General features: G+C 60.0%; 46 protein-coding genes and 2 tRNA genes (1 of these 48 only partly in view). 35 read left to right on the plus strand and 13 right to left on the minus strand.

All coding sequences use genetic code 11. The features are described 5' to 3' along the window. Positions 1-129 precede the first annotated feature (129 nt). The 15 genes from ruvC to nadA all read left to right on the plus strand — a co-directional run bounded on the left by ruvC (position 130) and on the right by nadA (position 10,956). Entirely contained in the window at positions 130-660 is a 531-nt protein-coding gene (gene ruvC, locus GNX18_RS18930) for a crossover junction endodeoxyribonuclease RuvC (protein WP_166220797.1), read from the plus strand. A 51-nt stretch (positions 661-711) separates the two neighbouring features. Beyond that, the gene (ruvA, locus tag GNX18_RS18935; RefSeq protein WP_138236108.1) at positions 712-1,323 is read left to right on the plus strand and encodes a Holliday junction branch migration protein RuvA; all 612 of its coding nucleotides are present in this window, start codon (positions 712-714) and stop codon (positions 1,321-1,323) included. 16 nt (positions 1,324-1,339) lie between these two features. Further along, entirely contained in the window at positions 1,340-2,359 is a 1,020-nt protein-coding gene (gene ruvB / locus GNX18_RS18940) for a Holliday junction branch migration DNA helicase RuvB (protein ID WP_138236107.1), read from the plus strand. 151 nt (positions 2,360-2,510) lie between these two features. Next, complete coding sequence (ybgC, locus tag GNX18_RS18945; RefSeq protein WP_138236106.1) at positions 2,511-2,915, plus strand: tol-pal system-associated acyl-CoA thioesterase; 405 nt, start codon at positions 2,511-2,513, stop codon at positions 2,913-2,915. 4 nt (positions 2,916-2,919) lie between these two features. Next, entirely contained in the window at positions 2,920-3,612 is a 693-nt protein-coding gene (gene tolQ / locus GNX18_RS18950; protein ID WP_138236105.1) for a protein TolQ, read from the plus strand. Between the two features lie 35 nt (positions 3,613-3,647). Next, a complete protein-coding gene (gene tolR, locus GNX18_RS18955) occupies positions 3,648-4,079 on the plus strand; it encodes a protein TolR (protein ID WP_138236104.1) in 432 nt (143 codons plus the stop codon). Between the two features lie 19 nt (positions 4,080-4,098). Continuing rightward, positions 4,099-4,884: a cell envelope integrity protein TolA gene (gene tolA, locus GNX18_RS18960; protein WP_138236103.1), complete on the plus strand. Its 786-nt coding sequence runs from the start codon at positions 4,099-4,101 to the stop codon at positions 4,882-4,884. Next, complete coding sequence (gene tolB / locus GNX18_RS18965; RefSeq protein ID WP_166220799.1) at positions 4,884-6,179, plus strand: Tol-Pal system beta propeller repeat protein TolB; 1,296 nt, start codon at positions 4,884-4,886, stop codon at positions 6,177-6,179. The genes tolA and tolB overlap by 1 nt, the downstream gene beginning before the upstream one ends. 136 nt (positions 6,180-6,315) lie before the next feature. After that, entirely contained in the window at positions 6,316-6,795 is a 480-nt protein-coding gene (locus GNX18_RS18970) for an OmpA family protein (protein ID WP_138236102.1), read from the plus strand. Positions 6,796-6,852: 57 nt separating this feature from the next. After that, entirely contained in the window at positions 6,853-7,644 is a 792-nt protein-coding gene (gene ybgF / locus GNX18_RS18975) for a tol-pal system protein YbgF (protein WP_138236101.1), read from the plus strand. A gap of 269 nt (positions 7,645-7,913) precedes the next feature. Next, the gene (gene queE / locus GNX18_RS18980; protein ID WP_166220115.1) at positions 7,914-8,603 is read left to right on the plus strand and encodes a 7-carboxy-7-deazaguanine synthase QueE; all 690 of its coding nucleotides are present in this window, start codon (positions 7,914-7,916) and stop codon (positions 8,601-8,603) included. 57 nt (positions 8,604-8,660) lie between these two features. Next, positions 8,661-9,344, plus strand: a complete 684-nt coding sequence (queC, locus tag GNX18_RS18985; RefSeq protein WP_166220117.1) for a 7-cyano-7-deazaguanine synthase QueC — start codon at positions 8,661-8,663, stop codon at positions 9,342-9,344. Positions 9,345-9,438: 94 nt separating this feature from the next. Then, a tRNA-Lys gene (locus GNX18_RS18990) sits at positions 9,439-9,514 on the plus strand. Between the two features lie 87 nt (positions 9,515-9,601). Then, positions 9,602-9,677, plus strand: a tRNA-Lys gene (locus GNX18_RS18995). Between the two features lie 199 nt (positions 9,678-9,876). Then, entirely contained in the window at positions 9,877-10,956 is a 1,080-nt protein-coding gene (nadA, locus tag GNX18_RS19000; RefSeq protein WP_166220119.1) for a quinolinate synthase NadA, read from the plus strand. A gap of 229 nt (positions 10,957-11,185) precedes the next feature. Here nadA and GNX18_RS19005 read toward each other — a convergent pair whose 3' ends face one another. Next, positions 11,186-12,712, minus strand: coding sequence for a M48 family metalloprotease (locus GNX18_RS19005; protein WP_240914105.1), 1,527 nt, complete (start codon positions 12,710-12,712; stop codon positions 11,186-11,188). Between the two features lie 175 nt (positions 12,713-12,887). On the opposite strand from GNX18_RS19005, the gene GNX18_RS19010 reads away from it, so the two are divergent. From GNX18_RS19010 to GNX18_RS19075, 14 genes are all read left to right on the plus strand, one after another. Continuing rightward, positions 12,888-13,160: a sulfurtransferase TusA family protein gene (locus tag GNX18_RS19010; protein WP_166220120.1), complete on the plus strand. Its 273-nt coding sequence runs from the start codon at positions 12,888-12,890 to the stop codon at positions 13,158-13,160. Positions 13,161-13,238: 78 nt separating this feature from the next. After that, positions 13,239-14,351, plus strand: coding sequence for an AI-2E family transporter (locus tag GNX18_RS19015; protein WP_166220122.1), 1,113 nt, complete (start codon positions 13,239-13,241; stop codon positions 14,349-14,351). 118 nt (positions 14,352-14,469) lie between these two features. After that, a complete protein-coding gene (locus tag GNX18_RS19020; RefSeq protein WP_138236095.1) occupies positions 14,470-15,573 on the plus strand; it encodes a phosphoribosylaminoimidazolesuccinocarboxamide synthase in 1,104 nt (367 codons plus the stop codon). Positions 15,574-16,093: 520 nt separating this feature from the next. Continuing rightward, a complete protein-coding gene (locus tag GNX18_RS19025; protein ID WP_166220124.1) occupies positions 16,094-18,421 on the plus strand; it encodes a marine proteobacterial sortase target protein in 2,328 nt (775 codons plus the stop codon). Then, positions 18,418-19,041, plus strand: coding sequence for a class GN sortase (locus tag GNX18_RS19030; protein WP_240914107.1), 624 nt, complete (start codon positions 18,418-18,420; stop codon positions 19,039-19,041). Before GNX18_RS19025 ends, GNX18_RS19030 begins: the two co-directional genes overlap by 4 nt. Positions 19,042-19,808: 767 nt before the next feature. Further along, positions 19,809-22,478 (plus strand): pyruvate dehydrogenase (acetyl-transferring), homodimeric type, encoded by a 2,670-nt coding sequence (aceE, locus tag GNX18_RS19035; RefSeq protein ID WP_138236093.1) that lies wholly within the window; start codon positions 19,809-19,811, stop codon positions 22,476-22,478. A 27-nt stretch (positions 22,479-22,505) separates the two neighbouring features. Beyond that, a complete protein-coding gene (gene aceF, locus GNX18_RS19040) occupies positions 22,506-24,143 on the plus strand; it encodes a dihydrolipoyllysine-residue acetyltransferase (protein ID WP_166220126.1) in 1,638 nt (545 codons plus the stop codon). 293 nt (positions 24,144-24,436) lie between these two features. Beyond that, a complete protein-coding gene (locus GNX18_RS19045) occupies positions 24,437-24,706 on the plus strand; it encodes a hypothetical protein (protein WP_138236077.1) in 270 nt (89 codons plus the stop codon). 82 nt (positions 24,707-24,788) lie between these two features. Continuing rightward, complete coding sequence (locus GNX18_RS19050) at positions 24,789-25,061, plus strand: hypothetical protein (RefSeq protein WP_166220128.1); 273 nt, start codon at positions 24,789-24,791, stop codon at positions 25,059-25,061. Between the two features lie 60 nt (positions 25,062-25,121). Beyond that, a complete protein-coding gene (locus GNX18_RS19055) occupies positions 25,122-25,517 on the plus strand; it encodes a hypothetical protein (protein ID WP_166220130.1) in 396 nt (131 codons plus the stop codon). 58 nt (positions 25,518-25,575) lie between these two features. After that, complete coding sequence (locus GNX18_RS19060; RefSeq protein ID WP_166220132.1) at positions 25,576-25,923, plus strand: hypothetical protein; 348 nt, start codon at positions 25,576-25,578, stop codon at positions 25,921-25,923. A 97-nt stretch (positions 25,924-26,020) separates the two neighbouring features. After that, positions 26,021-26,518: an RNA polymerase sigma factor gene (locus GNX18_RS19065; RefSeq protein ID WP_138236073.1), complete on the plus strand. Its 498-nt coding sequence runs from the start codon at positions 26,021-26,023 to the stop codon at positions 26,516-26,518. After that, positions 26,515-27,471: a FecR domain-containing protein gene (locus GNX18_RS19070; RefSeq protein WP_138236072.1), complete on the plus strand. Its 957-nt coding sequence runs from the start codon at positions 26,515-26,517 to the stop codon at positions 27,469-27,471. Before GNX18_RS19065 ends, GNX18_RS19070 begins: the two co-directional genes overlap by 4 nt. A 249-nt stretch (positions 27,472-27,720) precedes the next feature. Further along, positions 27,721-30,366: a TonB-dependent receptor gene (locus GNX18_RS19075; protein WP_205828009.1), complete on the plus strand. Its 2,646-nt coding sequence runs from the start codon at positions 27,721-27,723 to the stop codon at positions 30,364-30,366. A gap of 7 nt (positions 30,367-30,373) precedes the next feature. Here the strand turns inward: GNX18_RS19075 and GNX18_RS19080 are convergent, their stop codons facing one another. The 3 genes from GNX18_RS19080 to GNX18_RS19090 form a co-directional block, all read right to left on the minus strand. Then, the gene (locus tag GNX18_RS19080; RefSeq protein WP_166220136.1) at positions 30,374-31,672 is read right to left on the minus strand and encodes a jacalin-like lectin; all 1,299 of its coding nucleotides are present in this window, start codon (positions 31,670-31,672) and stop codon (positions 30,374-30,376) included. A gap of 127 nt (positions 31,673-31,799) precedes the next feature. Beyond that, positions 31,800-33,239 carry an alkaline phosphatase PhoX gene (locus GNX18_RS19085; protein ID WP_166220139.1) on the minus strand — a complete coding sequence of 480 codons (1,440 nt, stop codon included), beginning with the start codon at positions 33,237-33,239 and terminating at the stop codon, positions 31,800-31,802. A 76-nt stretch (positions 33,240-33,315) separates the two neighbouring features. Further along, entirely contained in the window at positions 33,316-35,943 is a 2,628-nt protein-coding gene (locus GNX18_RS19090) for a TonB-dependent receptor (RefSeq protein ID WP_166220141.1), read from the minus strand. A 339-nt stretch (positions 35,944-36,282) separates the two neighbouring features. Between GNX18_RS19090 and GNX18_RS19475 the strand changes: the two genes are divergently transcribed. The 3 genes from GNX18_RS19475 (at position 36,283) to GNX18_RS19105 (ending at position 40,768) form a co-directional block, all read left to right on the plus strand. Next, the gene (locus GNX18_RS19475; RefSeq protein ID WP_205828010.1) at positions 36,283-38,334 is read left to right on the plus strand and encodes a hypothetical protein; all 2,052 of its coding nucleotides are present in this window, start codon (positions 36,283-36,285) and stop codon (positions 38,332-38,334) included. A 35-nt stretch (positions 38,335-38,369) separates the two neighbouring features. Then, positions 38,370-38,978 carry a response regulator gene (locus GNX18_RS19100; RefSeq protein ID WP_205828011.1) on the plus strand — a complete coding sequence of 203 codons (609 nt, stop codon included), beginning with the start codon at positions 38,370-38,372 and terminating at the stop codon, positions 38,976-38,978. A 68-nt stretch (positions 38,979-39,046) separates the two neighbouring features. Next, on the plus strand, positions 39,047-40,768 hold the full coding sequence (locus tag GNX18_RS19105) for a hybrid sensor histidine kinase/response regulator (RefSeq protein ID WP_166220143.1): 1,722 nt from the start codon (positions 39,047-39,049) through the stop codon (positions 40,766-40,768). 72 nt (positions 40,769-40,840) lie between these two features. Here the strand turns inward: GNX18_RS19105 and GNX18_RS19110 are convergent, their stop codons facing one another. Further along, entirely contained in the window at positions 40,841-44,074 is a 3,234-nt protein-coding gene (locus GNX18_RS19110) for an efflux RND transporter permease subunit (protein ID WP_166220145.1), read from the minus strand. Positions 44,075-44,154: 80 nt separating this feature from the next. Beyond that, a complete protein-coding gene (locus tag GNX18_RS19115; protein ID WP_166220147.1) occupies positions 44,155-45,288 on the minus strand; it encodes an efflux RND transporter periplasmic adaptor subunit in 1,134 nt (377 codons plus the stop codon). 349 nt (positions 45,289-45,637) lie between these two features. Here GNX18_RS19115 and GNX18_RS19120 point away from each other — a divergent pair, with 349 nt between their 5' ends. Next, positions 45,638-46,597 (plus strand): AraC family transcriptional regulator, encoded by a 960-nt coding sequence (locus tag GNX18_RS19120; RefSeq protein ID WP_205828012.1) that lies wholly within the window; start codon positions 45,638-45,640, stop codon positions 46,595-46,597. A gap of 53 nt (positions 46,598-46,650) precedes the next feature. Here GNX18_RS19120 and GNX18_RS19125 read toward each other — a convergent pair whose 3' ends face one another. The 6 genes from GNX18_RS19125 to GNX18_RS19150 form a co-directional block, all read right to left on the minus strand. Further along, positions 46,651-47,976: a PAS domain-containing sensor histidine kinase gene (locus GNX18_RS19125; protein ID WP_166220149.1), complete on the minus strand. Its 1,326-nt coding sequence runs from the start codon at positions 47,974-47,976 to the stop codon at positions 46,651-46,653. Further along, positions 47,976-49,322 carry a sigma-54 dependent transcriptional regulator gene (locus GNX18_RS19130; protein ID WP_166220151.1) on the minus strand — a complete coding sequence of 449 codons (1,347 nt, stop codon included), beginning with the start codon at positions 49,320-49,322 and terminating at the stop codon, positions 47,976-47,978. The genes GNX18_RS19125 and GNX18_RS19130 overlap by 1 nt, the downstream gene beginning before the upstream one ends. A gap of 169 nt (positions 49,323-49,491) precedes the next feature. Continuing rightward, a complete protein-coding gene (locus GNX18_RS19135; protein WP_166220153.1) occupies positions 49,492-50,697 on the minus strand; it encodes an ABC transporter permease in 1,206 nt (401 codons plus the stop codon). A gap of 35 nt (positions 50,698-50,732) precedes the next feature. Beyond that, positions 50,733-52,046 carry an ABC transporter permease gene (locus GNX18_RS19140; protein ID WP_166220155.1) on the minus strand — a complete coding sequence of 438 codons (1,314 nt, stop codon included), beginning with the start codon at positions 52,044-52,046 and terminating at the stop codon, positions 50,733-50,735. A 10-nt stretch (positions 52,047-52,056) separates the two neighbouring features. Continuing rightward, on the minus strand, positions 52,057-52,758 hold the full coding sequence (locus tag GNX18_RS19145) for an ABC transporter ATP-binding protein (RefSeq protein ID WP_138236058.1): 702 nt from the start codon (positions 52,756-52,758) through the stop codon (positions 52,057-52,059). Positions 52,759-52,933: 175 nt separating this feature from the next. Further along, the gene (locus GNX18_RS19150) at positions 52,934-54,214 is read right to left on the minus strand and encodes an efflux RND transporter periplasmic adaptor subunit (RefSeq protein WP_166220157.1); all 1,281 of its coding nucleotides are present in this window, start codon (positions 54,212-54,214) and stop codon (positions 52,934-52,936) included. Between the two features lie 460 nt (positions 54,215-54,674). Here GNX18_RS19150 and GNX18_RS19155 point away from each other — a divergent pair, with 460 nt between their 5' ends. Next, on the plus strand, positions 54,675-56,183 hold the full coding sequence (locus GNX18_RS19155) for a SulP family inorganic anion transporter (RefSeq protein ID WP_166220159.1): 1,509 nt from the start codon (positions 54,675-54,677) through the stop codon (positions 56,181-56,183). 212 nt (positions 56,184-56,395) lie between these two features. Then, entirely contained in the window at positions 56,396-57,253 is an 858-nt protein-coding gene (locus tag GNX18_RS19160; RefSeq protein ID WP_166220161.1) for a universal stress protein, read from the plus strand. Positions 57,254-57,315: 62 nt separating this feature from the next. Here the strand turns inward: GNX18_RS19160 and GNX18_RS19165 are convergent, their stop codons facing one another. Continuing rightward, a protein-coding gene (locus GNX18_RS19165; RefSeq protein ID WP_138236054.1) for an acyl-CoA thioesterase crosses the window boundary here: on the minus strand, positions 57,316-57,671 show its 3' portion. Its footprint extends 58 nt past the window's final position; the window shows 356 of its 414 coding nt (coding positions 59-414); the start codon falls outside the window, past its right edge; the stop codon is at positions 57,316-57,318.

Consider the following 57,671-nt stretch of genomic DNA (forward strand, 5'->3'; position numbering starts at 1 on the left):
CGCCCCTGATATGCCCCGCCAGTCGGGGCATTTTTGTTTCCGGGGATTGCCCCTTTCGCCTTGACGCCCCGCAATCGCCTTGGGACACTTCCCGCCGGAATTGTATAAATGTACAGGGGGCAGGCAGCCGTGACCCGAATTCTGGGGATAGACCCCGGCTCACGCAAGACCGGCTATGGCCTGATCGACGTGGAGCGCTCCAGTGCCCGCTATGTGGCCAGCGGCGTGATCCGCATACCGGATGCCCCGTTGCCGGAGCGGCTCAAACTCATCTTCGACGCAGTGAGCCAGATTGCCCAGCAGTACCAGCCACAGCAGATGGCCATTGAAAATGTGTTCATGGCCAAGAGCGCGGGTTCGGCCCTGAAGCTCGGCCAGGCGAGGGGCGCCGCCATCGTCGCCGCTGCCAACGCAGGTCTGCCGGTGTCGGAATACGAAGCGCGCAAGGTGAAACAGGCGGTGGTGGGCAGTGGTGCGGCGGACAAGTTACAAGTCCAGCACATGGTCAAAACCCTATTGAAACTCCCCGCCTCGCCGCAGGAAGACGCCGCGGATGCACTGGCGGTGGCACTCTGTCATCTGCACACGATGCAGACATTGATCCAGTCCTCTACCGGAAGCCGGGCCCGGTTCCGGCGCGGAAGGTTGAGTGTGACTTGATCGGATGGAAAGAAAAAAGTCTGCGGACCCGAAATAAAATCTGGAAAAACAATGATCGGAAGACTTACCGGCAAACTGGCCGCGGTTCAGCCGCCGCAACTTTTGGTGGATGTGCAGGGCGTCGGCTACGAAGTGCTGGCTCCCATGACCACCATCTTTGAACTGCCGCAACTCGGTGGCAGTGTGCAGTTGCATACGCATCTGGCGGTGTCGGAAACCTCCCAGCAGCTGTTCGGTTTTATCCGCGAATCGGATCGCCAGCTGTTCCGCATCCTGATTAAGGTCAACGGCGTCGGCCCGAAAATGGCGCTGGCAATTCTCTCCGGCCTCGATGGCGCCGCGCTGGCGCGCTGTGTGGCGGACGATAATGTGGGGGCGCTGGTAAAAGTACCCGGTGTGGGCAAGAAAACCGCCGAGCGCCTGATCATCGAGCTGCGCGGCAAACTCACCCCGCAGGCCGGTGATCTCGGCGACATCCCGCTGTTGGCGGTGAATGCCGAACCCAAGTTGGACCATGCGGGCGAGGCGGAAAGTGCTCTGGTTGCGCTCGGTTACAAGCCCACGGATGCCACCAAAATGGTCTCCCGCGCCGCCAAGGAGCAGCCCGACGCCGACAGCGCCAGCTTGATCCGTATCGCCCTGAAGAGCATGGCCCCTGCCTGATAATTGAGTGCATCCAGTGATTGAAGCCGACCGTCTCATCGCCCCCGAACCCATAGGCCCTTCCGGCCAGGAAGATCAGTACGACCGCGCCGTGCGCCCCAAATCCTTGTCCGATTACGTCGGCCAGCCGGTGGTGCGCGAGCAGATGGAGATCTTTATTCAGGCCGCGAAGCTGCGCAAAGAGGCGCTGGACCACACCCTGGTGTTCGGCCCCCCCGGTCTCGGCAAGACCACGCTCGCCAACATTATCGCCGCAGAAATGGGTGTGGCGATCAAGACGACGTCTGGCCCCGTGCTGGAAAAGGCCGGCGATCTCGCCGCCATCATGACCAATCTCGAGCCGGGGGATGTGCTGTTCATCGACGAGATCCACCGCCTCAGTCCCCATGTGGAAGAGGTGCTGTATCCGGCAATGGAGGACTATCAGCTCGACATCATGATCGGCGAAGGGCCGGCGGCGCGCTCGATCAAGCTGGACCTGCCGCCGTTTACGTTGGTGGGAGCCACCACGCGTGCGGGCCTGCTTACCTCTCCACTGCGGGATCGCTTCGGTATCGTGCAGCGGCTCGAGTTTTACAACATCGACGACCTCACCAGCATCGTCGCCCGCTCGGCGCGACTCATGGGCGTGGAGATGGATGAGGGGGGCGCGCGCGAGGTCGCGTGCCGCGCCCGCGGTACGCCGCGTATTGCCAACCGCCTGCTGCGCCGGGTGCGCGACTACGCCGAAGTAAAAGGCAATGGTCGTGTGTGTGTGGATATCGCCGACCGCGCGCTCAACATGCTGAACGTGGACGCCCGCGGATTCGATCAGCTCGACCGCCGTATGCTGCTCACCATGATCGAGAAGTTTGACGGCGGCCCGGTAGGGGTCGACAGTCTTGCCGCCGCGGTCAGCGAAGAGCGCGACACTATCGAGGACGTGCTCGAGCCCTACCTGATCCAGCAGGGATATATCACCCGCACCCCGCGGGGGCGGCTGGTGACGGCGCTGGCGTACGAACATTTTGGTATCCCGAAGCCCGACCGCACCTGACGAAGCGGTCGTCATCCTGTAGCATGTTGTCCCATCGTTGGTCGCCAGCGCTCGCTAGGTTTCCAGAGGTTCCTTGCGGGTGGACCGGTGGCCCCAAAACCGCAGAAGACCAATAAAACCGAGTTCGCGGTCGGCGATTTAAGGACAGAAAGTGTCAGAACCCTTCCACATCCCCATCCGTGTCTATATCGAGGATACCGACGCTGGTGGCATCGTTTATTACGTAAATTATTTGAAGTATATGGAGCGGGCCCGCACAGAACTGGTCCGCTCACTCGGCTATGATAAGCCGGCAATGCCTCAGCAGGGGCTGTTACTGGTGGTTCATTCAGCGGAGGTTCAGTATCGAAAGTCTGCAATACTGGATGACCAATTGCACGCCAGTGCCGCCATCGGCAAACTGGGGCGCGCCGCCATTACCTTTGAACAGAAAATCTGGCGCGGCGATGAAATTATTTGCGAGGGTGTGGTCAAAGTGGCCTGCGTCGACGACGCCAGCCGCAAACCCTGCGCTCTACCCGAACCCATTTATCAAGCATTGAAGGCAGCGAGTTAACGACATGAATGCCGGTGAACAACTATCTCTGTGGGGGCTGATTTCCAGCGCCAGTCTGCTGGTACAGCTGGTGATGCTGCTGCTCCTGCTGGCCTCGGTCATCTCCTGGGTAATGATCATCCAGCGCGGGACCTATTTGTCGCGCGCGCGCAAAGCGATGATCAACTTCGAGCGCAAGTTCTGGTCCGGATCGGATCTGAACCAGCTGTTCCGCGACGGCAATGCGGCGGCGGAACGGGGCCGGATCGATGGTGTCGAGTCTCTGTTTCGCGCCGGTTTCACCGAGTTCACCCGACTGCGCCAACAGGGTAAAAGCAGCCCGGCGGCCGTGATGGAAGGCACCGAGCGCGCCATGCGCGTAGCCATGTCGCGGGAGCAGGAAAAGGTGGAGATGAACCTGCCGTTCCTTGCCACCGTGGGCTCTGTCAGTCCGTACATCGGGTTGTTTGGTACCGTATGGGGCATTATGAACTCCTTCCGCGGCCTCGCGACTATGCACCAGGCCACCATCGCCACTGTGGCACCGGGTATTTCCGAGGCGCTGGTGGCGACCGCCATGGGGTTGTTTGCCGCTATTCCCGCGGTAATGGCATACAACCGCTACTCCGCCAAGGCCGAGTGGTTGTTGTCCAGCTACGAGACCTTTGCTGAAGAATTCTCCTCCATCCTGCACCGCAAAGTGCACGCCGCCAGCTGAGGCGCCAACAGCGACGCTGTGCCAGGAGTCGAATCATGAGCAATTTCCGCAAAGCCCCAAAGCGCAAGCTGGTCTCCGAGATCAACGTGGTGCCTTACATCGATGTGATGCTGGTATTGCTGATCGTCTTCATGGTGACCGCGCCGCTGCTGATGCAGGGGGTGAAAGTTGATCTTCCCGACGCGCCATCCGCGCCTATCGAGGATACTGACGACGAGCCACTGATCGTGTCCGTCAAAGCAGATGGCACCTACTACCTGAACCTGGGAGAGGACGAAAAAGTCGCCAAGCCACTGCCGGAAATCAAGGAAACAGTGGCCAAGGTGCTGCGACAGAAGCCGAAAACTCCCGTGTTGGTGTGGGGCGATACCGATGCCCGCTACGGCCTGATCGTGGGTGCCATGACACACCTGCAGCAGGCGGGCGCGCCGAGCGTCGGTCTTGTTACCGAGCCGCCGTCCGAGTGATGCGGGGCGAGAGGAATCTATGAACGGCTCTTACGGCCCGGCTATCGTTATCAGTGTTGCCCTGCACGCGTTGTTGATCGCGGTGTTGACCTTTGGCTGGGAGGCAGAGCACAAGAAAGAGCTCAAGCCTATGCCCAAATTCGTGCAGGCGAAGCTGGTGCAGCTTGAATCCAAGTCCACCCAGGAGCGCAAGGCGCCGCCGAAGGTGGATCTGATAGAGAAACAGCGCCGTCAGCAGGAGCTGGAGCGCCAGCAGAAGGCGGCGGAAGAGAAGAAACGCCAGGCCGCCGCCGAGCGTAAGAAAAAAGAAGAGGCAGACAAAAAGCGCAAGGCTGACGAGGCCGCGCGCAAGAAGAAGGCGGCGGAAGAAAAGGCTCGTAAAGAGAAGGAGCGCAAGGAGAAAGAGCGCCAGGAAAAGCTTGAGCAGGAGCGCAAAAGCGCATTTGAGGATGCGCTGCAAGATGAGGAAGAGATCCATGACGCCAGCAGTGATGCCGCCGCCGTCATGTCGGTGGCACAGGCCATTCAGCAGCGTATCGAAGCGGTGTGGAGCCGCCCGCCCAGTGCCCGCAATGGTATGGTGGTGGAAGTCCAGATCAATTTCGTGCCCACAGGCCGGGTGGTGGCATCCACCATCACCCGGGGCAGTGGCAATGCCGCTGTGGACAGGTCGGTACTGACCGCTGTTAAAAAAGTGGAAGTATTTCCCGAGGTGGCCGAAGTGGCCCGCGAGGAGCCGTCACTGTTCGAGCGCCAGATCCGAACAACCAAACTGATATTCAGAGTCGAAGGCCTGCGCCAATGATGAAAAAAACCTTCTCACTGTTGTTTGCCACCCTAATCAGCTGCGCGCTGGCGGTGTCCGCCCGGGCACAGTTGGTGGTGGAGATTACCGATGGCAATCAGGACCCGACCCCGATTGCGGTCGCGCCGTTTGATTGGTCCGGTACCGGCGTGCTGCCGGAGGATGTCTCCGAAATTGTCGCTGCCGACCTCCGCCGCAGCGGGCTGTTCGCACCGGTGCCCAGGGAAGACATGCTGTCGTTCCCGAAGACGCCGGAAGAGGTGAGTTTCCGCGACTGGCGTGTGCTGGGTACCGAGTATGTCGTTACCGGGCGCATACAGCCCCAGTCCGGTGGTTACCTGTTGAGCTTTGATCTGGTGAATATCTTCGGCCAGAGCAAGATGTTCACCAAACAGGTGACCGGTGGCCCACAGCAGCTGCGGGATATCGCCCACCGCGCGGCGGATGAAATCTACGAGGCCATTACGGGCATTCGCGGGGCTTTCGGCACTCAGATGATCTATGTGCAGGAGACCTCTCGCGGTGGCCAGCCCAGCTATGCGCTGATGCTGTCCGACATAGATGGCGCGCGCGCCCGTCAGATCCGCCGCTTCTCGACGCCGGTGATGTCGCCGAGCTGGTCACCCAACGGCCAGGAAGTGGCCTATGTCTCCTTTGAAACCGGGCGCCCGGCCATTTTCCGCGAGAACATTCGCACCGGTGCGCGCCAGCAGCTCACCAACTTCAAAGGGCTGAACAGCTCGCCGACCTGGTCGCCGGACGGGACCAGGCTGGCGATGGTGCTGTCGAAGGACGGCAACCCGGAGATCTATGTGCTCGATCTGCGAAGCGGCCAGTTCACCCGTATGACCCGCCACTTCTCCATTGATACCGAGCCGAACTGGATGCCGGACGGAAAGTCGCTGGTTTTCACTTCCGACAGGGGAGGTAAACCACAAATTTACCAATTGACTCTTGCCACGGGTCAAGTAGACCGCTTAACCTTCGACGGCGACTACAACGCGCGTCCGCGGGTCTCTCCCGATGGCAAAACGCTGGTAATGGTGCATCGTAGCAGCGGGATTTTCACCATCGCTACGATGGATATCGTTTCCGGCAGAATGCGTGTCCTTACGGAGACGCGCCTGGACGAATCCCCAAGCATTGCGCCCAATGGCGCGATGCTGATGTACGCCACCAAGCGGGGGAGCAAGGGTATTCTGGCAGCGGTGTCGCTGGATGCCGGAGTCAAATACAGCCTGCCTTCGCAACAGGGAAATGTCCGCGAGCCGGCGTGGTCGCCTTACTTTGATTGATGCAGTACCTGCAGCGGGCCTTATGTTCTTGCTGCGGGTGTGAAATCAAACAAATAAGAAAAAGGTAAATCCCGGTAAAGTAACCGGGTGGTAAGTCTGACAGAATTTTTCGATAACACTTAAAGCGGAGTTGTTTATGTTCAAATCAGTTAAAACCGGCCTGGGCCTGGCTTGCGTACTGGCCGTTATGGCTGGTTGTTCCAGCACCGATACCGACGACAGCGCGAGCGCCAACCAGCTCGACCAGACCCCGCCGCCAGTAGTGGAAGATACCACTACTGTTGAGGCACCGGTTGCTCTGGATAACGTAGTTTACTTTGACTTCGACCAGTCACTGCTGAAGCCCTCCACCCGCGAGCTGCTGATCAAGCACGCGGACCGTATGCGCGGCGCTGCTGGCACCGTGCGTCTGGAAGGCCACGCTGACGAGCTGGGTACTCGTGAGTACAACCTGGCTCTGGGCGAGCGTCGCGCCAACGCTGTTCGCGACTTCCTGGTGCTGCAAGGCGTGAATGCCGCCAACCTGGAAGTAATCAGCTACGGTGAAGAGCGCCCTGCCTCTGAGGGCAGCAGCGAGAGCGATCGCGCCATGAACCGCCGTGTGGTTATCAACTAATCTGAAAGCATGCACTTGTCTTTTCTGATTAGAAGTATCGCGGTTGCCGCAGCCTGTATGGCTGCGGCATCGACCTCGTATGCGCAGGCTCCGGTAGTGGATCTGTCCAACGGCAGTACCACGGACCGGGGCTATGCAACTCCGCCGCCCCCGAGTTATCCACAGCTTGCGAGCCGTACGGATGCCTCAGCCGGCCGCCTGCAGGCTAACCCGCAGGCGGACGCCTACTACCAGATGCAGATACTGCAGCAGGAAGTGCAGGAATTGCGGGGCGCTGTGGAGGAGTTGAGACATGAAGTCAAGCGGTTGCGCCAACAGCGCACCGAGGACTATATGGATCTCGACCGCAGAATTTCCAAGTTGGGTGGCACGGCTCCCGCCACTGATGCTCCAGAGTCCGGCGCCAGCGGCGCTGAAGAGGCTGGTGCAGAGGTTCCGCCCCAGTTGCCGACAAACGGCGGCGCTGCGGAGGCCAGTGAAAACGAGCGGGATCGCTACCAGGCGAGCTTTGATCTTGCGCGCAACGGCGACTACGACGGTGCCAGCAAGGCGTTCAAAAGCCTGCTGAATGATTTCCCGAACGGGCAATATGCACCCAATGCCAATTATTGGCTGGGTGAAATAGCGCTGGTGCAGGGCAATGTGGAAGAAGCGCGCACCTGGTTTGTCGCGTTGCTGGAGAGCTACCCCAATTCCAGCAAGGTCTGGGATGGGCGCTACAAGCTCGGCACCGTCTACCATCAGCTGGGCGACAATGCCAAGGCCCGGGAATTGCTGCAACAGGTGGCGTCCAGCGACGCCCGCGCCTCAGGACTGGCAAAGCAGTACCTGAAGGAAAATTTCAACTAGAACCGATTGCATGTCTGACCTCGGTAAAGCCACCGTAGCCCGGTTGCTGCTCCAGGGGAGAAGATGACACCGGCAGTGCTCAGATCCGAGTACTGTTGGTGGGTGCCACCAGTCGGTGCTGGTTTTGTGATCAAAAAGAATCTATGATCCCGCGCCCGGGTGGTTACGCCACCCGGGCGTTTTTTTTATATGCGTCTGGGGCGCTTCACGGGTTGAAGCCGTGGTCAGAGGCGGTGCGAGATGTTCACTGAGCGGGATGCGGATTGCGAATGACAGCCGAGACAAAGACAGATCTGAGCGGAGTTGACCTGACTGAAGAGTCTCTTCGCATCAGCGAGCTTTTCTATTCTCTGCAGGGTGAGGCGCGCGACTCAGGCCTGCCCACGGTATTCGTGCGTCTCACCGGCTGTCCGCTGCGTTGTACCTACTGTGATTCGGAATACGCCTTTTACGGTGGCGAGCGCATGACACTGGCCAACATCTTGCAGAAGGTCCGGAGCTATCCCGCCCGTCACGTCTGTGTTACCGGTGGTGAGCCGCTGGCCCAGCCCAATTGCCTGCCGCTGCTCACGGCCCTGTGCGACGCCGGTTATCAGGTGTCACTGGAAACCAGTGGCGCCATGCCGGTGGATGCGGTCGACGCCCGGGTATCCCGGGTAGTGGACCTGAAAACCCCCGCCTCCGGGGAGCAGTCGCGCAATCGCCTGGAAAACATACCGCTGCTCGGTCCGGCAGATCAGGTCAAGTTTGTGATCTGCGATCGCGGTGACTACGACTGGGCCAGGTTTACCCTGGACCAGTACCGCCTGGCCGAGCGGGTGGGTGAAGTGCTGTTTTCCCCCAGCTACGAGCAGCTGAGTCCGCGCCAGTTAGCGGAGTGGATACTGGAAGACGGTCTGCCCGTGCGCATGCAGATCCAGTTGCACAAGCTGCTGTGGGGCGATGTACCCGGCGTGTGATGGCGAGTGGTTTGCCCATGTTCGCTGGAAGTTCGCCAGAAGAATTCGGATGGATTTATGAGTAACAAAAAAGCAGTCGTTCTGTTGTCCGGCGGACTCGATTCCGCCACGGTTCTGGCCATGGCGAGCCGTGACGGCTACGAATGCTATGCACTCGGATTTGACTACGGCCAGCGCCACAGCGCGGAACTTGCCGCCGCCCGGCGTGTGGCGGTAGACCTCGGGGCCGTGGAACACAAGGTGGTAAAGCTGGACCTCCGGGTTATCGGAGGTTCTGCGCTTACCGACGACAGTATCGCCGTGCCGGAAGAGGAGACCAGTGGTATCCCGATTACCTATGTACCGGCGCGCAACACAGTGTTCCTCTCCATCGCCCTGGGTTGGGCGGAGGTGCTCGGTGCACAGGATATTTTTGTGGGTGTGAATGCGGTTGACTATTCTGGTTACCCGGATTGCCGCCCCGAGTACATCAACGCGTTTGAAAAGATGGCAAACCTCGCCACACGTGCGGGGGTGGAAGGTAAGAAACTCACGATTCACGCGCCGCTGATGAAAATGAGCAAGGCGGATATCGTCACGCGGGGCACAGAGCTCGGCGTGGACTACAGTCTGACCGTGAGCTGTTATCAGGCCCGGCCTGATGGCGCCGCCTGCGGCCGCTGCGACAGCTGCCGCCTGCGCGCCGCGGGTTTTGCCGAGGCCGGCCTGGATGATCCGACCATCTACGCCGGGCATCGCTAAGCCCTTATATTTGCTGGAAATTTTTTTATGATCGGGACTTGTGTTTTCGGATTAGATCCGTAAGATACGCAGCTCCTCAAGGCGAGGGGATTAAGGGTCGTTAGCTCAGTTGGTAGAGCAGTTGGCTTTTAACCAATTGGTCGCTGGTTCGAGTCCAGCACGACCCACCATATTCTCCGCGCCCATGACAAATCGCTCTCTACCAGGCCATTTGTCGTGTACTTTCAGTCAGGGCTGTTTCACGCCCGGCTGCCAAAGGGTCGTTAGCTCAGTTGGTAGAGCAGTTGGCTTTTAACCAATTGGTCGCTGGTTCGAATCCAGCACGACCCACCATTCCCCAGTTTTCTCACGCGAAGAGCCGATTTGGACTCCACAGATATTCTGTGCTTCGCCGAAGTCTGGCTGCGTCGTTCCCATTCCTATTCCACCCTAGAATTTCAGTGGAAGCCGCCATTGCCGGTGCTGAACTCAGCGAAATTTCTGCAGACCGGTATAATGCCGGCCTTTCCGTGTGACAGAGATCCATCACAGCATGACAGACAGCAGCGAAAAAATTGCCACCAGCAGCCCCGCGCCGAATGCCATTGATGCCCGCGAATTCGTGCAGGAGCATATTACACACCCCGCGACACACGAGTACAGCCCGGAAGAGCTGGAGCTGTGGCGCGAGCGCATCAAGCGTCTGTTGAAAGAGCAGAATGCAGTGCTGGTTGCGCACTACTATACCGATCCGCTGATCCAGCAGTTGGCGGAGGAGACCGGCGGCTGCGTGTCCGACTCGTTGGAAATGGCGCGTTTCGGCGCTCAGCACCAGGCCGACACCTTGATCGTTGCCGGGGTGAAGTTCATGGGCGAGACCGCCAAGATTCTCACACCCAACAAGCGTGTGCTGATGCCTACCCTGGAGGCGACCTGTTCGCTCGATCTGGGTTGTCCTATCGAAGAATTCTCTGCATTTTGCGACCAGCATCCTGACCGCACGGTTGTGGTATATGCGAATACTTCTGCGGCGGTCAAAGCCCGCGCTGACTGGGTTGTGACGTCCAGTATTGCGCTGGATGTGGTGGACTACCTGGATTCCCAGGGAGAGAAAATCCTGTGGGCGCCGGACAAGCACCTGGGCAGTTATGTGCAGAAGCAGACCGGTGCCGATGTGCTGCTGTGGGACGGCGCTTGCATCGTGCACGAGGAGTTCAAGGCCAAGGGGGTTGCTGATCTCAAGGCGCTGTATCCGGACGCGCTGGTGCTGGTGCACCCGGAGTCGCCCGCTGCAGTGGTGGAGCTGGCGGATGTGGTTGGGTCGACTTCCCAGATCATCAACGCCGCCAAAACCCGCCCGAACAGGCAGTTTATCGTGGCTACTGACCAGGGCATTTTCTACAAGATGCAGCAGCAGTGCCCGGACAAGGAACTGATCATTGCGCCCACCGCCGGCTCCGGTGCCACCTGTCGCAGCTGCGCCAACTGCCCGTGGATGGCGATGAACTCTCTGGAAAATCTGTGTGGGGTGCTGGAGCGCGGCGACAATGAAATCCTTGTCGATCCGGAACTGGGCAAACGCGCGATGATGCCGCTGCAGCGGATGCTGGATTTCCGCAAGCCGCTGGATTGAGTTTGATTTTGTGGCATTTAAGTAAGCCCGTTGCCGTTCCTTCTACGCTGTAGGGGCGTTTACGTAGACTGGGAGTCGGAATTGAAGGTGGGGCGCTTGGTAGCGTGTTTCGGAACCGTCGCAAACAGGGACGTTTGCGACGGAGCGTACAGGGATGTATTCACAGCGGTTCCGAAACACGCTACCAAGTGACTCACCGCCACCAAGCTAGCTTCAGAGCCACCACTTATTAAAGCTCCTTCGCCTTCTCCTGCATCTTGATCACATCCTTCATTCGCTGTTCCAGAATCGCGTGGGTCTGGTAGTCGTTTTTCGCCAGGCGTACGCCGTGGCGCAGGTGCTGCAGGGCTTTGTCGAACACGCCGTTCAGGATGTAGTACTCGGCACGGGCCTCGTGCACGCCGACGATATCGCCGGCCAGACCGTGGGTTTCTGCCAGCAGGTACCACACTGCCGGGTCCTTGCGGCGCTCACGGCTGTGTTTGGAGAGGATGCGCTCGGCGGCCAGATAATTGCCTGCTTTGAAGTGGGCGTTGGCCAAACCCATGATCAAGGCGTGATTCTTGGGATTGTTCTCCACGGCTTTTTCCAGCCGCCGGGTGGCACTGGTGTAGTCGTGGCGGGCCAGGTCGATGTCGGCGCGGGCGAGGATAAAGGCGTCTTTATCCGGCTCTTTGTCCAGCAGCGGCTGCAGCGATTCCAGCGCTTCGTCGGGTTTGCCCGCTGAAGTCTGGGCGAGCACCAGGCCGTAGCGCGCGGCGTCTTCGTTGTCATTCACCCCTCGCAGTTCCGCCTGGAATCGCTTTACCGCCTGCTGTGGTGTGGCTTCGGCGGCCACGCGAATACGGGCGCGCATCAGGTGGTATTCACGGCTGTCCCGCAGTGGCACCTTTTCCATGCGATTAGCGCGCAGCTTGGCGTCGGCAATCCGCTTTTCCGTCACCGGGTGCGTGAGCAGGAATTCCGGCGGGCGGCGGTAATAGCGGGTGGCCTTCAGCATTTGTTCAAACATTTCGCCGGCCGCCTGTGGGTCCATGCCGGCCTTGGCCAGGGTCTCGATGCCCACGCGGTCTGCCTCCTGCTCGTTCTGGCGGGAGAAGCGCAGCTGGTTGTCGAGTGCAGCCGCCTGGGTGGCGGTCATTGCGGCGATACCAGCGTCGCCCCCGGCAGTGGCGGCGAGCACCAGGGCGCCGAGCATGCCGGCGAGGGTGGGCAGGGTGCTGTTGCGCTGGGCCTCGAGCGAGCGGGCGTAGTGGCGCTGGCTCAAGTGCGCGAGTTCGTGGGCGAGAACCGAGGCAAACTGGTCTTCATTCTCCGCGAACAGAAACAGACCCGTGTGTACACCCACCACACCACCGGGTACCGCGAAGGCGTTCATGGTGTCATTTTTGACTACCACGACGTCCAGGGTCTTGTCTTCCAGCGGGCTGTATTCGGCGAGGACTTTAAGGGAGTTTTCCACGTACTGCTGTAGCAGGGCGTCGCTGGAGGTGCGCACCTGGCTGCGGAACATGCGCAGCCACATCTCGCCCAGCTCATTTTCGCGCGCGCGGGAGACCAGGCCGCTGCTGGTGTCTCCGAGTTGTGGCAGTTGGATGTGCTGGTGGTCGTCCTGCGCGGTGGCGCCAACGGAAGCGCCTGCGAGAAGCAGGCCGGTGGCCATGCCGGCGACGCTCCGACGCAGGCCCTGCCAGCACCCGCTGTGGCGCGGAGTGCGCCCTATGGTTCGCCTGATCGTGGTGGAAAATTCGGTCATATCGTTTACTGGGACTGCCAGGTTGCCTGTGGCTAACACTATACGTAACCCTGTGGGACTGTCGAGGTTTTGAGCAGTTCCCCGGGAAAAGGTTCTACTGATCGGCCCATTGACCCGATGGCGTCGGTATAATTCGCGGCGTTTACTGTTCTTTACCACCGGAAACCGGGGAGTCATGACCGAATCAGTCAAACGCGCCGCAGAAGCCCCGGACTTCAACTGGGATTCAGCTTTAAGGGTAGATGCCCGCGGCCTCCCGTGCCCGCAGCCACTGCTGGCCATGCGCCGCGCGCTGAAAACACTGGCGCCGGGCTCTCTGTTGCTCCTGATCGCCACCGACCCCGCGTCCCGCGAGGATATTCGCAGCTTTTGCCGCCTGAGTGGTGTACCTTTGCTGCGTGCCGAGTGCCCGGGGGGCGAGTTCCACTACTGGCTCGCCACCATCTGAAGCGGTCGTACAAAAGCGGGATACGCCGCGCTGTCGTCCATGCAAGTTCACATATCCACAGTCAGGTAACGTCGTTTTATGTTCGCGATCGTCAGGGGTTGGGTAAATCGCTATTTCAGCCAGGAAGAGGTGGTACTGCTGGTACTGCTGCTGCTGGCCGCCATGGTTGTTCTGGCGACCCTGGGGGGGGTGCTGGCACCGGTGCTGGCGGCCCTGGTTATCGCGTTTTTGCTGCAGGGAATGGTGCAGCGGCTGGAATCCTGGAAGGTGCCGCACTGGCTGGCGGTCACCATCGCCTGCCTGGTATTGGTGGGGGCCATCGCAGGGCTGATGTTTGTGGTGATGCCGATCATCTGGCGCCAGACCGTGCGTCTGTTCGCCGAGCTGCCGAATATGATCGATCGCGGCCAGGAGCTGTTGCTGCTGCTGCCGGAGCAGTACCCGCGCCTGGTTACTGCGCAGCAGATCGATGAAATCTTCAATACCCTGGGCAGCGAGCTGGGTTCCTTTGGTCAGACGGTGTTGACCTTTTCTCTGGCCAACATTCCGGTGCTGGCAGCGGTGCTTATCTATCTGGTTGTCGTGCCCATTCTGGTGTTCTTCTTTCTTAAAGACTCCAACAAACTGCTCGCCTGGTGTGCCTCCTTTCTACCCCACCAGCGCCCCATGCTGCGCCAGATCTGGCATGAGATGAATGACCAGGTGGCCAACTACGTGCGCGGAAAGGTGATCGAAATCGCTATTGTGGCGCTGGTCAGTTACATCGCATTCCTGCTCCTCGGTGTCAATTACGCGCTGTTGCTGGCGGTGGCCGTGGGGCTTTCCGTGCTTATCCCCTATATCGGCGCGGCGGCGGTGACCATTCCGGTGGCGGCCATCGGCCTGTTCCAGTGGGGCTGGAGCAGCGAGTTTTTCTGGCTGATGTTCGCCTACGGCGTCATCCAGCTGCTGGACGGCAATGTGCTGGTGCCCATCCTCTTTTCTGAAGCGGTCAACCTGCACCCGGTGGCGATTATTCTCGCGGTACTGGTGTTCGGCGGTATCTGGGGTTTCTGGGGTGTGTTTTTCGCCATCCCCCTGGCTACCCTTGCCAAGGCCATCATGAACGCCTGGCCCACGGCGGATCACCAGGCGGCGTGGCAGGAACGCGAACTGCTGGCCGCCAGCGAGAGCACCGACGCCAGCAATTAATCCGCAGGCCCCGGGCGGGAGTGGCATTCTCCCGCCCGGGGCACTAATATCCCGCGCTTCATTTCTCGCCGTCGCGCGCTGCGTGGCCCGGCCGTTGAACCAGCCATAGGAAAGACCCATGAGCCTTGCTGACAAAGTACTGGCAGTGAACAACGATTTACCGATCCGCACCGACAAGCCCGTACACAGCGGCAAGGTCCGCTCCGTGTACTGGCTGACCGAAGCGGATAGCCGCCGCTTGATTGAGGAGAAGGGCTACCCGGTAGCCGCGGACGCGCCGCTGGCGGTTATGGTGATTTCTGACCGTATTTCCGCCTTCGACTGTATCTGGACCGGCGAGGGCGGCCTGTTGGGTGTGCCGGGCAAGGGCGCGGCCCTGAATGCGATCTCCAACCACTGGTTCAAGCTGTTCAAGGAGCAGGGGCTGGCGGACAGTCATATCCTGGATATTCCCCATCCGGGTGTATGGATCGTACAGAAGGCCAGTCCGGTCAAAATTGAAGCCATCGTGCGCCAGTACATCACCGGTTCCATGTGGCGCGCCTACAGCAAGGGCGAGCGCGAGTTCTGTGGTATCGAGATCCCGGATGGATTGCAGAAGGATCAGAAACTGCCGGAGTTGCTGGTTACACCCTCCACCAAGGGTATTCTGAAAGGCATTCCCGGTGTCCCGGAAGCGGACGATGTGAATATCACGCGCAAGAATATTGAGGACAATTTCGAGGCGTTCAATTTCCGCAGTAAGGGCGACATAGCGCTGTACGAAAAACTGCTGAAAGAGGGCTTCGAGGTGATTTCCTCGGCGCTGGCCGAGCTGGATCAGATCTTCGTGGATACCAAGTTCGAGTTCGGTTATGTGACGGATGCGGAAGGTAACGAGAAGCTGATCTACATGGATGAGGTGGGTACGCCGGACTCTTCCCGTATCTGGGATGGCGAGGCCTATCGCAACGGCAAGGTGCTGGAAAACTCCAAAGAGGGCTTCCGCCAGGCGCTGCTGAGCTACTTCCCAGATCCGGACATTCTGTTGAACAAGGATCGCATGGATGAGAGAGAAGCGCTGGCTCGCGACAACGCACTGCCGGAGTCTATGTTGATGGACCTGTCGGCGACTTACGTGGGTATCGCCGAGAAAATTATTGGAGGTAAGTTGGAGATTTCTGACAATCCGAAAGCGGAAATTATTCAGGTTCTGCGGGATGAATATGGTCTGATTGACTGACTTTTCCCACAAGAAAATTTTGAAACCGGCCTCTGTGCCGGTTTCTTTTTTTCGGGTGCGGGTGAATTGCTGCTGTGGCGCCAAAGCACTGGGGGCGGGTTTTCAGGACCGCTGTGAACCCATCCCTGGGCGCTGCGGCGCAAACATCCTGTTTGCGACGCTCCTGAAAACCCGCCCCCAGCACTTTGGCTTCTCTTGAAGAGTCGTATGTCCGATTTGACTATTTAACCAAGGTGGATCAGTAAACTGAACTCGTCGATAAGGCAGAGCACCGGGGAGGGCGTTTCAGGATCGTCGGCAACAGGGACGTTGCCGACGAAGCGTACAGGGATGTATTCACAGCGGTCCTGAAACGCCCTCCCCGGTGGTCTGCCGCCAACGATCTTCCTACGGAGTTAACCCAGAAAGTGGCACCGCCACAATTCGCCACAATTGATCCCGACCCTGCCCAGATCGAGCCCCTCTGCCGCCCACTTGCCCCAGTTAAATGTCTCCATTGATGAAAACTCTGGAGGCACCAGTGAACCGTCCCTTTTTCCATGCACCGCGCATCCAGCGCGACCTTTTGATTCTCCCCACCGAGGAATACTACCGCCGGCGCTACCGCAAAAACCGCACCGGCAGCTGGCTGTTGTTACTGGTAACCGCGATCGCCGTACTGTTTGCCGCACTAGGGGCAAAAGCGCAGGAATTGGAAATTGAGGGGAGTGCAGAGCGAGGTGCAGAGTTTGAAAGCGTGGGCATCAACGACACCGGCAGTGGCGACCTCCTGTTCCAGACCGGCGAACAAGGCCGCTACATCCCCGCCATCCACCTCGGCACCGAAGTGGATATCAAAGTGCGCGGCCTGGTGGCGGAAGTAACCCTGCAGCAACAGTTTTCCAACACCAGCAACGACTGGCAGGAAGCGGTGTATGTACTGCCACTGCCGGAAAATGCCGCGGTAAATGGCATGGAAATAATGGTGGGCGAGCGGCGTATCGTCGGCGAGGTGCGCGAGCGCCAGCAGGCGCAAAAGATTTACAAAGAAGCGCGGGAAGCGGGAAAGCGCGCGGCGCTGCTGGAGCAGCAGCGCCCGAATCTGTTTACCAGCCGGGTCGCGAATATCGCGCCGGGTGAAAAAATTGCCGTGGAAATCCGCTACCTGCAAAACCTGCGCTTCGACAGCGGCCAGTTCAGCCTGCGTCTGCCCAGCACATTGACCCCGCGCTATATGCCGGGCGTGCCGGTGGCCGCCGAACAGCAGGTAAGCCTCAACCCCCACGGCTGGTCGCTGCCCACCGATCAGGTGCCGGACGCGGACCAGATTTCTCCGGTGATGATGCCAATGAACGAACTGGCGGAGCAGGGGAGCCACCAGATGAAAATCCACATTGATCTCGGCATGGGATTGCCGCTCGCCGATATTTACAGCCCCTACCACGAGATCGATTTCCGCAGTGAGAGCGACCACCGCTACAACATCCGCCTGAAGCAGGACAGCGTGCCCATGGACCGGGACTTTGCGCTTTATTGGCGACCGCAGGCATCGGCGATGCCGGCGGCGGCGATGTTTGCCGAGCAATCGGCGACGGATTCCTCGCAGTATCTACAGTTGTTGCTGCTGCCGCCCCAGGGCGATGCGCATTCCCGCAAGCTGCCGCGGGAGGTGGTTTACGTGGTGGATACGTCCGGTTCCATGGGCGGCAACTCCATCCGCCAGGCCAAGGAAAGCCTGCTGTTGGCGCTGTCGCGTCTCGACGGCATGGATCGCTTCAACGTGATCGAATTTAACAGCGACTATTACACCCTGTATCCGCGCCCGCTCGCCGCCACACCGGAAAATATCCAGCGTGCGCGGGACTGGGTGGAATCCCTCGATGCCCGCGGTGGTACCGAGATGGCGCCGGCGCTGAAAGAAGCGCTCTCGCAGCAACTGAGCGACGAGCCTGGCGAACTGGTGCGGCAGGTGATTTTTATCACCGACGGTGCCGTGGGCAATGAAAACGCGTTGTTTGAATTGATCCGCCAACGTCTCGGTGAAGTGCGCCTGTTTACCGTGGGCATCGGCTCCGCACCCAATAGCTTCTTCATGACCAAGGCCGCGCAGTACGGCCGTGGCAGTTTTGTGCAGATCGGCGACCTGAACGAAGTGCAGGGCAAAATGGCGGCACTGTTTACCAAACTGGAAAGCCCGCTGGTCACCGACCTGCAGGTGCAGTGGCCACAGGGAATCAAGGTCGAGGGCTATCCCAGACGCCTGCCGGATCTCTACCGCGGTGAACCGGTGCAACTGGTGGCGCGGTTCGACGGGAATGCGCTGGGGCACAGTGGTGCGGGAGAGGTGCGTATAAGTGGCCGTCTCGCCGGCAAACGTTTTATCCGCAACCTGTCGCTGTCACAGCTCACCGTGGACATCAGCGGCAAGGGTATCGGCAGCCTGTGGGCGCGGGAGAAAATTGCCGCGCTCAGGGATGAGCAGCGCGAGCGCGGCCAGTCGACAGATCAGGATGTGGAAGACCCGCTGCGCCAGCAGATCCTGCACTTGGCGCTCGAACATCAACTGGCCAGCCCCTACACGAGTTTCGTCGCGGTGGAGCAGACACCGGTGCGCCCGGTTTCGGAACCCCTCAAGTCCAGTCCGGTGCCAAACGCGGTGGCCCATGGCCAGGTGCAGCAACCGTTCACTTACCCCGCAACCGCCAATGGTATTTATGGTCAGTGGCTGCTGGCGACGCTGTTGCTCGCGTTGGGCGGTCTGCTGCGCAAGTGGCGGGGCGCTGTGGAGCGCAACCTGCGCCGCTGGCTGCGCGGCGTATTGCCGGACCTGCGCGGCCGGAATGTGCCGAGTCAGGAGCGCGTGCAGTGATTTCTCTCGGCAAGCTTATGCGCTGGCTGCCTGCATTGTTGATTGGTGCCGGGTTGTGGCAGCTCGGCAGTGGCACCTGGGTACTGCTCAAGGCGGAACTGGCTCAGTACCTGATCAGCGATTCCTGGCAGCGCCAGCTCGTAAGCGGTGAAGTGCACAAGCCCTGGCCCTGGGCGGACACCTGGCCGGTGGCGCAACTGCAACTCGGGGATGAAAAGCCACTGGTGGTATTGCAGGGTATCAGTGGCCAGGCTCTGGCCTTTGGTCCCGGGCTTTATGAAACCTCGGCGTTGCCGGGCTCCAGTACCGCGCAAACAACCACCGTGATCGCCGCCCACCGCGACACGCACTTTCGCGGGCTCAGGTCTTTGCGTCCAAATATGCCGATACAGCTGCAGGGGCGCGACGGCCGCTGGCGCAGTTTTCGGGTGCTGGGCGCGCAGGTAGCGGATAGTCGCAGCGGCACGCTGCCGGCATTTGCACAGGCGGGCGACGTGCCGGACCTGATTCTGGTGACTTGCTACCCGTTTGATGCGCTGGATGCCGGTGGTCCCCTGCGGTATCTGGTCTATGCGGAATCTGCGCCCGATACCGCGACCGACCATATTGTGGAGCTGTAATATTTGTGGCCGACAAAATAATGAATGGATGAGAGGTGCGGCTGGGTATTCTGCCGATGTCAGCGTTGGGCATGACCGCGAGGGATATGGAGTGCAGTTGCCGCAGGCGCGTGCCTCCACCGCTTACTCTGTCGTCACCGCTGGTTCAGCGAACAGGTACTCCCGTTCATGTTGACGCGGTGTACTACCGGGCTTTGGGCAAAATTCGTGACCGAAACTGAAAATCTGGACTTTATTTTGTAGCGGGATTACGCAAATTATCCCCAATTGGTTTCGGAATTCTGGTGTTTAAGCAAATATTTGTTTTGCAATTTGGTTTTATTTGTTACTAATCGTCCTATCTGGTAAATCGCTTGTAGTAATACTACAATCGCCTCGCTTGCTTGCGCAGGTCTGTTAATTGAGGACAGCCACACCACTGCTGGTGCTGAGTCTGATCCGCGAGCCAATTGACTGGCCCCGTATGCACTTTCGAATTCAATGCCGAATTCATGTCGAGCCGGTTTTCAGGAGTCTCTGAGTCAGGTCCCATTAATGCACCAGAGTTTCCTGACCGGCGGTAATCAGATCGCACAGTTCCACTGAACGCGCTCCCAGTGCTGAATCTCTGAGCAGTACGCGCTGCTTTTCCGCCATTTAGGGCGGTGAATTGGCGAGTGAGGGCTCGGGGCCGGGGTAAACTCCCGCGCTTGAGGTACTGTTGCGCGGCAAAATTCTGACCATAAAAAACACCGACTCGACGTCGTACTTTCGCCGAGGAGCATTTGATGCACGAAGAAACCGACATTCAGGAAACGCAGGAATGGCTTGACGCGCTGCAGGCGGTAATCCGCCACAGCGGCAAGGAGCGCGCAGCGTTCCTGATCAAGCAGCTGTCTGACCGCGCCACCAATATTGGCGTTCAGCTGCCGGCGGCCATCACCACCCCCTACCGCAATACCATTCCGCCACAGGCGGAAAAGCGTATGCCGGGTGATCTGTTCATGGAGCGTCGAATCCGCTCCCTGATCCGCTGGAACGCGCTGGCCATGGTGGTGCGCGCCAACTCCAACAGCGACAGCCTGGGCGGCCACATCGCGAGTTTCTCCTCCGCGGCCACCCTGTACGACGTTGCATTCAATTACTTCTTCCGCGGCAACGAGGGCGAAGAGCGCGGCGACCTGATCTTCTTCCAGGGCCACAGCGCGCCGGGTATCTATGCCCGCTCTTATCTTGAAGGCCGCTTCGATGAAGACAAACTGGATAACTTCCGCCGCGAAGTGAACGGCCAGGGTCTGTCCTCCTACCCGCACCCGTGGCTCATGCCGGACTACTGGCAGTTCCCCACTGTGTCCATGGGCCTTGGCCCGATCCAGGCGATCTACCAGGCGCACATCATGCGCTACCTGTCCGCCCGCGGTCTGTCTCCGCGCGGCGATCGCAAGGTGTGGGCCTTCCTCGGCGACGGCGAGTGTGACGAGCCGGAATCCCTGGGCGCGATTGCGCTGGCAGGTCGCGAGGGCCTGGAGAACCTGGTGTTCGTGGTCAACTGTAACCTGCAGCGTCTGGATGGCCCGGTGCGCGGCAACGGCAAGATCGTGCAGGAGCTGGAAGGTGTCTTCCGCGGTGCCGGCTGGAACGTGATCAAGGTCCTGTGGGGGCGCCTGTGGGACCCGCTGCTGGAAAAAGACGACAAAGGTCTGCTGCAGAAAGTCATGGACGAGACCGTCGACGGCGAGATGCAGAACTTCAAGGCCAACGGCGGCGCTTATACCCGCGAGCATTTCTTCGGCAAGTACCCCGAGCTGCTGGAAATGGTCAAGGACATGTCCGACGACGAGATCATGAAGCTGAATCGCGGTGGCCACGACCCCTACAAGGTCTATGCCGCTTACGCCGAAGCCATGGCGAGCAAGGGCAAGCCTACCGTAATCCTGGCGCAGACCGTGAAAGGCTACGGCCTGGGTGCCGCCGGTGAAGCGGCGATGGATACCCACAACGTGAAGAAGATGGACACCGAAGCGCTGAAGCGCTTCCGCGACCGCTTCGCGATCCCGATTACCGACAAGGAAATCGAGGAAGTTCCCTACTACCGTCCGTCTCCCGACAGCCCGGAAATGAAATACATGGCCGAGCGTCGCAAGGCGTTGGGCGGCCCGGTACCGTCCCGCAGCACCGAAGTGGCGAAGCTGCAGATTCCGGAACTGGACGCCTTCAGTGCCGTTACCAAGGGCTCTGGCGATCGCGAAATCTCCACCACCATGGCGTTCGTGCGCCTGCTGTCGGTGCTGGTGAAAGACAAGAATATGGGCCAGAACGTGGCGCCGATCGTGCCCGACGAAGCCCGTACCTTCGGTATGGAAGGTCTGTTCCGTCAGCTGGGTATCTACTCCTCCCAGGGGCAGAAATACACCCCGGTCGATCACGGCCAGATCATGTATTACAAGGAAGACAAGAAAGGCCAGGTGCTGGAAGAGGGCATCAACGAAGCCGGTGCCATGTCCGCGTGGATGGCGCTGGCGACCGCCTACAGCAACCACGGCGTGCCGATGGTGCCGTTCTACATCTACTACTCCATGTTCGGTTTCCAGCGTATCGGCGACCTGGCCTGGGCCGCGGGCGACATGCAGGCGCGGGGCTTCCTGGTAGGCGCCACCGCCGGCCGCACCACCCTGAACGGCGAAGGTCTGCAGCACCAGGACGGCCACAGCCTCGTGCTGTCTGGCACCATCCCCAACTGTAAGAGCTACGACCCGGCCTATGGTTACGATCTGGCGGTCATCGTCCGCCACGGTCTGAAGGAGATGTACGAAGAACAGAAGAACCTCTTCTACTACGTCACCATCGAAAACGAAAACTACCTGCAACCGGAAATGCCGCAGGGCGTGGAAGAGGGCATCATCCGCGGTATCTACAAGCTGGAAGGCAACTCGCGCAAGGCCGGTAAAGGCAAGGCAGCGAAGAAGCATGTACAGCTGGTGGGCGCCGGTTCCATCCTGCGCGAAGTCATCGCGGCGGCCGAGATCCTCGCTGACCAGTTCGGTGTGACCTCCGACGTGTGGAACCTGACCTCTGCCAACGAAGCCTCCCGCGAGGCCCAGGACGTGGCGCGCTGGAACATGCTGCACCCGACCGAGGCGCCGCGCAAAGCGTGGATCAGCGAGCAGTTCGAAGGCAACGAGACCCCGGTGATTATCTCCACCGACTACATCCGCGCCTACGTAGAGCCGCTGCGCGAGTTCATCGACGGCAACGTAATTGCGCTTGGCACCGACGGTTTCGGCCGCTCCGACAGCCGCGAGCAGCTGCGCCGCTTCTTCGAAGTGGACCGCAACTACGTAACCATCGCCGCGCTGGCCGGCCTGGCCAAGCAGGGTGTGATCGATGCCAGTGAAGTGGCGGATGCCATCAAGAAACTGAACATCGACGCGGAAAAAGTGAATCCGCGCCTGGTTTAACGCCCGCTGAGTAAGGAAGGTAGAGTTATGGCAAAACAAGTCATTAAAGTGCCCGATCTCGGCGGTGCCGATCAGGTCGATGTTATTGAAATTGCCGTTGCCGTGGGTGACACGGTGGCGGAAGAGGATGCGCTGATTGTCGTTGAAGGCGACAAGGCCTCCATGGACGTGCCTGCGCCGCTCGCCGGCAAGATCCTGAGCATCTCCGTCAAGGTGGGTGACAAGATCTCCGAAGGCGATGTGATCGGCGAAATTGAAGTGGCTGGTGACTCTTCGGAAGAGAAAGCGGAAGAAGCGGCGCCAGCCGCCGAAGCTGCACCGGCACCAGCTCCCGCCGCTGCACCCGCTCCGGCGCCTGCAGCAGCGCCCGCAGGCGAAGCCAAAGAGATGGACATCGTAGTTCCGGACCTCGGCGGTGCCGACTCCGTGGATGTGATCGAACTTTCCGTTGGCGCCGGCGACGAAGTGGGCGAGGGCGATTCCCTGATCGTGGTGGAAGGCGACAAGGCTTCCATGGACGTTCCCTCTCCGGCGGCGGGCACCATCGTGTCCCTGTCCGTGAAAGTGGGCGACAAGGTTTCCACCGGTGACGTGATCGGTGTGATGAAGGCCCAGGCGGCTGGCGCTGCTGAAGCGCCGGCAGCAGCTGCGCCCGCTCCGGCCCCGGCTGCTGCGCCGGCACCTGTGGAGTCGCAAGAGCCGCCGGCAGCGCCCCAAAAAGACCACCATCTGGAGCGGGATCACTCCCCCTCCGCGGAAGTGTACGCCGGCCCCGCGGTGCGCAAGCTGGCGCGCGAACTGGGTGTGACACTGAACAAGGTCAAGCCCACAGGTCCGCGCAACCGTGTCACTAAGGACGACCTGAACACGTATATCCGCGAACAGGTGAAAAAAGCGGAAAGCGGTTCCGCCGGTGTTGGCGGCGGTATCGGTATCGCGCCGATGCCCGAGATCGACTTCAGCCAGTTCGGCCCGGTGCGCACCGAGCCGATGAGCAAAATCCACAAGATCACTGCGGCCAATATGTCGCGCAACTGGTTGAACGTACCCCACGTTACCCAGTTCGACGATGCGGATATCACTGAGCTGGAAGAATTCCGCAAATCCATGAAAGCAGAAGCGGAAAAACGCGGTGTGAAACTCACCCCCGTGCCCTTCTTGCTGAAAGCCGCTGCTGCGGCCCTGCGCGAAGTACCGAGCTTCAACGTATCCCTGCACAACGATGGCGAACATATCGTGCACAAGGATTACGTACACATCGGCATGGCGGTGGATACCCCCAAAGGGCTGGTGGTCCCGGTAATCCGCGACGTGGACAAGAAAGGACTCTACGAGCTGGCGGAAGAAGCGACCACCATGGCGCTCGCCGCACGCGATGGCAAGTTGAAGCCCCGCGACATGCAGGGTGCCTGCTTCACCATCTCCAGCCTCGGCGCCATCGGCGGCACCGGCTTTACCCCAATCGTCAATGCGCCGGAAGTGGGTATTCTCGGTGTGTCCAAGCTGGCGGTGCGCCCGGAGTGGAACGGCAAGGAATTCGTGCCACGGCAGATGCTGCCGCTGGCGCTGTCCTACGATCACCGCGCAGTCAATGGTGGTGATGCCGGACGCTTCCTGACCTATCTGGCTGCGGTACTCGCGGACGTGCGTCGACTGCTGCTGTAAGCGATCGCAGGGTGTCCGAACAAAAAGCGCCGGCGGGGCAACCCGCCGGCGCTTTTTTTTGTTCGCAATCGGGTCGCCGTCATCATCGGCCGTCCGGAGCGTTGCGCAAATATTGCCGGGCTGTCGCGAAAATTTTTCGAGCGATGAATCCGGCGCATTTAATTTTGGTTAAAAAGTGTACGGCGTCGTCGAACACGTCCCGGGGACTAAACTAGAGGTACAGCAATCGAGGACCGGAAGAGGATGTTCCTGGCCTGCTGAAGTGATGAAATGCGAATCGCGAGGTAGTCGTCATGAGTCGCACAGGGATCGCAGTGGTGGCAATGGGTGCCACCCTGTGCTTACAAGGTTGTATATTTGTCCCCTTTGATAATGAACACAGTTACGACCCGTTTTTCTTTAACCCGGACGATAAGAGCCAGACGGCGGACTTCGTCGAGGTAGGCAATTACCTGCCCAATGCCTCGGCGCCGCCCGCGGCCAGCCGCCAGTGTTCGACGGATGTTGAGCATACCCGGGTGGGTTCCGCCTGCTGGTTTTTTCCGGTGATGCGGGTCTATTGATTCCCGGATAGAAGCGGATTGGATTAACGCGGCCTTTCGGTAGGGAAGGCCGCAATTTTTCGTCGGTTGATCAGGAGGCCCCATGCGCACCCGAGTGTTTCCCCTAACTCTGTTGGCGGCAGCCACGTTTTCCACCTCGTTACTCACCGCCTGCGGTACCAGCAGCGTGCGCGATCAGGTGGTCTACCCTAACAGTGCACCCATTCCCCGTGCGCCGGCGCATGCGGAGCAGAAAACCAACTACGACGGCTGCCCTGGGGACGCCGAGGAGTTGGCCCCCGGTTCCATCTGTCCGGCCTCGGCCCAGTGTTATGAAATTTCCCGCGGACGCCGCTGTATCGTTTACGAGAAGTAATTTCCGGGAATGCGCAGTGGATGGGCGGCGAATCCCATTGATGTTCACAGAGGAAGTGAAATGAAATTGCGTCTGTTGGCTCTGGTGGTGACGATTTTTTTTGCCGGTTGCGCGGGTACTGCCGGCAATATCGAAAATGTGAAAAGCATGGATGGCTTCTGGTGTGATCTGACCGGTACCCCCGCGACCTATTACCAGGGACGGTTGCCGCAGAATCTCACACCCTTGTATCCCCGCAATTGCTTTGCCGGTGACACACAGGTTCCAACCGCCAGCGCCTGCCTCACCGGTGACAGTATCTGCTACCAGCTGGATACGGGAAGCTGGTGTACGGCGGGGGTTGCGCCCCAGTGTCCGGCCGGTAGCGCACCTCTGACCATGGATGCGCCGTGTCCGGATGAGGGCCACTGCCGGATCTACAGCGAGGGTCTGCGCTGCTATTCCGTCGGCGTGTAGTTGGTACGGTCGGTGCTGAACCCCATGCGAAGCGCTCAGGGTTCAGGTAGTAATTCCGATGATCTGGCTGAAAGGCGTACTGGTCGCCATTGATCAACTGGGCAATGCCATCGCCGGTGGCAACCCAGATGCCACCATTTCTGCCCGTACCGGCTATTTTGCCCGGGTTAAGGAAACCCCATTCCGGCCATGGTGGCAGTTGATGGAGCGCATCATCGACTTCACCTTTCGCCCCATTGACGGTCCCGATCACTGTTATAACGCCTATCTCAGAGACAAGGACGAAGAGCACCGCGAAGGCAGCGACCTGATGCGGGGCGTGCTCGGTATTCTTATCATCCTGGTGTGCCTGCCACTGTCTCTGATTACCAGAGTGTACGCGGTGTTTTTTCCGCGTCATCGCTGAGCGGTTCATCGGCAACTTTCCCGATTTTGACCTCAAACTGTAACTCCCCGGAAATACCATCTGGCGTTCCATCGCACTGTGCAAGCCGGGGGGGCGAATGCCTGAATTGAATGCGGAACAATCATCGCTGACCTTACAGCTGATTGAGGGAGCTCCCAGGCTGAAGCGTTTTGTTCAGCGTCATGCCGACAATGCCACGGATGTGGCGGACCTTTATCAGGAATCAATCACACGTGTACTGGAACAGGCGCGGGAACAGCGCATCAACAACCCGGTCGCCTATGCGATTCGCATCGCCCGCAATCTGATCATCAACCGCGGCCCGGTGGCGCACGCCGAAGAGACGGAGATGGTCTGTCCGGGGCCGTCTCCGGAGGAAAACACCAGCCGGCAGCAACAACTGCAGGAGATCCTGACAATTCTGGAAACCATGCCAGCACTGCGCCGCGAAGTCTTTATTCGCCGACGTCTTGACGGTGAAAGCCGCGAGGAGATTGCCCGCGCGCTGGGTATCAGCGTTGAGGCCGTAAAAAAACACATCAGCCGCGCGCTGGCCGATATTCAGCGAGCGCTGGATGAAGGGAGGATAGCGTGAGCCCTGTAACGGATGCTTACCAGGAGGCCGCCTACTGGCTGGAACTGCTGTCTGAGGGAGAGCCCGACCCTGTGACGGCACGCCGTTTCGAGAACTGGCTCAAGGCGGACCGCCAGCACGCCGTCATTTTCGAGCGCATGGTGAATACCTGGGATTCCCCGATTTTGCAGGAGGCGCTGACAAGCTCGGCGCCCACTGACGATGACCGGCGCGGCGGAACAAACCATCCGCTCGCGCGTTGGCTGATGCCAATGGCGGCGGCCGCCTGCCTGCTACTGGCACTGTGGCAGTTCCCTTTCCGCGAGCATCAGCCGCCGTATACCGCGCACTTTGAAACGCCGGCGATGCAGCCGCGACAGCTGAGTCTCGCGGATGGATCGCGGCTGCAATTGGATGCGGCGAGTATTGTGGACGTGCGGCTCGACGCCACGGCGCGACGGATTGAGCTGCGCCAGGGCGCCGCCTACTTTGATGTCGCCCACGACGCATCGCGGCCGTTTGAAGTCGGCATCGGCGATGCGCGTGTGACGGCTCTGGGCACCGAGTTCAATATCGAATCCTCCTCCTACGGTATCGACGTTACCGTCCATGAGGGCCGTGTCGAAGTACGTACAAGGGCCCCGGAAGAACCGGTAATACTGAGTGCCGGTCAGCGGGTGCGTATTTCCTCTGTTGGCATAGAGGCCGCCGAGGCCGTCGCCCTCGATGACCTGCTCGACTGGCGCCAGGGGTGGGTTGAAATTCGCGATCGTCCACTGCCCTATTTGCTTGAGCGCCTCTCGCGCTATAGCCCCGCGCCCATTGTGGCGGAGGGCGAGCTCGCGCAATTGCCGATCGCGGGTCGCTTCAGGCTTGCGGAAACCAATGAGAACCTGGCCCTTCTCGCGCGTCTGTATGGGCTCAGTGTCAGCCGCTCGCCGGACCGCATTGAGCTAAGGCGAGCTGTCGACTGATAGGCACCGACAATGGAAGGTTTGCCTATTCCCACTTTCCGTCGGTCCATGAATGATCGCCGTACACGAGCCTGGCGATTCAATCTCCTGTGTGAAATTGCTGTCTGCTGTACGCTGCTCGCTCCGGTTCCGCTACAGGCGGCGGTTACAGATTTTTCCATCCCCGCCGGTCCTCTGTCCGATGCGCTGGCTCATTTCTCGAGAATCACCGGACAGACAGTACTCTATGACCCGCGCCTGGTGTCAGGATTGGAAGCTCCCCCGGTTAGCGGGGAATTTTCCCGGGAGGATGCCATTGCGCACCTGCTACAGAATGCCGCTCTGGTTGCGGAGCGTCAGGGCGCAAGCTGGTTGATTGTATCTCGCCGAGATTCACCGCCCGAGCCCGCCACTGGCAACGCGCCCTCCACGGCTGCAGGCGTAGAAGAGGTGCTGGTGAAGGGCATTCCCGCTGCGTACCAGCAATCTTCGCTGCAAAAGAAATATCATTCCAACAGGCACCAGGACTTTCTTCAGACTGCCGATATCCAGCGTTTACCGGCAGCCAATATCGCCGAAGCCATTACTCGCAGCGCCGGGATTTCCGTGGTGCGCGACCGGGGTGAGGCGTTGTTTATCAGCATGCGCGGTCTGCCTACCCAGTTTAACCAGGTTACGCTTAACGGCAATGCACTGGCGAGCAGTGAAAATGTGCGGACGTCCGAGCAGTATGGGCGGCGCTTTCATTACAACCTGTTACCTGCGGAGCTGGTCTCCGCCGTTGCTTTGAGCAAAAGTGCCTCTGCCGCCGACACCGCCGGTGCCATTGGTGGCCAGATCGACTTGCAGACGCACCGCCCCCTGGATATGGGGGCCAGTGGCGTGAGCACCCGCGTCGCGGGAAGTGCTTCGCAACTGGCTGGTGAAACCAGTCCGCGTATATCGGCTGTGGGCAACTGGGTAAACAGCGACAGCAGTCTCGGATTGTCGTTGATCACAGCCTATTCCCAGCGCAGCCTGCGGCAGGATCGGGTACTGAATTTCCGCTGGCTGGAGTCGGAAGACGGTACCCTTTCTCCCGGTGGCATTCGCCCCACCTTGGAGCGCGAAGAAAGCCAACGGCTGGGAATCAGCACCGCGCTGCAGTGGCAGTCTGGAAACGGAATCGCCCTGGACGTGGATCTGTTTGGCGTGAAGCGGCACAGCGATTATCAGGAGTTTTCCTACAGTGCCGACTACGACATCGACCAGCTAGTTCCCGGCAGCCTGCAGTGGCGGGGCGATGCATTGATTGGTGGAGATACACAAACGGGGTCGGTACAGATTGGGCGTGAGAGCGCCGGGCTTACGGATTCGCTGTATCACGGCAGTGTGTCCCTGTCTCGAGAAACGGATGAGTGGAAAGTGACTGGCGCACTGGCGATATCGCGCGCACGCAGTTACAACAGCGATCCGATACGGAGAACACGGCTGCGCAGAGACGGCGATGTTGCTTTCCAGTTCTGGTATCCAAAAAGTGGCGAAGGCGCACTCCCAACCGTTACCTACCACAATGTCTCACTGAACGATCCGGAAGACTTCCCGGGGCGGCGACTGGAATGGCGATACATCAATGCACAAGACGGTAAAAACACCCTCAAGCTGGCGGCTTCGCGCACACTGGATGACGGTCCGCTTGAGCGAGTGGAGTTCGGCGCGGAGTGGCAATTCTTCAGCAGGGATTATCAACGCCGTGATCGGATGATCAGCGACGGTATCGAGGGTGCATTTTTTCCCGACGAATATTTTCTTGCGCTACCTGTGGATGATTTCCTCCACAGCGTGCAGGCGCACTTGCCCGCGCAGTGGCTGGTGCCCGATGAGGAGCGATTCTGGCAGCTGGCAGACCCCGGATATCTGACAGACACTGCGCAGTCTTCGGCCGACCGTATGAATTCCTATAACGTTGCGGAAAACAACCGAGCGCTGTTTGTTCGCTCTGATATGCGTTTGGAGCGCTGGCGAGGAGAGTTAGGCCTGCGTTACCTCCAGGGAAGCCGACATGCGCGCGGACACTGGCCGGACGAGAGTATGCAGGTTCTTCCTTTGACAGTGACGGCGAGTGAGGACCGCCTGTTGCCGTCGCTGAATCTGAGCTTCGCACCAGCGCGGGATCAGTTGCTGCGATTTTCCGCCGCACGGGTCGTGAACCGGCCGGACCTGCAGGACCTGGCGCCGCGGCTCACGCTCAATTCCGGAGACACACTGACGGCCGTGGGGGGCAATCCCGAGCTGAAAATGGTCGTGGGTAACCAGTTTGACTTCGCCTGGGAATGGTACCTACCCGCGGACGGGCTGTTCAGTATCAGTGTATTTCATACGACACTGGATGGCTTTATCCAGACCGACACTCGCGACATCGACATCGGCGGTCAGACCTATGAATTGACCAGCCGCAGTAACGGGGGCAGTGCCCGTATCAATGGACTGGAAATGGAATACCGGGAGCGGTTCAGCCAGCTGCCCAGTCCCTGGGATGGCCTCGGTATACGGGCAAACATTTCACTGACAGACTCCAATGCCAGGTACCGGGCGGGCGATCAGTACGTGGAAGATACGCTTGCGGATGTAGCGCCGCGTACCGCCAATGCCGGGATATGGTTTGAGTCGGCGGCGGTGACGGTCAATGTCGACTACGGCTGGCGGGATCAGATCCTGAAGCAGGTGGGAAGCTTCAATCAGGCGGCGCAGAACAGTGAACCGTTCGGCAACCTCGATGCACGTATTAGCGTGGCCCTCGGCCGAGACATTTCTCTATTTGCCGAGGGCTCCAATCTAACCGGCGCGGCCGAGAGAGAATCCATAGCCGGTGGTGAATTCGCCGGTTACAGCTACTACGGCCGCACGTTTACCCTAGGGGTGGATGCCAGATTCTGAACTATGCTCAGAGTTCTTTGGCGATAAAGCCGATGCTATCCAGTTCACTGCCGGACCGGCCATAAGCCCCAATAAAGGCTTTCCCGGCTGGCGCATCAAAGGTGGTACAGGTGCCCGTTTGTGATCCACCGGCCATGCTGTTGCCCGCACTGGTCTGAAGTTGCAGGTAAAAAATACGGGTATGTCCGTTGTGCTTTGCCTGGCATGCGGTAATCCGGCTTATAGTTTCACCCGGTGACAGTTGCAGAGTTTGCGCGGAGCCACCTGTTCCTCCGTGGCTCAACTGCAGGCCCCCGGAGAAGTGGAACGTCAGCTGGTCGACCCGGCTCCCTGCACGCAGGGTGATGGCATCGGGTTGAGGGTAGTCTGCCATCGACAACGCGGGCAGGTCGTTGAAGAAATCGCCGTGAGGGCCGCCAGCGGTACCCGTCAGATACAAACCACTATTGAGTGAATAGTGAAAGGTGGCGGCAACGGGGTCGTGATCAGACAGAGGCTCGCCGGCGGAATCAATGAAATTGGAAGGCACCTGCGCATCCGCCAGTGACAATTGCACCGCAGCGCCGTTGCGGTAGAGGATCTTGTCCACTCGTTCGCAGTTGCCGCTATTTTTGTCGGTACAGTCGGTCAATGCCGGATCACCGCTCTGCGGAATAATTCCACCGCGGGATACTTCAACCCAGGTATCGGAAAATCCGGCCGCAATGTAATCGTGCAGTCTGTCTGGGGATCGGGTGTAACGGGAGTTGGTGTCGCCGGCGACGATCACGGCGTGCCCGCTGGAACGAGTCTCTATCGCCGCGAGCAATTGCAGCAGATTACTCGCCCGTGCTGCGTTGGAGGCATCATCGGTACTGGCGTCAGCGTGCAGGTTGTAAACATCGACAACCGCACCATCGCCAAAATTCATTCTCGAGAATGAAAATCCTTTGGGCGTCAGGCAATCACTGCCATCGCTGAATACGCCATAACAGTCGTTCCACTTGCTGCGGCTAAAATCGGAAAAACCGATTTTGGAAAAGCGGTTCATGCCGTCGCCGACGGCTATATCGCCGGAGTGGGCTGAAGTGTGTGCATGCACGATTTGGCTGACAAGATCGCTGTGGTAGCTGAAGTCTTCCTGTACTACCACGATGTCGTAATCATTCAGCAAAGGGCTGATTTTCACGGTATTGGTCGCCGGGCTGCCGGAACTGAAGGCGTCGGGAAGCCCGGCGACGTTGTAGGTCAGTATGTTAAATTGACCATCCGCTACTGCCTGCGCGCTGGACAGTAGCGCGATCAGCAGAACGCAAAAAAATTTCATCAGATGTTTCCTCTTTGTGTGTCACCTGCCAATTGCAGGTAATTTAAAGAGCGATTACATCGACGTCTGGGGACATAAAATCCGATGAATTTATTCTGGCATTCTGGTGACATTTAAGCGTCAAAGATTATGCCCGCAGTCTGCTCCAGGGGCCGTTGATGGCCAGAGTCATGCCGGGGCGCTGTATATTCACAAACAGCGTTGATCCATCCGGCGAGAAGCAGGCACCGCAGAACTCCCCTTTGTCAGGGTGCGCGTTCATGGCCAGGGTGTAGAGTTTTCCCTCCGGTGTCAGACCGCGGATATAGTTGACCATATCCGGGCTGCTGGAATAGCTGTCTTCGCAGATGATCAGATCACCCCAGGGGGCGATGGCGAGGTTGTCGCAGGACTCCAGCAGTGCGCGGTCGCGGCTCTCGTAAACCAGCTCCAGTTCACCGGCGATTTCATGCCCGGCGCCTTCGTGCCGCCCGGGGCGGTAACACCAGATCTGGCCGATCTTTTGCGGCCCGCCGCCGGTAGCGGCAAAGTAGATTTCCCGGCGGCCGTCGGCGCGCAGTGCAAAAGCCACGCCTTCGCAGCGACAGAAGCGTGCGGCGCCGGCAGCGGCACCGCGCAGGCTGAGATCGCCGTCCGGCGACGCGACATCCTCGAGATCTATCCAGGTGCACTGGAATTTCTGCCCCACGCTCACCGCACTGGCCTCGGCCTTGTTTTTGTCCTCCTCCCAATTGCGGGTGAGTGCGCCCGGCCACCCCTTAATGGCTAGCGCCTGCAGCTGCCCACCATGCCGAAGTTGTTCTGATTGCGCAGGCAGAAAGCGATAAAACAGCGCGTTATCGTAATCCTCCGTGAGATAGACAATGCCGGAGCTACTGTCGACGGCGGCGGCCTCGTGAACAAAGCGTCCCATGGCGGTGAGTGGCTCTGGTGTCACTAACCCTTCTGCGTTGGCGGGGACTTCGAATACGAAGCCGTGGTCGCGTCCGAAACCTTCAGCGCGCCCCGCGAGACTTTCTTCACAGGTCAGCCACGAACCCCAGGGTGTGGCGCCGCCGGCACAGTTGCGGGTGGTGCCGAGCAGGCTCAGGTGCGATTTCTCCACCGTTCCGCTGCGGTGGTTGTACAGCAGGGTGGTGGTCCCGCCATTGACCGGCAACTTGTCTTGATACAGATCGAAGGCGCGGTCGCGCATCGCGCGTGCGCGCGCCGGCGCATGGTGAAAGGGGCCGATTTCCGGGCCGATGGAATCCAGTTCGTGATTGCGCACCAGCAGGCTGTAACCCGGCTTGCCCGGTGCGGGAAACGCGGCCATGCCGTCCGGTGCACTGGGGGTGGTGAGGCCGTCGGACATGGTGTCGCCGGTGCGGGAGATAACGCGGTAACTGAAGCCCTGTGGCAGATTCAGAATACCGTCGGGATCGCGAAAAAGCTGGCCGAAGCGGTCGGTACCGCGCAGAGGGTCGACGGCATAGACCTGCGCCAGTGCCGGCAGGCTGGAGAGGCCGCCAAACGCCACCGCGGCGGCGCCGGCGTTGATCAGAAACTGTCTGCGTGAAAGCGTCATTTTTACCTCGTGAATGCAAAAAGGCGGGAGCGGTGTGAACCGCTCCCGCATCGAGTGGGCGCCCGAACCGGGCCTGTTACAGTTTTACCCGGGCACCGAGAACAAACGTGCGCCCGTAATCGGTGTAACTGCGGAACTCGTCGCCATCCACAAACAGCTGCTGAACTTCATTGGTGACATTGATGCCCTCAATGAAAAGCGAGGTACTTTCGCTGAGGTCATAGGCCGCGCTGAAATCCAGGGAGCCAAATTCCGCGTTGTTTTCCGAGGCGAGGCTGTTGGTGCCGATCTGATTGAGCACACCGTCGCGCCAGCTGTAGCTAAAGCGCAGTGCCAGGCCATTTTTTTCGTAAAAAGCGGTGAGGTTGTAACTGTTTTTTGCCACATCTTCCAACTCACCTTTGATGCGCTCATCACCGTCCACGTAGACCGCGCTGGAGTCGGTCAGGGTGTAATTGGCCTGTACACCCAGTCCGTCGAAGGGCGCCGGCAGGGTATTGAACACCTGCTGGTAGGCCAGCTCAAGACCGGAGACCTCGGCATTGGAGCCATTCACTTTGGAGGTGAGGCGGTAGACTTCGCCATTGAATTCCAGATCGGAAATCTGAGTCTGAATGAATGTGGAAATATCCTTGTAGAAAACCCCTGCGGTGAGCGCGGTACTCTCTTGCGGGTACCACTCCAGGGTCGCGTCGTACTGCCAGGCCTCGAACGGTTCCAGATTCGGGTTGCCGCCGGTAGCGGTCAGTATGTCTCCGGAATTGAATGTCAGGCGCGGCGCCATGTCCTGCAGGTCCGCACGGGTGATCACTTTGGCGGCAGCGACGCGGGTGATCAGGTCGTCGCGCAGGTCAAGAGCGAAATTCACCGAAGGCAATACATCGGTATATTCGTTGCTGAAAGACACCGGCGTAGACTCTCCATCCACCGTCGCATGTCCGGAGGAAACCTGCTCGGTCTGGGCTACACGCACACCCAGATTGCCGCGCAGCGGCATGGAGGCCAGTTCGCTGTCTAAATTCAGCATGGCGTAGGCAGAGCGGATGCTTTCTTCGATACGATAGGAGTTGCCGAGGTCGCCACTGGTAAGATCGGCGGCGAGCAGTTCTGCGCTGGGGAAATTACTCCAGAATTTATCCTCGTCGGGTACCAGCCAGACCTGGGGCAGGCTGCCGTTGGCATTACCGAGAAAATCATCCGCGGGAAACGCGGTGAAATAGCTCGAGTCAAATGTCTCGCCTTCCACTCCCTCGCTCAAGCGGAGGTCGCGACGGAAATAATCCCGCGTGCGTTCACGGAACTTGATACCGGTAGCGAACTCGGTAAACCCGGCCAGCTGAATACTTCTGCTGGCATCGAACTGCAGGGACTGCTCTTCGTCATTGGCGCGGATGGTGCGCCATTCCAGCCGGCGGCCCGGCCACTGTGATGGATCGTTCAGGTCCGCGTTGGCGTACTCAATACTGGGCACGGAGTCGCCGTCTACTTTCGGGAACAGGAAGGAGAAGCCGATGCCCTCGGTCACGCGGAAGCGGGTGCGTCTGATGGGATCGGAATCTTCGCTGTCCGCGCTGGAGTGAAACAGGTCGCCGGAAAGCGTCCAGTCGTCCACCAGCCACTCGGCATTCAGACCGATAGACAGGTTCTCGTCGTGAATGCCGGAGCTCTCGCGGCCGATTTGCACCGAGCCGTCGGTGATGGTACCGCCGACCAGTGCGCCGTCGCGGATAATCGCGGTGCCGGGCACCAGGCTTGCGGGATCGTAGTCGGCGCTGTAGGTGAATTCGTCGTACTGTACTTCCTGATCCACGTAGAGCAGGTCCAGGTTGATATCCAGATTGTCGGACGGACGCCACTGCATGGCGGTGGAGAGACCAAAGCGCTCGCGGTCCTCGAGTTCCAGTGTCGGGCGAACACCTCCCGGTGTGATCAGCGGGCCACTATCGCGGGTGCCGTCGCCGTCGGTATCCAGGCCTTCTTCCAGTTCGGTCCAGCCGAAATTGATCGCGCGATCCTGGCGTACACTGCGCTCGGCGTAGGCACTGGATACCAGCAAACCAAACGTCTGGTCTTCGTTGACCCAGTTGGCGAGACCGGAAAATCTCGGGTCGGTCTCTTCCGCCAGCTGCGCGTGACTGGCGCGGGCGGACGCGCTGAAGGTGGTTTCACCCAGTTCCAGCGGCCGGAAAGTTTTTACATTAACGGTGCCACCGATGGCGCCCTCGTCGTGGGCGGCGGTGGGGCTCTTGATGACTTCGACCGCGGATACCAGTTCCGCCGGCAGCGTATCGAAGCGGAACTGCCGACCGAACTGGCCGGACGTTCTGACATTCTCATTGACCGCCATGGTGCGGTTATTGAGGGTGGTGACCTGGAAGTTGGAACCCAGTCCACGCACCCGCACATAGACCCCTTCGCCGCGGTCGCGCACGATGGATACCCCGGTAACCCGCTGCAGTGCTTCGGCGATATTCTGTGCGGGGAACTGGCCGATGTCCTGCGCAATGATGGCATCGGTTACGCTCGGCGCATTGCGTTTGGCGTCGATGGCGGATTGCAGGCTGCGGCTGTAACTACCGGTGACGATGATTTCTTCCAGTTCGGCGATATCCTGCTGGGCGTTTGTGTTCAGTGAAATGGAGCCGGCGGCTATGGCACCGATCAATGTAGGCAGCAGTTTTTTTCGCAAATGATGTTGTTGCATGTTTCCCCCAATGGTGACTTTTAATGTGTCTACAGACGATCACCTAAGAGAGAAATCCTCGGCCAAAGGGGACAGAAAAAATGAGAAAAAAATATTTTTTTACCGTGTGGAAAATATTCATACAACGGTCATGAAGGCATGTTGCAATTGCGTGCCGCAGTTTTTGCAGCAGTGCAAACAGCGGCATTGCCTGACGCTGATAGACATCCATCCGAGCGTCACCCCACTTCCCGCCTAGTCCATCTGTGTAATGGTATTCGCGCCGCTCCGGCTCTATGTTCTTTGCCTCCAGTGAATTCCCGCCCCAACCGTGCCGGGACCATGTTGAGGTGAACGATAATGAACAAATGGGCTTGTTTGATGAGCGTGCTTCTCCTGTGCGGGTGTGGCGGAGGTGGCGGCAGTGCGGGCGGCGGTGGCGACCCGGGCGGCAGCAGCAGTGGTGGGAGTAGCAGTGGTGGGAGTAGCAGCAGTAGTAGCAGTGGCGGTAACAATGCCCCCTTCCTTTCCTGGCAACTCGAAGTAGACAGCGATGGCCAGCTCCGGGATTTTTCGCTCGATGAGACACATGTCAAATTGTGGCTGGAGGAAGCCGGTGAGGTGACGTATCCCGGGCACTTCTACGGCAAAAAGCCGATGGTTGATGACGTGGAGTACATGCTGCTGAAACTGTTGAACAGCGGCACCGCCGACGGCAAAGACCACTGGTATGTGGCGGCTCTGGATCGCAAAACCGCGGCGCGTTCGCTCATGCCGATGCCGGTGGATGGCCTGGCGGCGGCCCACGGCATGGCGGGGGTGGAGTTGATCAACTCCGCGAGTGGTCTGTTTGATGTTGTGCTCGATCCCGATGGAAGGCTGCGCCTGTTTATGGTGACGGAAAGCCGCCATCATCAGAATGGCGAAGCCTACCTCCGCCACGTTTTGAGCCGATACTGGGTGACCGATGGCGAGCTGGTACTGGAGGCGCACGAGGTGCTGGCTCCGGCATTGGCGCTATCCGGCCAGAAGCTGGCGTTGAGTACCTTGGAGGTGCTGGACGATTACATCCTGCTCGACAGCTATACCGGCGAGAATCCGAACATCACGAATATCCGTTTCCACCTGTTGCATCGGGCCGACCTGACCGTGGCCAGGGACAGTTTTGCTCTGGTACCCCGCGCCTATGGACATCAGGTGATTGAGAAGGACAACTGGCTGCACCTGCTCGAACGCGAAAATGAGAATATCTACAACGAGCGCGATGGTCTGATAGAGCGCTACTCCCTGTACGAATCGCCGGAATATCCCAACGCTGAGAGCCAGCGTTCGCGGGTGCGCAGTTTCCGCTTGTCTGACCTGTTGAACGGGGTGGATTTGCCGGCCCGGGAGCACCTGTTGCCGGCCTGCGCGGAGTGTCTGGACAACAACGGCACCTGGTATGATCAGCGCGTCGCTACCAACGCGATCATCGCCGGTGATGGTGGCCGCCTGTTTATGGCTTACTCCAGGAAGCCCGGTGCGGATCAGCCGGGAGCGGCCATTGCGATTGAAGTACTGGACGATCAGGTTACCGCGGCAAGCGATTTTGCTACCAGTCTGCGTGGCGAAGGTGACGCGGTGAAGACCGCCGATGTACTTAGCCATTACTATCGCCACGCGCTGTCGTTTATGAAGCCCGCTCCGGATGGTGGCTTCTACCTGATGGCGCAGACCCTGGTGGATACCGAAAACCACAATTCACTGGATAGCCAATATCTGACCCTGATGAAGTTTGACCGCGACGGGCGGCCGGGTTGGATGCGCAAGATTGACGCAAAAGGAAATCCAGGCCGCTTTGCGAACGCCACGGTGTCCGCTCTGCAGGTGGATGATGATGGGGTTTCGATGGTGGTGACCGGGGCCTTCGATGCGGTGGATGACACCGCGGGGCCGGAGACGAACGTGCCCAGCGCCTATGTGCATTTCACCGGTGGGATTTCCGCCGCGGCGGCGGAGGCCTATCAGCAGCGCCCACAGGACCTGACCGCATTCACGGCCACCGGACCCTCACTGGCGGAAGCGCTTCCCGGTAACAGTTACTATTTTTCTCTGGACAGTGGTTCCGCCTTCTGGATTCGGTTTGAGGAGGACACGGCCTACACCCGCTCCTGGTACGGCGGCTTCGATGAAAGCTACGTGGTATTCAAATGGCAGGAGGGAGAAGGGGGTATTCATCGCCAGCATCAGACCATTCTGGTCTGCCATCCGGGCGAAACCCAGTGGCGCGCGGTGGAGTTGCCAGAGGATAATTTCAGCCCTCTCACCGGCAGTCGCGGCGGTATCCTGATGGACGGCAAAGACATGAGCCGCACCAGCCGGGAGTATACCGCCGTGGCCGAGGGCGAGACCTGTGAAGGCTACGGCGCATAGTCGGGCGGGCAAGCCGCGAAAGGAGTACACAAGGGTTGAACAATATATCCCGCTCGTTGTTATTGGTGGATGATCATCGCCTGTTCCGCGAAGGACTGGTCCTGCTGTTGCGGGACCGGCCCGGGCTCGGGCGCGCGTATGAGGCAGGCACCATCGATGAGGCCCTGGGCTTTGTCGATGCGGCACCACCGGTGGGTATGATTCTGCTCGATATTGCCCTGCCCGGTGTGGATGGGTTGGCCGGAATGGCGAGCCTGCAACAGGCGTTTGCCGGGGTGCCAGTATTGGTGTTGTCCGGCAGCGAAGACCCGGTTCACCGACAGCTGGCTCTGGGGCAGGGGGCGGCCGGTTTCGTGGAGAAGTCCGCCAGCGGCGAGGAAATCTGCGAGGCGATCCTCCGGGTCTGGCGCGGTGATCGGGTCTTCCCGCCGATTCCCGAAACCCAGGCCACTGGCCTCACACCCCGCCAGGAGGATGTGTTGCGGCATCTCGGCGAGGGGCTTAGCAACAAGGCGATCGCCCGCCATCTGGGGCTGTCGGAAAACACCGTGCGCGTACATGTCTCCGCGATTCTGGCATTGCTCGGCGCCACCAGCCGGACCGAGGCGGTGATGGCCGCGCACCGCCGGGGCTGGATTCGGTGAGCCGTCAGCTGATTTACCGATTTGCACGGCTCTGGCACTTGCCGCCGGATGCTGTACTGGCCGGGCAAATGGCCGAGGTTCGCCGCAATCTTCCCCCCGGTGTGATCGTTGCCACCCTAATAGGCACCGGTTCGGTGCTGACGCTGGCGCTGCTGTTTGAACAGTGGCGCCTTTTGTACTGGCTGCCGATCTACCTCCTCCTGCAATTGCTCACCGCGCTGCTGCTGCGGGATCTGGCCCGGCGCACCCTGCCACCCCGAACCCTGTACCGGGTGATGATTGGCGTATTCGGCAGTGCCGGTGTGGTGTGGGGCGGGCTCGCCCTGTTTGTGGCGCCGGGTCCCAACAGCCTGACCACGCTGCTGTTTCTCACCACGGTGATTTCCGTGCATTGTGCCGGCACCTTCCCCTTGACCGGTGCCAGTCTGCCCCTGTACTGCATTTTTATGCTGCCGTCGCTGGCACCGCTGACCGCGGTCTTCTTCCTGCGCGCGGACAGTCTGTCGGTGGCCATGGGAATCATTGTGGTACTGCTGATTGGCTGCATGCTGTTGTTTGCGTCGCGGGCGCAGGCCGCCGGCCAGGAGAAAATGCGGCTGCAGTTCGCCAACGATGAACTGGTGGCCCGCCTGCGGGAGGAGTCCCGGCTGCTGGCCAAGGCGCGGTGGGCGGCGGAGGAGGCCAGCCGCGACAAGTCCCGCTTCCTCGCCGCCGCCAGTCACGATCTGCGCCAGCCGATGCACGCCCTGGGCCTGTTTCTGGAGGCGCTGGGGCGGACTTCCCTGGATGTCGATCAACGCTCCATTCTCGACAAGCTGAAGCTGGTGTCCCGTTCCGCCAATGGGCTGCTCGGCGGCCTGCTGGATTTTTCCCGCCTGGATGCCGGTGTCGTGGTGCCCGCTCTGCGCAGTTTTGCGCTGCAGGCGGTGATGCACAAACTGGAGCAGGAACTGGCGCCGATGGCCGAATCCCGCGGCCTGGTCTATCGCAGCCGCGATACCAGCCTGGCGGTGCACAGCGACCCTGTACTGGTGGAGCGGATTCTGCGAAACCTGATCAACAACGCCATCAACTACACCGAGCGCGGTGGCGTGCTGGTGGCCTGTCGGCGGCGCGGTGACCGGGTCTGGGTCGAGATCAGGGACACTGGCGTGGGCATTGCGCCAGAGTACCAGCAGGCGGTTTTTCGCGAATTCTTCCAGATCGGTAATCGGGAGCGCGACCGCCGCAAGGGCCTGGGGCTCGGGCTCGCAATCGTCACCGGATTGTGTCGGGCCCTGAACGCGGATCTGAGTATGGTGTCCCGTCCCGGGCGGGGCTCCTTATTCCGGCTCGCATTGCCGCTGGCTGCGGCTGCCGTGGTCGAAAACCCAATGCCCGCGATCCAGCGCCAGTTCCTGGTGCCCATTTCGGTACTGGTCGTGGATGATGACCCGGAAGTGCGCGAGGCCATGCGCGTCTTGCTGGCCAGCTGGGGTTGTCACTGCCAAGTGGCCGAATCCGCGGTGGACGCACTGCGCCTGGGGCTGCCCGCACCGAACCTGCTGGTGGTGGACTATCGGCTGCGCGGTGGCGAAACCGGTGCCGAGGCAATCGATGTGTTGCGCCAGAGCTATGGAGAAGACGTTCCCGCGATCGTCATTACCGGTGATACCGCCCCGGATCGCCTGCGCGAAGTGCAGCGCGTGGGTTCCGCGCTGTTGCACAAACCCCTTGAGGCCGATGCGCTGTACCGGGTCATGGTCCAGTTGGTGGGTGAACGGGCGGATGGTGTTGCGGGAGCGGGTTGAACGAAGATCGGCTCGCTCCCGCGGAGAGGCCGGGAGGGCGGGGTGCCCTCCCGGGTTGCTTAGTGCAAGCCGTCAGTGATTTGCCGCATCCGCCAGCGGCGCTAGCTGCGGCATTTCCTCGGTACCGGATCTGTGCGGCGCGGTGGTCTCTGCGGCCGGCGCTGCCGGTCCCGCCAGCTTGCGCAGCGCCACATAGAACACCGGCGTCAGCAGCAGGCCGAACAGCGTCACGCCGATCATGCCGGTAAACACCGTGATGCCCATCGCGTTGCGCACTTCGGCACCGGCGCCGCTGGCCATCACCAGCGGCACCACCCCGGCGATAAACGCCACCGAAGTCATGATGATCGGGCGCAGGCGCAGGCGACAGGCTTCCAGTGCGGCGCGCACAGGATCCAGGCCTTTTTCCAGTTCCAGCTCGCGGGCGAACTCGACGATCAGGATGGCGTTCTTGCACGCCAGCCCCATCAGCACCACCAGACCCACCTGCACGAACACATTGTTGTCGCCGTCGATCAGCCACACGCCGAACAGCGCGGCCAGCAGACACATCGGTACGATCAGTATCACCGCCAGTGGCATCACCCAGCTCTCATAGAGCGCAGCCAGCACCAGAAAGACCAGCAGCAGCGCCAGCGGGAATACCAGCATCGACGCGTTGCTGCGGTTAACCTGCTCGAAGCTGAGATCGGTCCATTCGATGGTCATACCCGCCGGCAGCGTCTGCTTTGCCACCCGTTCCACGGTTGCCAGCGCCTCGCTGGACGACAGCACCGCCGGGTTGGACTGGCCCAGCAGGTCAGCGGCCGGGTAGCCGTTGTAACGGATTACCGGGTCCGGTCCATAGCTCTGCTTCAGCTGCACCATGGTGTTGATCGGCACCATTTCGCCGCGGTTGTTGCGGGTGTAGAGATGGTCGATATCGGCAATCTCGTCGCGGAACGGCGCGTCCGCCTGGGCCATCACCCGGTAGGTGCGCCCGAACTGGTTAAAGTCATTGATATACAGGGAGCCGAAATACAGCTGCAGGGTGCCAAACAGGTCGTCCAGGCGCACGCCTTGCGCCTTGGCCTGCAGCCGGTCCACCTCCGCATCCAGCTGCGGCACATTGGCCTGGTAGGAACTGAATGGATAGCTGAGCCCCGGCGTTTGGCTGAGGGCGCCCGCCAGTCCGTTGGTGGCGGTTTGCAGCTCGCCGTAACCGGCGCCAGTGGGGTCTTGGGCGCCGCTGCGATTCTGAATGTACAGCGAGTAGCCGGAACCGGCGCCGAGGCCAAAGATCGGCGGCGGCATAAAGCTGACCGCAAACCCCTCCTTGATACCCGCGAGCTTGCCGTTCAGCTCCGCGGCAATCTCCTCGGCACTGCGATCGCGCTCGCTGAAATCGTCGAACAGCACAAACACCGTACCGACGTTCGGCGTGTTGGTGCGCTGCAGCGCATTGAAACCGACAAACGCGGCGGCGTGGGACACGCCTTCGGTTTCCTGTGCCAGTTCACTTACGCGCCGCGCCACGGCCTCGGTGCGATCCAGCGAGGCGCCCTCCGGCAACCGGATGCTGCCCACCAGATAGGTTTTGTCCTGGGTCGGGATAAATCCGCCGGGAACCTGGTTGAACATAAATACCGTGCCCGCCAGCAGCAGCGCGTAGACCGCGAACACCAGGCCGCGCCGGTTCAGGCTGCGGCCCACGAGGTGCTGGTAGCGTTCCGCGTTCTTGTTGAAGAAGCGGTTGAACGGGCGGAATATCCAGCCAAACAGGCGGTCGATCACCCGCGCGGGCAGGTCTGGCGCGGCGCCGTGGGGTTTCAGCAGCGTCGCCGCCAGCGCCGGTGACAAGGTCAGTGAATTGACCGCGGAGATCACCGTGGCGATGGCAATGGTCATGGCGAACTGGCGGTAGAACTGGCCGGTGATGCCATCCAGGAATGCCATGGGGATAAACACCGCGCACAGCACCAGGCTGATGGCGACGATGGGCCCGCTCACCTCGCGCATCGCCTGGTGCGCGGCGGCCAGTGGTTTCAGCCCTTCTTCGATATTGCGCTCGACGTTCTCCACCACCACGATGGCATCGTCCACCACGATGCCGATTGCCAGCACCATGCCGAAGAGGGTTAGGGTATTGATGGAAAAGCCCAGCAGCTGCAGCACGGCGAAGGTGCCGATGATGGACACCGGCACGGCCAACAGCGGAATCAGCGACGCGCGCCAGGTCTGCAGGAACAGGATCACCACCAGCACCACCAGCAGCACCGCCTCCAGCAGGGTCTTGATCACCGCCTTGATCGAGGTGCTGACAAATACCGTCGGGTCGTAGGCGATCTCCCACTCCAGTCCCTCCGGGAAGTGATCGTCCAGCTCGGCCATTTTCTCGCGCACCGCCTGTGCGACCTCCAGCGAGTTGGAGCCGGGTGCCTGGAAGATCGGCAGGCCCACGGCCTGGCGGCCGTTCAGCAGCGCGCGCAAGGTGTCCTCCGATGCGGCCAGCTCGATACGCGCGACATCCCGCAGGCGCGTGATCTCGCCGTCATTGCCGGTTTTCAGCACCACATCGCCAAATTCCTCCGCGCTCGTCAGACGCCCCTTGGCGTTGATGGAGATCAGAAAGTCGTTTTCCCCCGGCATCGGCTGGGCGCCGATCTGGCCGGCGGAAACCTGTACGTTCTGCTCGCGCACTGCGCTGGCAATATCGGACGCGGTCACACCAAGGGCCGCGGCCTTTTGTGGGTCTACCCACAGGCGCATGGCGTAGTCGCCGGAGCCAAACAGCCCCGCCTGACCGACGCCGGGGATGCGCGCCAGCTCATCGCGAATATGCAGTACCGCGTAGTTGCGGATATAGGTCGCATCGAAGCGGTCGTCCGGAGAAATCAGGTGCACCGCCATCATCAGGTTGGGGGACTGCTTCTGGGTGGTGACACCCTGGCGGCGCACGTCTTCCGGCAACCGCGGCAGCGCCTGGGATACCCGGTTTTGCACCTGCACCTGGGCCTGGTCCGGATCTGTTCCCAGCTTGAAGGTCACGGTCAGCGACAGGGTGCCGTCACTGCCGGCGACGGATTTCATGTAGATCATGTCCTCCACGCCATTGATGGCTTCCTCCAGCGGCGTGGCGACGGTTTCGGCAATGGTCTTGGGGTTGGCGCCCGGGTAGCGTGCGGTCACCGCGACGCTCGGCGGTACCACTTCCGGGTATTCGCTCACCGGCAGCACCGGGATGCTGATCAGGCCAACCACGAAGATGATGATCGACAGCACCGAGGCGAAGATCGGCCTGTCGACAAAAAATCGGGAAAAATTCATACAGCGTTACCCCGTGTGCGGAGGGAGAAACCGCACGGAAATTTGAAATTCAGTCATTTTTAACGGGAGGGGAGAGACGTTCAGCGACCGGCGATCTGTTGCGAGGTTTTTGTTTCTCGCATTTGCACCAGTTGCGGTTCCACCGGCATACCGGGAAACAGGATTTTCTGCAGGCCGTTGACCACAACCCGCTCGCCGGGCTGCAGCCCGCTGCGAATGAGGACCCGTTCATCCTGCTCCGGACCGGTCTGCACCTCGCGGCGTTCGGTGAGGTTCTGCGCGTTCACCACATACACGTAGCGCCGGTCCTGGTCCGTGAGCACCGCTTTGCGGTTCAGCAGCAGTGCATCGCCGAGTTGTGCGGTGGGCATCTGCACGCGCGCGAACTGCCCGGGCCGGAAGCTGCCCTCGGGGTTGGCCACCAGGGCGCGGAACTGCATGGTACCGGTATGGCTGTTCAGGCGGTTGTCGATAAAATCCAGCTCGCCAACGTGCGGGAATCCGCTTTCACCCACCAGCCCGATATGCACCTGCGGGCGCTCTTTCAGGGTGAAGAAATCGCGGCTGCCGGCGAAGCTGGTCTGGTCGCTTTCGAAATAGACATACATGGGGTCGACGGACACCAGTGTGGTCAACAGCGTATCGTCGGCACTGGCGAGGTTGCCGCGGGTAATCTGCGCGCGGCCCACGCGGCCGCTGATGGGCGCCTTGACCTGAGTGAACTGCAGGTCCAGGCGCGCGCTTTCCAGCGCCGCTTCTGCAGCACTGACGGCGGCGCGGTCGGATGCCAGTGCGGCCTGACGCTGGTCGTTTTCCTCGCGGGAAATGGCGCGGCTCGCCAGCAACTGGCTGGCGCGCTGCGCGCGGCTTTCACTCAGGGCCAGTTGGCTGCGGGCGCGGGTCAGTTCCGCCTGTGCGGCGCGCTCGCGCGCACGGTAGGGGCGAGGATCTATCTCAAACAACAGATCCCCGCGCGCCACCAGTTCGCCCTCGGTAAACGCGACCTTGTCGATATAACCGCTGACCCGCGCGCGCAGCTGCACCGTTTCCGGTGCCGCCACACGCCCGGTAAAGTCACTCCACAGGGTCGCTGGTTCCGCGGTTATTTCTACCACCTCCACGGGCATGGGCGGCGGCCGCTGCCCTTCCGTATCATCGGCATTGCATCCTGCCAGTAACAGGGCCGCGAGACCGATCAGGATATGTTTTGGCATTGGGTGCTTACTCCTTTACTTGAGTGGGGAGAACAGCTCCCCACCGGTCGCATACCTTAGCGGCTCCACGCCATCGGACGGTATCCGGTTACTGTTGTCTGATTGCCTGATTCTGTAATCCCCGCGCAATTGGTGACTTGTTGGACTCGCGGCCGAGTCGCCGCGATTCTCCGCCGTATATTTTTTTACGTTGTTCTTGCCTGCCGAACTGGTAGCGCTTTTGTCACATTCTGGGGGTGGCTTGCATATTACTGCCCAGTGCTTGCCCAATACTGCAAAGTTCTAAGTGGCTTGCCTGAAACTCCGTATACTGGCCAGCGGTCTGTCTTAAGTGTTATCGGGAGGGCGTATGCCGGGGGAACAACGCAGTAAAGCGGTCGAGCGGGAAATGGAAGCCATGCGCAAAGGTCTGGTGCGCAATATCCTACGCTGGGTGCCGGAAACCGGGATGCAGCAGTCCGCGCTCGCGGGCGTCGGCCTGATCCGCTCAGACGTGGCCACCACCAGTTGTATTTCCAGTGTGTACGAACCCTCACTCGGTTTTATCGTGCAGGGTGAAAAAGTGTTGCAGCTGGGCGACAAGGAAATTGCCTACGGCCCTCTAAACTATCTGGCCTCCTCGGTTCACCTGCCGGTGTCGGCCAGGGTGGTGGTCGCCTCGGCGGAGCAGCCGTACCTTGCCGTCAAACTGGTGGTGGAACCCAAGGAAGTGACCGATCTGATTCTGGAGCTGGGAGAAAAGGCACCGGTTGTGGAGGCGGACTTCAGCTGTCCGGAAGTGAACTGTGGCCTGTGTATGGCGCAGATGGATATCGGCTTGCTGAATGCGGTGAGCCGCCTGCTGAATTTGCTGGACAATCCCGCGGATGCGCCGATTCTGGCGCCGCTGGCGCGCAAGGAAATTCTTTACCGTGTGCTGAGAGGAGAAATGGGCGCGCGCATTCGCAAGTTTGCCGTGGCGGATAGTCAGGCCAACCGGATCTCGCGGGTGATCGCTCTGCTCAAGGACCACTTCGCTGAACCGCTGCGCATTCGCGAACTGGCGGATCGTGCCAATATGAGTGAGTCGTCGCTGTTCCACAGCTTCAAACAGGTCACGCGAATGTCGCCGTTGCAGTTCCAGAAAAAACTGCGTTTGCATGAAGCGCGCCGGTTGATGCTGAGTGAGGGACTGGAAGCGGCTTCTGCGAGTTACCGCGTGGGCTACGAGAGCCCATCCCACTTCAGCCGCGAGTACAGCCGTATGTTTGGTGCACCGCCGCGCGCGGATGTGAATAAGTTGCGCGGGGAACAGCAGGTATCGGCCTGATATTCACTGGCGGTCGGGAATGGCAGGTTGTTTCAGAACCTGGATTCATACACTCAATGCGCCGGGTTTCCTTTTGCCCATGGCAGCCACAGGCTGATTTGCAGGCCGCCTCCGGCGCGGTTGTGCAGTTGAATCTGTCCGTCGTGAGCATCGACAATTTCCCGGCACAAGGCTAGCCCCAGGCCAACCCCTTGGGGCTTGGTGGAAAAGAATGGCAACAGTGCCTGTTGCAGTACTTTCTCGCTCATGCCGGTGCCGCGATCACTGACGGTCAGCAGTTGTCCGTGAACATCGGTTTCGATACGCAGCGTAATTTCCTCCTCTGCACTGCCCGATTCTGCGGCGTTCTTCAGCAGGTTCAGTAATGCCTGTTCCATTTGCGCGGGATCAAAATAACCCGGGCGCGCTGGGACATTTCCCTGTAACTGAAACGGCTGTAATGGCTGTAACCGCGATACCAGCTTGTGCCACGAAACTTCCTCACATACGGGGGGAGGTAGTTTGGCAAAGCGGGCGTAGCCCTGGGTAAAGTCAGTCAGGTGCCGGCAGCGCTCGGCAATAACATCAAATACGCCGGCCAGTTGTTCCGAGTGCAGCTTTTCCGAAAGCATTTTGCCGCTGTGCGCCATCGAGGAAATGGGGGCGAGGGAATTGTTCAGCTCGTGGCTGATCAGGCGGATGACTTTTTTCCACACCTGCACTTCGGCGCGGGTCAATTCCCGGGTCATTTCGCGCAACAGAATCAAGCGGTGTTTCTGCGAGTTCAACACGAAGGTGCTGTTGCTGATGTGCAGGGTATGGCTGCTTTCCTTGTCGAGATAACTGGTGAGGCCGTCCTGCTTTTTCTCGATCGCTTGCGCCAGTTCCGGCGGGCAGTGGGGCAGAATCTGCGCAAGTGTGTGCCCCTGCAGCGGTCTGCCGCCATGCAGCAGGTGCCGCGCACTGGTGTTGGCGTAGATGATGTGTTCACTGTGGTCGATCAGCAGCAGTGCCAGCGGAGAACTCTGGATGACGGTGTCCAACAGCAGTTCCCGCTGGTGAATGTGCGCGCGCTCCCGCCGCAGGATTTCTCCCACTTCGTTATACAGTTCGGCGAGTTCACCCAGTTGGTCGTTGCGTTTGAGTGCAAGGGAAATGGAAAAGTCGCCGTCACGAAAATTCAGCAGGCCGCTTTGCAGGCTGCTGAGGGCGCGGTTTAGTGAGCGGGTAAGTGGTCGCAGCAGCAGCCAGGTGGTGACCATGGCCAGCAGCAGGCCCGCGCTCCAGGCGAGCCGGGCATCGGCGCCGAGTTCCTGTAGCGCAAAGGGAAGGCCGGTCCCGATGGCGACGGCGAACAGTGCACAGGCGAAAATCCTGCCTTCAACGGAGGTGCGGGGCATCAATAGGGAATTCCGTATTTGTCCAGGCGCCGATACAGAGCCTGACGGCTGAGGCCCAGCTCGCGCGCGGCCTGGGCGATGATGCCGTTGCAGCTGGCGAGTGTCTGTTCCAGCAGTTCACGGCCGGGTTCGAAACTGTGCTCCGGGATTTTTTGCAGAGCTTCTTCCGGTAGCGCGAGGGTGGCTTCGTCAATAATATCGCCGCGGGTCAGGACCGCGGCGCGCTGCATGACATTCTGCAGCTCGCGCACATTCCCGGGCCAGCTATAGCGCATCATTTGCTGTTGAGCCTGTGGACTCAACTGTTTTCCGGTCCAGGCGAGAAAGCCGCGCGCGAGCGGCAGGACGTCTTCTGGCCTGTCCGCCAGTGGCGGCAGTTTGAGTTCGATGACGTTCAGCCGGTAAAACAGATCCTGGCGGAAGCGGCCATCGCTGATCATCTGCGGCAGGTTGCTGTTGGTTGCACTGATCACACGCACCTTGACCTTGCGCGTCTGGCTGCTGCCGAGGCGCTGAAATTCCCCGGTCTGTAACACCCGCAACAGTTTAACCTGGCCGCTGGCTGAGAGCTCGCCGATCTCGTCGAGAAACAGGGTGCCGCCGTCGGCGGCTTCGAATCTGCCCTGCCGCACTTTATTCCCAGCGCCGGTATAGGCACCCGCTTCCGCGCCAAACAGCTCTGCTTCCATCAGTTCTTCCGGCAGGGCGCCGACATTGACCTTGATATAGGGGCCGTCTTTTACGCTTGAGTTGGCCTGCACTATGTCTGCGATCTTTTCCTTGCCGGCGCCATTGGGGCCGGTGATCAGCACCGGTACATCGGCGTGGGCGACCTGGGTGGCCACTTCCAGCAGCTTCTGCACGCTGCTGCTGCGGTAGACGATACCCTGCAAGTCGAACTGCTGTTGCAGCTGTTCCCGCGCCTGTTGTTCGCGGCGCTGGGTCTGGCGTTGCTGTTGCTGCAGATCGTGCAGCTCAAGCAGGTTTTTAATGGTGGCGATAAGTTTGTTGTCGTCCCAGGGTTTGCCGACATAATCGGCAGCGCCGGCCTTAACCAGTTCCACCGCCATTTCCAGCTGGGTCCAGGCAGTGAGCAGGATGACGGGGATATCCGGTTGCAGTTCGCGCAGGGCAAAAAACAGCGCTCGGCCCTCTTCGCCGGAGGTGGTATCGGCCGTGAAGTTCATGTCCTGGATGACAAGGCCGATGTCCGGGTTTTCCCGCAGCAGCTGCAGGCCCGCCTGGGGTGTGATGGCGGAAAAGGTGTGGATATCGTGGAGAGACAACAACAGCGAGAGAGCGGTGATGATGCCGGTGTTGTCGTCGATGATTAGGACCTTGTCCAAGTCCAACTCTCCCTGATTGATTAGCTCAGTTCCTGTAGGAGCCTGCTTGCAGACGAACCGGTTCGCGTGCGAGATCTCGTTCGCCTGCAAGCAGGCTCCTACAGGCAAACCGTCTCTTGTGCTTATTCCTGTTCGCCAGCAGGCTGGCTCCTACATCGTGCCGGAAAATTTACACGCTGCGCGTTGCCATCGCCGGCGAGATATTCGCAGCGCGCAGTGCCGGCACCAGTGCCGCGGCTACGCTGACCGCCAGCAGTATAAAGGCACAGATCAGCGTTGTAGATAGCGGCAGCGCCGGTTGACCGAATTCACTGGCCAGGAACTGGTTGAAGATCTGTGCGGCGGCGGTGCCGAGTGCGACGCCAGTTGCAGCGATCATCAGGTTCTCCAGCAGGAAGTAGCGGCTGATGGCGGTGCGGGTGGCACCGAGGGCGCGGCGCACGCCGATCTGCTTCTGGCGCTGGGTAATCCAGAACACGGTGAGCCCGACGATACCGAGGGCGACGATAAATGTCAGCAGGCTAACGACGCCGGTCAGTACCTTGATCATGGTGTTGTCACCGGCGTAGTAGCGGGTTTTCTGCTCTGTCAGGGTTTTCACTTCAATCACCCGCTCTGCGTCGCGCTCCGCCATTTTTTCCTCCAGCAGTTTCAGTACGGCGTCGCGCTGGCCGGGTTCGGCGCGCACAATATAGTCGTACCACTGGGTGTCCATAATGGCCGGGAAAAAAACGGTGTTGCCGGCGACCGACGAGTTTGGCCAGGGGCCCAGATTGCGCTCTACAATGCCCACTATTTCCATTGGATTGTCGTCGCCACCGAAGTAGAGGGATTTGCCTAGCGCATTGCCTTCGGGGAACAGGGTGTCCGCTAGTTGCTGGGTAATAATGGTTATGGTTGGACGTTCACTGGAGCTGCTTTCCATTATCCGAATTTCACTCGGGGTGAAATTGCGGCCGGCGACCAGCTTCATCCCGAGGGCATCGATGAAGTGTTCGTCCCCGCTAAAGAACGCGGCCCCGGTGGAGCCGACTTCCTGGTGGGGCTTGGTGTGGAATCCACCGGAGGAACCACTGCCGGCCAAGGGTGCGCGACTGATGGTGGCGGCGGCAACACCGGGTAGCTGGCGGATCATGTCCATGTCCAGGCGGAAGGCCTCGAGCAAGTCATAGTCCTTTGGGATCGGCATGAAATGGGCGGTGACGATGTCCGCTTCGGCTATGCCGGTGGGGCGGGCAATCCTTTCCTTGCGTTCCTGGATGACGACGCTCGCGTTGCTGACGATGGCCAGCGTGAGGCCGAGCTGCAGTGCGATCAGAAGCGCGGAAATCTTGTGGCGCCAGAGCGCGGATAAAATAGGTCTAAGTTCCAGCATGGTAGTTTCCTTGTGGGTCTTGCTGACGTGTGGCCTTACTGGGTTTTCAGATAGATGGATGGGTTGGTGCGGCTGATGCGCCACGCGGGATACAGCCCTGCCAGGAGACTGGAAAGTATCGCGAGCCCGATCGCGCTGAGCATCATCAGCCAGTCCATGGACGCGACGCTGTCCATATAACCCATCGACAGTTGGCGGATCAGTGCCAGCCCGGCCAGCGTCAGCAGAATGCCGATCAGACCACCGGCGAGTCCGATGCAGCCGCTTTCCACCAGGTGCTGGCTGAACACGGCGCTGCGGCTTGCGCCGAGGGCGCGGCGCACACCGGTTTCCGGTGCCTTGCGCAGGAACTTCGCCAGCAGCAGGGCAACAGCATTGACCAGGCAAACCAGCAGAAAGGCGAGCGACAGCCAGTTCAGCATACGATCATCGCCGTCGACCACTTCGTTCAGCACCAGCCACTCGGACGGTTTGCTCAGGCCGAATTTCAGCGGGCGCGGGAAGCGGCCCTGGCTCTTCTGTTCCTGGATAAAACCGGTCAGGAAGTCTTCATAGCGCTGGCGTTGCTCCGCGCTATCAAGTTGCACCCAGTATTGAACCCACACGTACTCGGCACCGAGGCCATCCTCGTAGCTTTCAATTTTTTCCGGCTTCCAGCCATTGGTGTTGCCCCAGGTCTGGATTTCGAGCACGCGATGCAGGCCGAAAGGAATATAAATGTCCGCGGATTTCATGAAGTCGCCATTGTTCAGATCGTGGACCTTGGGGCTCGGATGCCAGTCCTCGACCACGCCGACCACCGTAAAGGGAGCTCCGTTGAAGTTGATCGTGCGGCCCACACTATTTTCGCCGTTGAACAGTTTTTCATTGGTGGACTTGTTCAGAACGACCTGGAACACGGCATTGTTGTCTGCTTCCCCGGCCCAGGTGCCGCCGTAGACAAACGAAACATCAAACAGCGCAAAGAAGTCGCGGCTGGTTACGCGCGCCTGTGCTGTGTAGGGCCGTAAGGTGGAGTCTTCAAGGGTAATGGGCCCGCCCCAGCGGTGCATCGCTACCTGATAGGTCGGGATGTCCGAGCGCAGCAGGCTGATGGCATCTTTATAGGTGATCTCCCACGGCATTTCGCTGGGGTTGTCGGCGGCCTCGTGCGGATCCCAGTTGTCCAGTTGCACGGCGTAAAGCACATCGTCTTTGTCCGCAAGTGCGTTGCGCGACATCATGTAGTTCAGGGTGAGCGTAGTCATGGCGGCGCCCACACCCACGGCAATGGCCGCGACCATCAGTGCGCTCAATATCGGGGTGCGCCGCAGGCTGCGCAGCGCGAGAGAAATGTAATATCCAATCATGGCAACGTCCTCAGGCGATGGCCGCTTCATCTGCAGCAATGTTTTGGCGCAGGTCGGACACCTGGCCATCGACGATCTGAATATTTCGATGGGCGCGGCGCGCAAGATCCGGGTCGTGGGTGACCATAACAATGGTGGTGCCCCATTGGTTGATGAACTCCAGCAGTTCCATCACCTGCCGTGCCATCAGGGAGTCCAGGTTACCGGTGGGTTCGTCCGCGAGCAGGAAGCGGGGTTCGCCAGCCAGTGCGCGGGCGATGGCAACGCGCTGTTGCTGGCCACCGGAAAGCTGTGCGGGCAGGTGTTTGGCGCGGGCGGAGAGACCGACCTGTTCGAGGGATTTTTCGATACGGCGGCGGCGTTCCTTGGCGTTGAAGCCGCGGTAGCGCAGCGGCACGTCGATGTTGTCGAACAGGCTGAGGTCGGGAATCAGGTTGAAACCCTGGAAAATAAAGCCGATTTTTTCATTGCGCAGGTGCGAGCGCTCGCGGTCGGAGAGGTTGCCCACTTCCTGCCCATCCAACAGGTACTGGCCGCCGGTTGGGGTTTCCAGCAGGCCGGCGATATTGAGGAAGGTGGTTTTGCCGGAGCCGCTGGGGCCGGTGACGGATACGAACTCTCCCTCGTTCACTTCCAGGCTGAAATCCCGGAGCGCGTGTGTCTCAATGGTGTCGGTGCGGTAGCTTTTGCGGATGTTGTGCATTTTCAGCATGGTGGATTTCCTTGTCATTTGATTCGAATTAAAAGTATTTCGCCGTATTTCGAATGGTGGATTCGCTGCGCCGATCCACCATGCGGTTCTAAATCGTTCTTCGCTGTAGGAGCCTGCTTGCAGGCGAACCTTCGGTGCCAATTTCGTTCGCCTGCAAGCAGGCTCCTACGGTTTATCAATCTTTCAGTGCGACCAGTTGCGCCCGGTCCAGTTCTTCCGCGGAAGAGGTGATGATCCGGTCTCCAACGTCGAGGCCCGAGACGATCTCCACCTGATTCAATCCCAGTGCGCCGATGGTGATCGGCACCTTCACCGCCTGGCTCTGGTCGTTCAGCTTCCACGCAAAGCGCCCGCCGCTCTGATCGAGGAAGGCGCCGCGTTTGACCAGCAGCACGTCGCTGCGGTTTTCCAGCAGCACGCGGGCGGTGAGGCGCAGGTTCTGGCGCAGGTTGGCCGGTTGCTCGCCGGTGAAACGCACGCGGGCGACGACCTGGTTGTCGATCACCTCAGGCGCGATTGCGGTAATTTCGCCGGGCAGTTTTTTACCGGCCATGTTGATTTCCACTTCCATGGCGAGGCCGAGGTCGTCGGCGTAGTTTTCCGGTACCGCGGCTTCCAGTTCGAAGCTGGTGAGGTCGACGACGGTGAGCAGTGGTGCGTTGGCGGCTACGGCGGCGCGCTGGGTGGCGGCGAGACTGCCGATGGTGCCGTCGACCGGGGAGACGATCTGCAGCTCGTTGACCTTGCGCTGCAGTTCTTCCATCTGCAGTTTCTGCTGGTCCACCTGCAGTTGCAGGGTCTGGGTTTCAAATGTGAGCGCTTCGTTTTCCAGCGCCGCGTTTTGTACCGCCTGCGCGTGTTCGAGTTCCGCGCGGGCCAGGTCGTCGCTGGCCTTTTCAAAGTCCAGTTGGGAGATGATCTGCTTTTCCATGGATATTTCCGCGCGCTTCAGCTCGCGGCGGGCCGCGATGAGATTCACTTCGGCGAGGTCTGCCTTCTGGGTGTTTTCAAGGCGTTGGCGCTTGGCCTGGATCTTCTGGCGCGCCAGCTCCACGCTCAGTTTGTTGTACAGTGCACTTTCCTGGGCGAGCTGGTTCTGCAGCTGCGGGCTCTCTACTTCTGCCAGCAACTGCCCCTGGGCCACCGCATCGCCGGCCTTTACCGCAAATTTCACGATGCCCTGGGCGGGGCTGAACAGGGTGGGGCTGTTGGCCGCTACCACCTTGCCCTGCACCACCAGATCCCGCACCAGGTCCCCGCGTTCTACCGCGGCAACGTTGATACGCGACAGCGATAGGCTTGCGTCCACCGCACTGGTGCTCTGCCAGCTCATCATCCCCCAAACCACGAAAGCCGCGGCGCCGAGGCCGAGGCCAGCGCGTTTCAGCAGGCGCGGGTTCTTCCAGGGGCTTTGCGGTGTGAGTTGGACGTCCTGCCCGGAGGTATCTCTGATCATGTTGTTCCCAAGTACTGAATATCGGTTTGTCTTGTTCTGCCAGTGTGACGCGGGCTTCTTGCGCCGCGGATGCACGGTTGAAATTCCGGATGCAGTGGCCTTATCGCAATTGCCGTGCCAATGCGAATTTAGGATTTAAGTCATTGAAAATTAAAGGAAATAAAATTTTTAAATATTTTATTGGAGCCGTCGAAGTGTCCGGAAAAAGTGTCCGGACAGGTCGTGTCCACGGAAGCGGACAGGGGTGGTAAAAAGCGACATAGGTCGACGTGGATCGTGTAGGAGCCTGCCTTGCAGGCGAACAGGAATTGGCACCGACGTGTTCGCCTGCAAGGCAGGCTCCTACGGGCTCGAGAGATGAAACCCTGACTGTTGTTTAGCCAACAACCCCGAGATGCTAGAATCCGCGCCCCCTTTTCAGGGCTCAGAACAAGACTCTCCAGACAGGCTCTTTCGACTTATGCAGTTCTCCAACACCCTGTTGTCGTCCACCAGAAACGACTGGTTCGGCAATATCCGCCGCGACGTGCTCGCCGGCCTCGTGGTCGCCCTCGCTCTCATTCCCGAGGCCATCGCTTTCTCCATCATCGCCGGGGTTGATCCCCGTGTAGGCCTCTACGCCTCCTTCTGTATCGCCGTCGTTATCGCCTTTGTTGGCGGTCGCCCGGGAATGATCTCCGCCGCCACCGGCGCCATGGCGCTGCTGATGGTCACGCTGGTCAAGGAGCACGGCCTGCAATACCTGTTGGCGGCAACGCTGCTGACCGGGGTGCTGCAGATCATCGCCGGCTATCTCAAACTCGGCAGCCTGATGAGCTTCGTATCGCGGGCGGTGGTCACTGGGTTCGTGAATGCCTTGGCCATTCTTATTTTCATGGCGCAGCTGCCGGAACTTGTCGATGTCACCTGGCATGTGTACGCGATGACTGCGGCGGGCCTCGGCATCATCTACCTGTTTCCCTATGTGCCGGTGGTGGGCAAGATCCTGCCGTCGCCGCTGGTGTGCATTCTCGCCTGTACTGCGGCAGCCGTAGCGCTGGGGCTGGATATCCGCACCGTGGGCGATATGGGAGATCTGCCGGACACATTGCCGGTGTTCCTGTGGCCGGACGTGCCGCTCAATTTCGAGACTCTGAAAATCATCTTTCCGTATTCCGCCGGTCTTGCGGTGGTGGGGCTGCTGGAATCCCTGATGACCGCCACCATCGTGGACGATCTGACGGATACCAGCAGTGACAAGAACCGTGAGTGCAAAGGTCAGGGTATCGCCAATATCGGTGCGGGCCTGCTGGGCGGTATGGCGGGTTGCGCGATGATCGGCCAGTCGGTGATCAATGTGAAGTCGGGCGGGCGCGGGCGCCTTTCCACGCTGGTGGCGGGTGTTGGTCTGCTGACGCTGGTGGTGTTCCTGAGCGATTATGTGGCGGTAATCCCGATGGCGGCGCTGGTGGCGGTGATGATTATGGTGTCTATCGGCACCTTCAATTGGGGGTCGATCCGCGATCTGAAGCGCCTGCCGCTGTCGACTAATCTGGTGATGTTGTCGACGGTGATTGTGGTAGTGTTTACCCACAATCTGGCCTTTGGGGTTTTTGTTGGGGTGTTGCTGGCGTCGCTGTTCTTTGCCAACAAGGTGAGCCACTTTATGTATGTGAGCTCGGAGCTGGATGAGGAGAAGAATTGCCGGACTTATAAGGTGATCGGGCAGGTGTTCTTCAATTCGGCGGATAAGTTTGTGGCGGCGTTTGATTTCAAGGAGGCGCTGGATAAGGTGATGATTGACCTGAGCCGGGCGCATTTCTGGGATGTTTCGGCGGTGTATTCCCTGGACAAGGCGGTGGTGAAGTTCCGTCGCGAGGGCGCGGAGGTTGAGTTGATCGGCTTGAATGATGCCAGTGCGACGATTGTGGACCGCTTTGGGGTGCACGATAAGCCTGAGGAAATTGAGAAGGTATTGGGCGGGCACTGATCCGGCCTCGTTTGGTCGGGTACTTCGTAGTGTCGCCCTGTGGCGCTCAGGCACCGGGGGAATGATTTCAAAACCGCTATGAATACATCCCTGTAAGCTGCGTCGCAAACGTCCCTGTTTGCGACGCTTTTGAAATCATTCCCCCGCCACCAGAGCTTCAAGTCTGATGTTTGCACTTCGAAAATGACTTGCGATAACGAGAGAAAATAATAATGACCGAACAGAAAGATCCTGTTGTACTCTCCTGTATCGACGGCTCCCGTTTCAGCGGTGCTGTCTGCGACTATGCCACGTGGATTGCCACCACCGTCGGTGCGCCCATCAAGCTTCTGCACAACATCGAACGAATCTCCACACCTGCGGTAGCGGATCTGACCGGGAGTATCGGGCTCGGCAGCCAGGAGGAATTGCTGGAGGAGCTGACGAGTCTGGAGCAGCAGCGCTCAAAGCTGCAGCTTGAGCAGGGGCGGCAGATGTTGGAGCGTACGCGGGAGCGGGCGGTGGATGCGGGGGCTGAGCGGGTGGTTACCTGCCAGCGTCACGGTTCGCTGATCGAGTCGCTGGTGGAGCTGGAGGATCATATCCGGGTTCTGGTGCTGGGGATTCGCGGTGAGGAGCACGGGGAGGAGAATCGCGGTTTGGGCGCGCAGTTGGAGTCGATCGTGCGGTCACTGCACAAGCCGATTCTGGTGGTGAACCGCGAGTTCTGTGCGCCGCGTTCCATCATGCTTGCCTACGATGGTAGCGAAGCAGCGCGCAAGGCGCTGGATATGGTGGCACACAGTGCGCTGTTCAAACATGTGGAGTGCCATCTGGTATATGTGGGCGATGGCGCTGAGACGGTGCTGGCGGAAGGGGCGCAGGCGTTGAGTGTTGGCGGTGTTTCGGTAACCAGCGCCAACCTGCAGGGCAAGACGGTGGATACGCTGATCAGTTACCAGCAGGAGCACGATATCGACCTGACGGTGATGGGGGCGTTCAGCCACAGCAAATTGCGCGATCTGCTACTCGGCAGTGTCACTGCCAAAATGTTGTTGGGGACCAATCAACCACTGCTGCTACTGCGTTGACGTAATCCGGCGGAAAACTGAAAGCCCGGAGCATGACGCTCCGGGCCTCTTCAACGGAAAAATCAGCTGGCGAGTCTGCTTTCCGAATTGGCTGCATTTGCCGCCTGCTCGACACTCATCCCCGCCTTTTTGTGCGGCGTCGGTTTCCCTTCCGCATCCAGTGCCACAAACACGATACGATCCACCCGCACAATCAGGTCCCGGGTCTGTTTGTTGCGCATTTCGCAGTGCACCGTCAGCGACGTGCGACCAATGTCCACTACCTCAAACCCAAACTCCACGATATCCCCGCACACCGCGGAACTCACAAAATCAATTTCAGACATCAGCTTGGTCACGATGTTGGCGGTGCCCATCTGGCACCCTGCGAAAATAGCCGCCTCCTCATCTATCCACGCCAGTGCCTGGCCACCAAACA

This window comes from Microbulbifer sp. SH-1, from assembly GCF_011326135.1.
Classification (GTDB): domain Bacteria; phylum Pseudomonadota; class Gammaproteobacteria; order Pseudomonadales; family Cellvibrionaceae; genus Microbulbifer; species Microbulbifer harenosus.

Excerpts from the sequence above, each read along its gene's own strand:
- ruvA (WP_138236108.1), top strand. The coding sequence starts at position 712 with ATGATCGGAAGACTTACCGGCAAACTGGCCGCGGTTCAGCCGCCGCAA.
- tolQ (WP_138236105.1), top strand. The coding sequence starts at position 2,920 with ATGAATGCCGGTGAACAACTATCTCTGTGGGGGCTGATTTCCAGCGCC.
- tolR (WP_138236104.1), top strand. The coding sequence starts at position 3,648 with ATGAGCAATTTCCGCAAAGCCCCAAAGCGCAAGCTGGTCTCCGAGATC.
- tolA (WP_138236103.1), top strand. The coding sequence starts at position 4,099 with ATGAACGGCTCTTACGGCCCGGCTATCGTTATCAGTGTTGCCCTGCAC.
- tolB (WP_166220799.1), top strand. The coding sequence starts at position 4,884 with ATGAAAAAAACCTTCTCACTGTTGTTTGCCACCCTAATCAGCTGCGCG.
- GNX18_RS18970 (WP_138236102.1), top strand. The coding sequence starts at position 6,316 with ATGTTCAAATCAGTTAAAACCGGCCTGGGCCTGGCTTGCGTACTGGCC.
- ybgF (WP_138236101.1), top strand. The coding sequence starts at position 6,853 with ATGGCTGCGGCATCGACCTCGTATGCGCAGGCTCCGGTAGTGGATCTG.
- queE (WP_166220115.1), top strand. The coding sequence starts at position 7,914 with ATGACAGCCGAGACAAAGACAGATCTGAGCGGAGTTGACCTGACTGAA.
- queC (WP_166220117.1), top strand. The coding sequence starts at position 8,661 with ATGAGTAACAAAAAAGCAGTCGTTCTGTTGTCCGGCGGACTCGATTCC.
- nadA (WP_166220119.1), top strand. The coding sequence starts at position 9,877 with ATGACAGACAGCAGCGAAAAAATTGCCACCAGCAGCCCCGCGCCGAAT.
- GNX18_RS19005 (WP_240914105.1), bottom strand. The coding sequence starts at position 12,712 with ATGACCGAATTTTCCACCACGATCAGGCGAACCATAGGGCGCACTCCG.
- GNX18_RS19010 (WP_166220120.1), top strand. The coding sequence starts at position 12,888 with ATGACCGAATCAGTCAAACGCGCCGCAGAAGCCCCGGACTTCAACTGG.
- GNX18_RS19015 (WP_166220122.1), top strand. The coding sequence starts at position 13,239 with ATGTTCGCGATCGTCAGGGGTTGGGTAAATCGCTATTTCAGCCAGGAA.
- GNX18_RS19020 (WP_138236095.1), top strand. The coding sequence starts at position 14,470 with ATGAGCCTTGCTGACAAAGTACTGGCAGTGAACAACGATTTACCGATC.
- aceE (WP_138236093.1), top strand. The coding sequence starts at position 19,809 with ATGCACGAAGAAACCGACATTCAGGAAACGCAGGAATGGCTTGACGCG.
- aceF (WP_166220126.1), top strand. The coding sequence starts at position 22,506 with ATGGCAAAACAAGTCATTAAAGTGCCCGATCTCGGCGGTGCCGATCAG.
- GNX18_RS19045 (WP_138236077.1), top strand. The coding sequence starts at position 24,437 with ATGAGTCGCACAGGGATCGCAGTGGTGGCAATGGGTGCCACCCTGTGC.
- GNX18_RS19050 (WP_166220128.1), top strand. The coding sequence starts at position 24,789 with ATGCGCACCCGAGTGTTTCCCCTAACTCTGTTGGCGGCAGCCACGTTT.
- GNX18_RS19055 (WP_166220130.1), top strand. The coding sequence starts at position 25,122 with ATGAAATTGCGTCTGTTGGCTCTGGTGGTGACGATTTTTTTTGCCGGT.
- GNX18_RS19060 (WP_166220132.1), top strand. The coding sequence starts at position 25,576 with ATGATCTGGCTGAAAGGCGTACTGGTCGCCATTGATCAACTGGGCAAT.
- GNX18_RS19065 (WP_138236073.1), top strand. The coding sequence starts at position 26,021 with ATGCCTGAATTGAATGCGGAACAATCATCGCTGACCTTACAGCTGATT.
- GNX18_RS19080 (WP_166220136.1), bottom strand. The coding sequence starts at position 31,672 with ATGAAATTTTTTTGCGTTCTGCTGATCGCGCTACTGTCCAGCGCGCAG.
- GNX18_RS19085 (WP_166220139.1), bottom strand. The coding sequence starts at position 33,239 with ATGACGCTTTCACGCAGACAGTTTCTGATCAACGCCGGCGCCGCCGCG.
- GNX18_RS19090 (WP_166220141.1), bottom strand. The coding sequence starts at position 35,943 with ATGCAACAACATCATTTGCGAAAAAAACTGCTGCCTACATTGATCGGT.
- GNX18_RS19475 (WP_205828010.1), top strand. The coding sequence starts at position 36,283 with ATGAACAAATGGGCTTGTTTGATGAGCGTGCTTCTCCTGTGCGGGTGT.
- GNX18_RS19105 (WP_166220143.1), top strand. The coding sequence starts at position 39,047 with ATGGCCGAGGTTCGCCGCAATCTTCCCCCCGGTGTGATCGTTGCCACC.
- GNX18_RS19110 (WP_166220145.1), bottom strand. The coding sequence starts at position 44,074 with ATGAATTTTTCCCGATTTTTTGTCGACAGGCCGATCTTCGCCTCGGTG.
- GNX18_RS19115 (WP_166220147.1), bottom strand. The coding sequence starts at position 45,288 with ATGCCAAAACATATCCTGATCGGTCTCGCGGCCCTGTTACTGGCAGGA.
- GNX18_RS19120 (WP_205828012.1), top strand. The coding sequence starts at position 45,638 with ATGCCGGGGGAACAACGCAGTAAAGCGGTCGAGCGGGAAATGGAAGCC.
- GNX18_RS19125 (WP_166220149.1), bottom strand. The coding sequence starts at position 47,976 with ATGCCCCGCACCTCCGTTGAAGGCAGGATTTTCGCCTGTGCACTGTTC.
- GNX18_RS19135 (WP_166220153.1), bottom strand. The coding sequence starts at position 50,697 with ATGCTGGAACTTAGACCTATTTTATCCGCGCTCTGGCGCCACAAGATT.
- GNX18_RS19140 (WP_166220155.1), bottom strand. The coding sequence starts at position 52,046 with ATGATTGGATATTACATTTCTCTCGCGCTGCGCAGCCTGCGGCGCACC.
- GNX18_RS19145 (WP_138236058.1), bottom strand. The coding sequence starts at position 52,758 with ATGCTGAAAATGCACAACATCCGCAAAAGCTACCGCACCGACACCATT.
- GNX18_RS19150 (WP_166220157.1), bottom strand. The coding sequence starts at position 54,214 with ATGATCAGAGATACCTCCGGGCAGGACGTCCAACTCACACCGCAAAGC.
- GNX18_RS19155 (WP_166220159.1), top strand. The coding sequence starts at position 54,675 with ATGCAGTTCTCCAACACCCTGTTGTCGTCCACCAGAAACGACTGGTTC.
- GNX18_RS19160 (WP_166220161.1), top strand. The coding sequence starts at position 56,396 with ATGACCGAACAGAAAGATCCTGTTGTACTCTCCTGTATCGACGGCTCC.